The sequence below is a fragment of the Streptococcus sp. oral taxon 058 str. F0407 genome (genome assembly GCF_000235485.1).
Lineage (GTDB): Bacteria > Bacillota > Bacilli > Lactobacillales > Streptococcaceae > Streptococcus.
On record NZ_JH378879.1, the window covers coordinates 17042 to 74589 of the forward strand.

General features: G+C 43.2%; 56 protein-coding genes (1 of these 56 cut by a window edge). 45 read left to right on the plus strand and 11 right to left on the minus strand.

Annotation, left to right across the window (positions count from 1 at the left end):
- The 6 genes from HMPREF9184_RS00445 to HMPREF9184_RS00470 all read right to left on the minus strand — a co-directional run.
- On the minus strand, nt 1-5213 hold a 5213-nt coding region (locus HMPREF9184_RS00445; protein ID WP_009444053.1), incomplete at its 3' end, for an alpha-L-fucosidase.
- 341 nt (nt 5214-5554) lie between these two features.
- Nucleotides 5555-6031: a glutathione peroxidase gene (locus HMPREF9184_RS00450; RefSeq protein WP_000205053.1), complete on the minus strand. Its 477-nt coding sequence runs from the start codon at nt 6029-6031 to the stop codon at nt 5555-5557.
- Nucleotides 6028-6606, minus strand: coding sequence for a DUF3278 domain-containing protein (locus HMPREF9184_RS00455; RefSeq protein ID WP_000711221.1), 579 nt, complete (start codon nt 6604-6606; stop codon nt 6028-6030). Before HMPREF9184_RS00455 ends, HMPREF9184_RS00450 begins: the two co-directional genes overlap by 4 nt.
- Before the next feature lie 20 nt (nt 6607-6626).
- Nucleotides 6627-6959, minus strand: coding sequence for a hypothetical protein (locus tag HMPREF9184_RS09830; RefSeq protein WP_000838903.1), 333 nt, complete (start codon nt 6957-6959; stop codon nt 6627-6629).
- 10 nt (nt 6960-6969) lie between these two features.
- Complete coding sequence (locus tag HMPREF9184_RS09330; protein WP_000712331.1) at nt 6970-7512, minus strand: DUF3278 domain-containing protein; 543 nt, start codon at nt 7510-7512, stop codon at nt 6970-6972.
- A gap of 15 nt (nt 7513-7527) precedes the next feature.
- Nucleotides 7528-7722 carry a helix-turn-helix transcriptional regulator gene (locus HMPREF9184_RS00470; RefSeq protein ID WP_001082471.1) on the minus strand — a complete coding sequence of 65 codons (195 nt, stop codon included), beginning with the start codon at nt 7720-7722 and terminating at the stop codon, nt 7528-7530.
- A gap of 164 nt (nt 7723-7886) precedes the next feature.
- Between HMPREF9184_RS00470 and rsmH the strand changes: the two genes are divergently transcribed.
- From rsmH to mraY, 4 genes are read left to right on the plus strand one after another with little or no spacing between them, the layout of a single operon-like run.
- Complete coding sequence (gene rsmH / locus HMPREF9184_RS00475; RefSeq protein WP_000159420.1) at nt 7887-8837, plus strand: 16S rRNA (cytosine(1402)-N(4))-methyltransferase RsmH; 951 nt, start codon at nt 7887-7889, stop codon at nt 8835-8837.
- 10 nt (nt 8838-8847) lie between these two features.
- Nucleotides 8848-9165 carry a cell division protein FtsL gene (ftsL, locus tag HMPREF9184_RS00480; protein WP_000840795.1) on the plus strand — a complete coding sequence of 106 codons (318 nt, stop codon included), beginning with the start codon at nt 8848-8850 and terminating at the stop codon, nt 9163-9165.
- A gap of 3 nt (nt 9166-9168) precedes the next feature.
- The gene (gene pbp2x / locus HMPREF9184_RS00485; protein WP_000816044.1) at nt 9169-11424 is read left to right on the plus strand and encodes a penicillin-binding protein PBP2X; all 2256 of its coding nucleotides are present in this window, start codon (nt 9169-9171) and stop codon (nt 11422-11424) included.
- A gap of 1 nt (nt 11425) precedes the next feature.
- Complete coding sequence (gene mraY / locus HMPREF9184_RS00490) at nt 11426-12406, plus strand: phospho-N-acetylmuramoyl-pentapeptide-transferase (RefSeq protein WP_000625782.1); 981 nt, start codon at nt 11426-11428, stop codon at nt 12404-12406.
- A gap of 52 nt (nt 12407-12458) precedes the next feature.
- On the opposite strand, the gene HMPREF9184_RS09335 is transcribed toward mraY, so the two are convergent.
- The gene (locus HMPREF9184_RS09335; RefSeq protein WP_000716128.1) at nt 12459-17582 is read right to left on the minus strand and encodes an SIALI-17 repeat-containing surface protein; all 5124 of its coding nucleotides are present in this window, start codon (nt 17580-17582) and stop codon (nt 12459-12461) included.
- Between the two features lie 331 nt (nt 17583-17913).
- On the opposite strand from HMPREF9184_RS09335, the gene HMPREF9184_RS00500 reads away from it, so the two are divergent.
- The 12 genes from HMPREF9184_RS00500 (at nt 17914) to HMPREF9184_RS00555 (ending at nt 25574) form a co-directional block, all read left to right on the plus strand.
- Nucleotides 17914-18159, plus strand: coding sequence for a YneF family protein (locus tag HMPREF9184_RS00500; RefSeq protein WP_000364986.1), 246 nt, complete (start codon nt 17914-17916; stop codon nt 18157-18159).
- Between the two features lie 205 nt (nt 18160-18364).
- Nucleotides 18365-19159, plus strand: coding sequence for a glutamate racemase (racE, locus tag HMPREF9184_RS00505; RefSeq protein WP_000370364.1), 795 nt, complete (start codon nt 18365-18367; stop codon nt 19157-19159).
- A complete protein-coding gene (locus tag HMPREF9184_RS00510) occupies nt 19156-20127 on the plus strand; it encodes a nucleoside-triphosphate diphosphatase (protein ID WP_000182428.1) in 972 nt (323 codons plus the stop codon). Before racE ends, HMPREF9184_RS00510 begins: the two co-directional genes overlap by 4 nt.
- Entirely contained in the window at nt 20103-20624 is a 522-nt protein-coding gene (locus HMPREF9184_RS00515; RefSeq protein WP_001118939.1) for a metallophosphoesterase, read from the plus strand. The genes HMPREF9184_RS00510 and HMPREF9184_RS00515 overlap by 25 nt, the downstream gene beginning before the upstream one ends.
- The gene (gene cbpB / locus HMPREF9184_RS00520) at nt 20621-21082 is read left to right on the plus strand and encodes a cyclic-di-AMP-binding protein CbpB (RefSeq protein WP_000628829.1); all 462 of its coding nucleotides are present in this window, start codon (nt 20621-20623) and stop codon (nt 21080-21082) included. Before HMPREF9184_RS00515 ends, cbpB begins: the two co-directional genes overlap by 4 nt.
- A complete protein-coding gene (gene xerD, locus HMPREF9184_RS00525) occupies nt 21079-21813 on the plus strand; it encodes a site-specific tyrosine recombinase XerD (protein WP_332251267.1) in 735 nt (244 codons plus the stop codon). Before cbpB ends, xerD begins: the two co-directional genes overlap by 4 nt.
- Nucleotides 21813-22541 (plus strand): segregation/condensation protein A, encoded by a 729-nt coding sequence (locus tag HMPREF9184_RS00530; RefSeq protein ID WP_000351891.1) that lies wholly within the window; start codon nt 21813-21815, stop codon nt 22539-22541. The genes xerD and HMPREF9184_RS00530 overlap by 1 nt, the downstream gene beginning before the upstream one ends.
- Nucleotides 22542-22559: 18 nt before the next feature.
- Nucleotides 22560-23129 carry an SMC-Scp complex subunit ScpB gene (gene scpB / locus HMPREF9184_RS00535; protein WP_000105288.1) on the plus strand — a complete coding sequence of 190 codons (570 nt, stop codon included), beginning with the start codon at nt 22560-22562 and terminating at the stop codon, nt 23127-23129.
- Nucleotides 23116-23838, plus strand: coding sequence for a pseudouridine synthase (locus HMPREF9184_RS00540; protein WP_001222213.1), 723 nt, complete (start codon nt 23116-23118; stop codon nt 23836-23838). Before scpB ends, HMPREF9184_RS00540 begins: the two co-directional genes overlap by 14 nt.
- Nucleotides 23838-24089, plus strand: a complete 252-nt coding sequence (gene yidD / locus HMPREF9184_RS00545) for a membrane protein insertion efficiency factor YidD (RefSeq protein WP_000821623.1) — start codon at nt 23838-23840, stop codon at nt 24087-24089. Before HMPREF9184_RS00540 ends, yidD begins: the two co-directional genes overlap by 1 nt.
- Before the next feature lie 102 nt (nt 24090-24191).
- Nucleotides 24192-25256: a glutamyl aminopeptidase gene (gene pepA / locus HMPREF9184_RS00550; protein ID WP_000209186.1), complete on the plus strand. Its 1065-nt coding sequence runs from the start codon at nt 24192-24194 to the stop codon at nt 25254-25256.
- A 21-nt stretch (nt 25257-25277) separates the two neighbouring features.
- Nucleotides 25278-25574, plus strand: a complete 297-nt coding sequence (locus tag HMPREF9184_RS00555; RefSeq protein ID WP_000138789.1) for a bacteriocin immunity protein — start codon at nt 25278-25280, stop codon at nt 25572-25574.
- A gap of 95 nt (nt 25575-25669) precedes the next feature.
- Here the strand turns inward: HMPREF9184_RS00555 and HMPREF9184_RS00560 are convergent, their stop codons facing one another.
- Nucleotides 25670-27301, minus strand: coding sequence for a Na/Pi cotransporter family protein (locus HMPREF9184_RS00560; protein ID WP_000026654.1), 1632 nt, complete (start codon nt 27299-27301; stop codon nt 25670-25672).
- A 343-nt stretch (nt 27302-27644) separates the two neighbouring features.
- On the opposite strand from HMPREF9184_RS00560, the gene HMPREF9184_RS00565 reads away from it, so the two are divergent.
- The 14 genes from HMPREF9184_RS00565 to dnaJ all read left to right on the plus strand — a co-directional run bounded on the left by HMPREF9184_RS00565 (nt 27645) and on the right by dnaJ (nt 44099).
- Complete coding sequence (locus tag HMPREF9184_RS00565; RefSeq protein WP_000653736.1) at nt 27645-32426, plus strand: endo-beta-N-acetylglucosaminidase; 4782 nt, start codon at nt 27645-27647, stop codon at nt 32424-32426.
- A gap of 233 nt (nt 32427-32659) precedes the next feature.
- A complete protein-coding gene (locus HMPREF9184_RS00570) occupies nt 32660-33859 on the plus strand; it encodes a phosphoglycerate kinase (RefSeq protein WP_001096762.1) in 1200 nt (399 codons plus the stop codon).
- Nucleotides 33860-33996: 137 nt separating this feature from the next.
- On the plus strand, nt 33997-34524 hold the full coding sequence (locus HMPREF9184_RS00575) for an FUSC family protein (RefSeq protein WP_000540313.1): 528 nt from the start codon (nt 33997-33999) through the stop codon (nt 34522-34524).
- Between the two features lie 76 nt (nt 34525-34600).
- Nucleotides 34601-34957 carry a transcriptional repressor GlnR gene (gene glnR / locus HMPREF9184_RS00580; RefSeq protein ID WP_000659541.1) on the plus strand — a complete coding sequence of 119 codons (357 nt, stop codon included), beginning with the start codon at nt 34601-34603 and terminating at the stop codon, nt 34955-34957.
- A 36-nt stretch (nt 34958-34993) separates the two neighbouring features.
- Nucleotides 34994-36340 carry a type I glutamate--ammonia ligase gene (gene glnA, locus HMPREF9184_RS00585; RefSeq protein WP_001122884.1) on the plus strand — a complete coding sequence of 449 codons (1347 nt, stop codon included), beginning with the start codon at nt 34994-34996 and terminating at the stop codon, nt 36338-36340.
- Between the two features lie 113 nt (nt 36341-36453).
- On the plus strand, nt 36454-36774 hold the full coding sequence (locus HMPREF9184_RS00590; protein WP_000423986.1) for a PadR family transcriptional regulator: 321 nt from the start codon (nt 36454-36456) through the stop codon (nt 36772-36774).
- On the plus strand, nt 36774-37349 hold the full coding sequence (locus HMPREF9184_RS00595; RefSeq protein WP_033585881.1) for a DUF2812 domain-containing protein: 576 nt from the start codon (nt 36774-36776) through the stop codon (nt 37347-37349). The genes HMPREF9184_RS00590 and HMPREF9184_RS00595 overlap by 1 nt, the downstream gene beginning before the upstream one ends.
- Nucleotides 37350-37383: 34 nt before the next feature.
- Complete coding sequence (locus tag HMPREF9184_RS00600) at nt 37384-37896, plus strand: DUF2812 domain-containing protein (RefSeq protein ID WP_000836733.1); 513 nt, start codon at nt 37384-37386, stop codon at nt 37894-37896.
- 160 nt (nt 37897-38056) lie between these two features.
- Complete coding sequence (hrcA, locus tag HMPREF9184_RS00605; protein WP_000255784.1) at nt 38057-39091, plus strand: heat-inducible transcriptional repressor HrcA; 1035 nt, start codon at nt 38057-38059, stop codon at nt 39089-39091.
- Between the two features lie 38 nt (nt 39092-39129).
- Nucleotides 39130-39654 (plus strand): nucleotide exchange factor GrpE, encoded by a 525-nt coding sequence (grpE, locus tag HMPREF9184_RS00610; protein ID WP_001288013.1) that lies wholly within the window; start codon nt 39130-39132, stop codon nt 39652-39654.
- 256 nt (nt 39655-39910) lie between these two features.
- Nucleotides 39911-41734, plus strand: a complete 1824-nt coding sequence (gene dnaK / locus HMPREF9184_RS00615) for a molecular chaperone DnaK (protein WP_000034676.1) — start codon at nt 39911-39913, stop codon at nt 41732-41734.
- Nucleotides 41735-41751: 17 nt separating this feature from the next.
- Nucleotides 41752-41994, plus strand: coding sequence for a hypothetical protein (locus tag HMPREF9184_RS00620; protein ID WP_000999833.1), 243 nt, complete (start codon nt 41752-41754; stop codon nt 41992-41994).
- Between the two features lie 70 nt (nt 41995-42064).
- Nucleotides 42065-42697, plus strand: a complete 633-nt coding sequence (locus HMPREF9184_RS00625; RefSeq protein ID WP_000756350.1) for a DJ-1/PfpI family protein — start codon at nt 42065-42067, stop codon at nt 42695-42697.
- Nucleotides 42698-42962: 265 nt separating this feature from the next.
- The gene (gene dnaJ / locus HMPREF9184_RS00630) at nt 42963-44099 is read left to right on the plus strand and encodes a molecular chaperone DnaJ (protein ID WP_009444066.1); all 1137 of its coding nucleotides are present in this window, start codon (nt 42963-42965) and stop codon (nt 44097-44099) included.
- Between the two features lie 77 nt (nt 44100-44176).
- On the opposite strand, the gene HMPREF9184_RS00635 is transcribed toward dnaJ, so the two are convergent.
- The 3 genes from HMPREF9184_RS00635 to HMPREF9184_RS00645 all read right to left on the minus strand — a co-directional run bounded on the left by HMPREF9184_RS00635 (nt 44177) and on the right by HMPREF9184_RS00645 (nt 45598).
- Nucleotides 44177-44836: a hypothetical protein gene (locus HMPREF9184_RS00635; protein ID WP_000865425.1), complete on the minus strand. Its 660-nt coding sequence runs from the start codon at nt 44834-44836 to the stop codon at nt 44177-44179.
- A gap of 63 nt (nt 44837-44899) precedes the next feature.
- Complete coding sequence (locus HMPREF9184_RS00640) at nt 44900-45178, minus strand: hypothetical protein (RefSeq protein WP_000777736.1); 279 nt, start codon at nt 45176-45178, stop codon at nt 44900-44902.
- A gap of 9 nt (nt 45179-45187) precedes the next feature.
- Complete coding sequence (locus tag HMPREF9184_RS00645) at nt 45188-45598, minus strand: HIT family protein (protein WP_001278313.1); 411 nt, start codon at nt 45596-45598, stop codon at nt 45188-45190.
- A gap of 67 nt (nt 45599-45665) precedes the next feature.
- On the opposite strand from HMPREF9184_RS00645, the gene HMPREF9184_RS00650 reads away from it, so the two are divergent.
- The 15 genes from HMPREF9184_RS00650 to HMPREF9184_RS00720 form a co-directional block, all read left to right on the plus strand.
- Nucleotides 45666-46397, plus strand: coding sequence for an ABC transporter ATP-binding protein (locus HMPREF9184_RS00650; protein ID WP_000889943.1), 732 nt, complete (start codon nt 45666-45668; stop codon nt 46395-46397).
- Entirely contained in the window at nt 46394-47443 is a 1050-nt protein-coding gene (locus HMPREF9184_RS00655) for an ABC transporter permease (protein ID WP_000653783.1), read from the plus strand. The genes HMPREF9184_RS00650 and HMPREF9184_RS00655 overlap by 4 nt, the downstream gene beginning before the upstream one ends.
- 47 nt (nt 47444-47490) lie before the next feature.
- Nucleotides 47491-48285: a cell cycle regulator CcrZ gene (ccrZ, locus tag HMPREF9184_RS00660; protein ID WP_000363013.1), complete on the plus strand. Its 795-nt coding sequence runs from the start codon at nt 47491-47493 to the stop codon at nt 48283-48285.
- The gene (gene trmB, locus HMPREF9184_RS00665) at nt 48282-48917 is read left to right on the plus strand and encodes a tRNA (guanosine(46)-N7)-methyltransferase TrmB (protein ID WP_001266109.1); all 636 of its coding nucleotides are present in this window, start codon (nt 48282-48284) and stop codon (nt 48915-48917) included. The genes ccrZ and trmB overlap by 4 nt, the downstream gene beginning before the upstream one ends.
- 126 nt (nt 48918-49043) lie before the next feature.
- On the plus strand, nt 49044-49523 hold the full coding sequence (rimP, locus tag HMPREF9184_RS00670) for a ribosome maturation factor RimP (protein WP_000338697.1): 480 nt from the start codon (nt 49044-49046) through the stop codon (nt 49521-49523).
- 42 nt (nt 49524-49565) lie between these two features.
- Nucleotides 49566-50702: a transcription termination factor NusA gene (gene nusA, locus HMPREF9184_RS00675; RefSeq protein WP_000032280.1), complete on the plus strand. Its 1137-nt coding sequence runs from the start codon at nt 49566-49568 to the stop codon at nt 50700-50702.
- 21 nt (nt 50703-50723) lie between these two features.
- Entirely contained in the window at nt 50724-51017 is a 294-nt protein-coding gene (gene rnpM / locus HMPREF9184_RS00680; protein WP_000857566.1) for an RNase P modulator RnpM, read from the plus strand.
- Entirely contained in the window at nt 51010-51309 is a 300-nt protein-coding gene (locus HMPREF9184_RS00685) for a YlxQ-related RNA-binding protein (RefSeq protein WP_001041396.1), read from the plus strand. Before rnpM ends, HMPREF9184_RS00685 begins: the two co-directional genes overlap by 8 nt.
- Nucleotides 51310-51325: 16 nt before the next feature.
- On the plus strand, nt 51326-54076 hold the full coding sequence (infB, locus tag HMPREF9184_RS00690) for a translation initiation factor IF-2 (protein ID WP_000039177.1): 2751 nt from the start codon (nt 51326-51328) through the stop codon (nt 54074-54076).
- Between the two features lie 254 nt (nt 54077-54330).
- A complete protein-coding gene (gene rbfA / locus HMPREF9184_RS00695; RefSeq protein ID WP_001273598.1) occupies nt 54331-54681 on the plus strand; it encodes a 30S ribosome-binding factor RbfA in 351 nt (116 codons plus the stop codon).
- A 202-nt stretch (nt 54682-54883) separates the two neighbouring features.
- Nucleotides 54884-55117, plus strand: coding sequence for a DUF1858 domain-containing protein (locus tag HMPREF9184_RS00700; RefSeq protein WP_000368739.1), 234 nt, complete (start codon nt 54884-54886; stop codon nt 55115-55117).
- Complete coding sequence (locus tag HMPREF9184_RS00705; RefSeq protein WP_000752878.1) at nt 55117-56451, plus strand: DUF438 domain-containing protein; 1335 nt, start codon at nt 55117-55119, stop codon at nt 56449-56451. Before HMPREF9184_RS00700 ends, HMPREF9184_RS00705 begins: the two co-directional genes overlap by 1 nt.
- A 9-nt stretch (nt 56452-56460) precedes the next feature.
- A complete protein-coding gene (locus HMPREF9184_RS00710; protein WP_000119707.1) occupies nt 56461-56715 on the plus strand; it encodes a DUF1912 family protein in 255 nt (84 codons plus the stop codon).
- Nucleotides 56716-56812: 97 nt separating this feature from the next.
- Nucleotides 56813-57208, plus strand: a complete 396-nt coding sequence (locus HMPREF9184_RS00715) for a helix-hairpin-helix domain-containing protein (RefSeq protein ID WP_000038707.1) — start codon at nt 56813-56815, stop codon at nt 57206-57208.
- A 282-nt stretch (nt 57209-57490) separates the two neighbouring features.
- Nucleotides 57491-57548, plus strand: partial view of a GNAT family N-acetyltransferase gene (locus tag HMPREF9184_RS00720; RefSeq protein ID WP_000438919.1) — the start only. 509 nt of this gene lie beyond the right edge of the window; only the first 58 of its 567 coding nucleotides appear in the window; the start codon lies at nt 57491-57493; its stop codon lies beyond the right edge, outside the window.

Genomic DNA, 57548 nt, shown 5'->3' on the forward strand with positions numbered 1-57548 from the left:
TCAGCCGGTTTCTCAGTCTCAGCCGGTTTCTCAGGTTCAGCTGATTTCTCAGGTTCAGCCGGTTTCTCAGGCTCAGCTGGCTTCTCAGGTTCAGCTGGTTTCTCAGGTTCAGCTGGTTTCTCAGATTCAGCCGGTTTCTCAGTCTCAGCCGGTTTCTCCGGTTCAGCCGGTTTCTCAGACTCAGTCGGTTTTTCCGGTTGAGCTGGAGTTTCTGGTTGAGCCGGTTTTTCAGGCTCAGCTGGTTTCTCAGGCTTAGCTGCTTCAAGCTTGCTAATTTGTTCAAGAGCCGATTCTAGCGCTTTATTAACTTCTTCTTGAGTCTTGGCCTCTTGAATTGCAGCAATGGCTTGGTCAGCAATTGCTAACAATTGCTTCTTAGCTTCATTGTTGGATCCAAGTTCAGCGACTTTTTTCTCGATGGCTTCTGTCAAGCTAGCCATGGCCTTATTGTATTCGATTTCCGGCTGTTTCGGTTCAGTAGGTTGGTCTGGACTAGGTTCTTCGCCAGGTTTTTGGTAGTTTTCGTCCTTGCTTAGGATATCTTGCAAAGTACTTACTGTCAACATAACATCCTGAGCATCTACAGTTTCAGCGCTGAGTTGGTTTCTCAATTTGTCTAGGTTTGCTTGGAAAGCTTGGCGTGCAGTAGGTGTATTTTTCAATCCTGTTGGGTCAAAGTTAGCCAAATCGTCCTTCCATTTAGTGATGGATTGGAGAAGCTCTTCTTTGCTGTAGAGTTCGCTTCCTTCACCACGAGTGATGAATTGGTCCACCTGAATGCCGATATTTCGAGACAAATCGTTTCGATCAGGATCGAGTTGAAGGGTGACTGCGTGCAAGTTTTCATCAAGACCTTTTAGGCTAACCAGAGTTTGATTGCCTTGGCGTTGGGCAGCGTGACCGCTAAAGTATTTCTTGCCATCAATAGTCGAAGCATTTCCCATGCCATCTTGGTAAGGAACTTCTTTACCATCTAAGAAGACCTTGTAGATACCGTGACCTGGGTCTACAAATCCCTTGATGTCAAGTCCAGTACCATAGAAGTAAGCTGTTACAGTTGTCTTTTTCTTTTGCTCGTCAGTTAAGCGCCCAAAGGAAGCCCAAGACTCCGTCTTTTGGTACTTGTCTGCGGAATTGGTTTCGTGGTTCCAGCCAGGACTGTAATCCAACTGACTAGCTTGGTCATCATAGCTTGTTTGATCCTTGATCAGCAATTCAGCCTTCATCACCTGAATCGTTGCATCGGCAGCAAAACCGAGCAAGGCACCATCAGAAACAGAAGTGAGCTTGGCTTTAAAGTCAAAGACAGAGTCAGCTTGTTCTGTAAAGTCAATCGTTGGGATGGTAACAGTCTTTTCTGTTTCTCCATCTTCAAAAGTCACATCTTGAGTTGTATCTTGGTAAACTTTACCATGAACCCCAGTTCCAGGTTCCGTGATGAAGCGAACAGTAGCAGCTCCCTTGCTTCCACCAACACGTTTAATTTTAATAGTGACTGGTTTTCCTTTTTCGACTTCGTAGTTAGTAGACTCGAGTTCAAACATTCCCTTGCTATCATTGTTTAGAGTGTAGATCCCTTCTGTAGCAATTGGTTCACCTGTTTTGTTCACGAGGGTAATAGTGTGTTGGCCAGGTGCTAAATCGCCTGTTTCAAAGACTTTTTGACTACGTTTACGGCTAGCATTCTTAGTTTGCACATCCGCAACCTTTTGTCCATCAACATAGACAGACATTTCTCCATGACCTGGGTCGACTGTAGAGACTACATAGGCCTTGGTTCCTGTGAAGGTATAGCTTACTTTGGCATCTTTTTGATTAGTCCACATAGAAGTGCCACGAACACCTTCAGATTCATGGTACCAAGTTGTACCGGCTGTATCCGCTGTTGTGTTTGAGTGGTATTCAAGTCCAAGAGGGTAGCCGTCTGTCTTTTCGATACTACTTGGCGTTTTGTAGACAGAGAAGTTGGTCAAGATTGGTGTAGCTTGTGCTCCTGTGATGGTCACACGAATTTTTTGTGCCTCTACAGGTTTGCCTTGAATCAAGCGACGGTAACCAACAGTTGAACCTTCTCCGTAAGTCACCCAGCGTCCGTTGATTTCAACTTCAATCTTGAAACCAGAGATACGTTGACCTTTGGCGATGTCTTCCTTGAGTTCGACAACGTCAAAACGTCTCTTTTGCCCTAAATCGACTGTGAAACTACCAGTTGTAGCATCATTTGAGAGCGCCCAGCTCGTATCATCTTTACCGTCAGTCAGGTGACTTTCTTTGTAGAGGTGGTTCTGACGAGTAGAACTTGCTGTTACAGTGGCACCTTTGGCAAAGTCAGTCGCATACATTTGGTCTAGAGTTGCCTTGAACTCCTTCAAGCGAGCCACATCCGCATCTGCAAATTTCCCTTCTTTATTTGGTGGAATATTGAGAAGGAGTGGGGTTCCACGACCAACAGACTTGAAGTAGATATCCATCAACTCTTTGAGTGATTTCGGCTGTTGATTGTCATGGTAGAACCAGCCAGAACGGATCGAAACGTCGGCTTCCCCTACAGAGTACATATCACCATCTGGGTCACCGTGGTTGAGGTATTCGTTTTTCACATCGTCTGTGATATTGGCCTTTTTGACTTTATGCCAGACAGGGTCACCTGCGATACCACGTTCATTTCCGATCCAGCGAACGCTTGTCGGTTGAGCAGAGAAGATGGCGATATCTCCTTCAGCTTCTTTGATGTATTTGAACCATTCATCAAAGGTGTAGGTTACTTTTTGGGCACCGCTACCACGCGCACCGTCCATCCAAACTTCGATGAATTTGCCTTTATTTCCGTATTTCGGATTTCCAAGGATTTCTTTCAGTTGGTTGAGATAGTATTGGTTGTATTCCTTTTCGGTTGCGACATGGTATTTAGGATGATTGGCATCCCATGGTGACAAGTAAACACCCATATTCATGTCGTACTTGCTGGCAGACTTGGAAACTTCTTCGAGAAGGTCACCCTTTCCATCTTTCCATGGGCTAGCAGCTACGGTATGATTCGTATACTTAGAAGGATAAGCAACGAAACCGTCGTGGTGTTTAACAACCATAATGGTTCGTTTGAAGCCGGTTTCCTTCAGGGTGCGAATCCATTGGTCTGTATCCAAGTTGGTTGGATTGAAGTATCGAGGGTCCTCTTTTCCATTTCCCCATTCAGAATTGGTGTAAGTGTTCATTCCGTAGTGGATGAAGGCTGCCAATTCTTCCTTGTGGTAATCAAGTTGGGCCTTGCTTGGAAGAGGTCCATGGTTGCCAATCTCAGTTTCTTTATCTTCTGGATGAGCGACTGGAGGAGTTGGCGTTGTTGGATTGGCTGTATCAGCGATTGGTTCGTATTCAAAGACGACTTCATTCACACCTTTATGCTGGATGGTTGCTTCCAAACTATCCTTGACTGGACGGTATCCAGCAATGTCTTTTGCATGGAAGGTGTTGACAAAGGAAACGTCGTACTCTTGACCGTCATTGTTATCAACTGTCGCCTCAGCTAGTTCAGAAGTTGTTCCTTTTTGACGGTAGTAAACTTTGAAAGAGCCTTTGTTGACTTTATAGACTACCTTGATGACACGGGTTCCAGGAGCTGTCTTGCTAACGACATTGTGGTTCCACTCGTCTTTTAGTTGCTTCTGAATCTCAACTCCATCAATGGAAACAATCTGGTATTTTTCTAGATTTTGCTTGTAGAATTCGGTTGGAGTGATTGCTTTCTTGAAATCATAGTCAAAGCCAGTTCCCACTTCTGTTTTGTCTAAGAAAGTATCGTTTTCTTTGACTGGATTTCCTGCTTCGTCCACGTGTTGGATAAGGACGCGTCCGTAATCAATTCCTTTGACTAGAGTAGCGACACCGCTCTCATCAAAGGAGTACTGATTTTCTCCGATGACAGCTGTCTTATTTCTAAGCATTTCACCTTCGGGTGTAAAGTAGTAACGTTTGCCATTATCACCTTGATACCAGCCCTTGACACCATATTTGTCAATGATATCTTTAACCCATTTGAGTTGTTCAGGAGAGAGGACAAGTCCACCACCAAAGCGGTCTTTCTCAGGGACACCGTTGTCAACAGTTCCGTGTTGGTGTACGCCGATGACTTTTCCATCACCATTGATAATTCCACCACCAGATAAACCGGACACAGAAGTTGTTTGGTAAGTGATGCCAGTAGCTCCCTTGTCATCATAAGGATCAACAGATTTTACCTTGCCGTCAGCTTTATAGAGTTGGCCAGCTACGATAGGTTGCTTGAGTTCTTTTGAGCTTGAGTCAGTTGGATAGCCAATCGTGCTGACAGGGTCCCCTGCTTTGTAAGTCTTATGCTCAGCGAGTGGCACAAAGGTTGCTGCTTTATTTGGACTTGCAATTTGTACAGGGACAGGCGCTACAACTGCTGCTAAGTCATTTTGATATCCCTTGCTAAACTCTTCTTTATTCCAGAAGTGGATATCTTTTTCTTGGAAGAGTGTTGTATTTCCTGAATTTGGTTGAGAATTTTTAACGGGAGCGTTGGATCCTAGATTGTAATAGAAGCGCGCAGAATCTCCGCCACGAACATGGCCTTCTTTGTCTAAAAAGTTGTGGGCAACTGTCAAGAAGACGTTAGGAGCTACGAAAATACCAGAACCAGAAACGATGTATCGTTGAGCTCCACCATTATAAATGCTGTAGACCATAGTAGCAGCAGTTGCGGGTTGTCCCTCATATTGAATATGCTTGAGGTCTTGTCCACCGTTAATAATAGCACGATTTTCTTTTTGAGCGTTCTCTTCTTCCTTTGATTTCAAAATACTTTTTGATTCAACTTGAGGACTTTCAGCCTTTTCTACGGTAGCTGAAGTTTTGAGAGGTTTGACGTCGGTGTCAGGATATGCTTGATCGTGAATTTCTTCAGGGAGCAGATCAGCCTTACTTGTATCAGCAGGAGCTTCTTCTTTTTCTAATTGCTGTGCTGCTGGCTGGTTGAGGTTTTCTTTCTTCTCGGCTTCAACTTTGTTTTCTTCTAGATTGGAAACCTGCTCAATTTTACTCTCAAGGTTTGATTTCCCATCGGGAAGATTTTCATCAGCTAGAGCAGTTCCTGAAGCAAAAAATGCTAGTCCGACCATGACCGAGGCAACTCCAACGGTCAGTTTCCGAATGCTAAAAGTTTGCCCTTTTTCAAAGAGGTATCGATTCATAATATACTCCTAGTTTTTATCAAGGCAGTCAGCTACTGCCAGAGCCCAAGTCTGACTTGGTTGCAACTTTATTTTAAGATAAATAAACTCTCTAATAATTTATAAGCCACCTTACCTCTCGTTTATAAAGCGCTTTCATTTTAAGATAAAAAATTTAAAAAGCCATTTTCTCCCTTAAAACAGCTGAAATGATTAATATAACAAATATACTAAATTATTTTAAAAAATGCAAGAGTAAAAACTAAAAAAATAAACAGAAATTAAAGAAAATAGATTACTTTTTAAAGAAAAATCCGACCTTTCATTTGGTTTTAGAAATGAAGGGTCGGAGTGAAAAGAGGTTAGAGCAGATTTTCAATAGATTCTTGGAGGGTCTGGGGGTCTGTTTTGGATGAGAAGCGCTCAAGGACTTGCCCATCTCGACCAATGAGAAATTTAGCGAAATTCCATTCAATTCGTTTTCCTAGAGGGCCAGATTTTTGGTCTTTCAACCATACATAGAGAGGATCTGCTTCCTTGCCATTGACCTTGATTTTGGCAAAACGTGGAAAAGTAGTTTGATAATGTAGACTACAGAAGGCGTTGATTTCCTCTGCGCTACCCGGAGCTTGCCCCATAAACTGATTGCAAGGGAAATCTAAGATTTCAAAGCCCTGATTTTGATAGCGATCATAGAGTTCTTGGAGTCCTTGATACTGGGGCGTTAAACCACAGCCCGTAGCGGTGTTGACGATTAAGAGAACCTTGCCACGATAGGCATCCAGAGGGATTGCTTGCTTGTCTTGGTTCAAAACGGAAAAATCATATACACTTGTCATTTTTCTATATTTTCCTTATACGTTACTGATTCAGAGTGTTTCACCACGTGTTCCGATAAAAAGGCGTAGGTCATGGTTCCAAAGATTGCTCCAGTCCCAAGGCTACATACTAGCAAAGGCAGCAATCTTTCAATTTGGGAGAGATTTTCCCAAAAGGTGTTGAGGGGAAGACGTTGAACAAAGAGTTTATGAAAGATTAGTAAGAGGAAGAGACCAAGCTGAATGCTGAGGAATACACCCCAACTACGAACTTTGATTTGACTTTTGCTGTAGCTCTTGTGATGAATCTCGGACTGGTCGTCCTTGTCCAAATGTAAGTCTCGAACTGCTAGTCTCACCCTAGATGAGAGGATGAAGATAAGAGCAAAATAGAGGTAGGGCATAGCATCTCGAACCAATTCTATGAAGCGTCCAAATAGAAGATAAAACAAGAAGAGTAGGAGGGAAGAGTAAACGATTTGAATCAAGGCTCGGGCACAAGCTCTGTAGATTATCTCTTGGCGGCATTCATCAAGGGGGCCTTGTATGTGAAAGAATAGTTTGAGTAAACGAGTGGTGAAATCTTCTTTTTTCATGGGGGTGATCTCTTAAAACATTATTTTGTATTGGCTTCTCTAAAGAGTTGATAGAGAGTATAGCAGTAGATTAGACTAAAAATGATGCAAATGGTTAGAAATACGAGATATCTCCAATCCATAGAATTCGTTAAGAGTTGTGGTAAGCATACGAGAATAAGGCAGAGAGATGCGTTTAGAAGGCGTATTTTTTTGGATTTGATTTTCTGAAATCTCTGTCCCTTGTTCAAGACAGGAAGAGCTAACAGGAAGACCATCAGAAATGGACGTGTAATATGGCCATGAACTAAGAAAAAGGTTATAAAGATGCCGACTAAAATATGAGTTAGCAGTAAATTTTGTAATGATTTCATGAGGCACCTCCTAATCCTCATCCTGATCTTTCTTAGCTTTTGCAATGCGACGGGAGATGAGAATTTGTATAATCACTCCGAAGAAGAAAGACTGGAGAATACTTGAAAAGATATTTTTAAAAGCGAGAAGAGACTGAAAATAGTCCTGACTCTCACCTAGCAGTATATGGAGAAGAGGGGTTACAAAAAAACTCACCAATCCATAGACTATCCCCGCTTTAAGATCTAGGCAGTGTAATTGCTTACTTTCTTTCTCATTCAGCATATCTAGATCAATAGCTGTGATGCCTGTTTTTTTGGTTTGGGAGACCACATAGAGAGCAGAAATCATCGAAATGCCGAATACCACAAGAGGATATCCGAAAGCGACAATTTGCGGGTATTTATAAGCGAGGACGAAGGGGATGAGATTCCCAAATGTCATCAGATAAAAGAGAATGATAAAGATTTGATTGCCAATACGATCGGCCTCACGCCGTTTGTGTTCGTCAAGAGGGCCAGAAATTCCGTAAATGCGTTTGATGAGTTTTTCAGTAAAGGTTTCTTTTTTCATGAGTTCGCTCCTTTTTTAAAAATTATCCTCCCAAAAGAGACTATTGAGGTCAGTTTGGAGGCTGCGGGCGAGATTGAGACAGAGTTCCAGAGTTGGATTGTACTTGTCATTTTCAATCATGTTGATGGTTTGTCTCGAGACACCGATATCCTTGGCGAGCTCGAGCTGGGAAATGCCCAGTTCCTTGCGAAATTCTTTGACACGGTTCATATGGTCTCCTTTCTAGTATGTCGTATATATTTGACTATATTATATTCTTCTATGGAATAGATGTCAAGCATATTTGACATATTTCTTAAAGAAATCTTACTTGTTTTTGACCTATTTATCTGACAAGTGCAAGCTGGTCAGATTTGTGGTAAAATAGATAAGATATGACAAAAGAATTTCATCATGTAACGGTCTTGCTTCATGAAACGATTGATATGCTTGACGTAAAACCTGACGGTATCTACGTTGATGCGACCTTGGGCGGAGCAGGCCATAGCGAATATTTATTAAGTAAATTGAGCGAAAAAGGACATCTCTATGCCTTTGACCAGGACCAGAATGCCATTGACAATGCGCAAAAACGTTTGGCACCCTATATCGAAAAAGGGATGGTAACCTTTATCAAGGATAACTTCCGTCATTTGCAGACACGTTTGCAAGAGTCTGGTGTCCGAGAAATTGATGGAATTTGTTATGACTTGGGGGTGTCCAGTCCTCAGCTAGATCAGCGTGAACGTGGTTTTTCATATAAAAAAGATGCGCCACTGGATATGCGCATGAATCAGGAAGCTAGTCTGACGGCCTATGAGGTGGTCAATCATTATGACTATCATGACTTGGTTCGGATCTTTTTCAAGTATGGTGAGGATAAGTTTTCTAAACAGATTGCCCGCAAGATTGAGCAAGCGCGTGAGGTGAAACCAATCGAGACGACGACTGAGTTGGCAGAGATTATCAAGTCTGCCAAGCCTGCCAAGGAACTCAAGAAGAAGGGCCACCCTGCCAAGCAGATTTTTCAGGCTATCCGAATCGAAGTCAATGATGAGCTAGGAGCGGCAGATGAATCCATCCAGCAGGCCATGGACATGCTGGCTCTGGATGGTAGAATCTCAGTCATTACTTTCCATTCGTTGGAAGACCGCTTGACCAAGCAGTTGTTTAAAGAAGCTTCAACAGTGGAAGTTCCGAAAGGCTTGCCCTTCATTCCGGACGATCTTAAGCCTAAGATGGAATTGGTATCCCGTAAGCCAATCTTGCCAAGTGCCGAAGAGCTAGAAGCCAACAATCGTTCGCATTCAGCCAAGTTGCGCGTGGCTAGAAAAATTCACAAGTAAGAGGAAAAACATGGCAGAAAGAATCGAAAAAACAAGCCAGTTATTGCAAACGAAGTTTAAAGGCTTTTCACGTGTGGAAAAAGCCTTCTATGTTTCGATTGCTGCAACAATGATTATCCTGGCAATTAGCGTTGTGTTTATGCAAACCAAGCTATTACAAGTTCAGAATGAATTGACCAAGGTCAATGCTCAAATCGAAGAAAAGAAAACAGAGCTTGACGATGCCAAGCAAGAGGTCAATGAATTGATTCGTTCAGAACGTTTGAAAGAAATTGCAAACTCTAAGGATTTGCAGCTGAATAACGAAAATATCCGAGCAGCGGAGTAAGATATGAAACAGTGGAAAGAAAAAATCATCCGTTATGCCGTTCGTAATCGCAAATCTCCAGAAGAAAACCGTCGAAGAGTAGGGAAAAGCCTGAGTTTATTGGCTGTCATACTCTTCGCTGTCTTTTTGGTCAACTTTGCGGTCATTATCGGAACGGGTAAAAAATTTGGTAAGGACTTGGTTCAAGAAGCAAACAAGGTCCATCAAACAACCAAGACGATTCCTGCAAAACGGGGAACTATCTACGATCGTAATGGAACGCCTATTGCAGAAGATGCGACCTCCTACAATGTCTATGCAGTTATTGATAAAAAGTACAAATCAGCAACAGGCAAAATTCTCTATGTAGAGGATTCTCAATTTAATAAGGTAGCTGAAATTTTCCATAAATACCTAGATATGGAGGAGTCCTATGTCAAAGAACAGCTTTCTCAACCAGATCTGAAACAGGTATCCTTTGGTACCAAGGGAAATGGGATTACCTATGCCAATATGATGGCTATTAAAAATGACCTCAAAACAGCTGGGGTTGAGGGGATTGACTTTACAACCAGTCCTAATCGTAGTTATCCCAATGGACAGTTTGCGTCTTCCTTTATCGGTTTAGCGCAACTCCATGAAAATGAGGATGGAACCAAACGTTTGATTGGGACATCTGGTTTGGAGAGCTCTTTAAATAGCATTCTTGCAGGTACAGATGGGATTATCACATATGAGAAGGATCGTCTGGGAAATATTGTTCCGGGTACAGATCAGGCTTCCCAACAAACAGTAGACGGAAAGGATGTTTACACAACCCTTTCTAGTCCCTTGCAATCCTTTATGGAAACCCAGATGGATGCCTTCCAGGAAAAGGTAAAAGGCAAGTATATGACGGCTACCTTGGTCAGCGCTAAGACAGGGGAAATCCTTGCTACAACCCAACGGCCAACCTTCAATGCCGATACCAAGGATGGTATTACGAAAGACTTTGTCTGGCGAGATATTCTTTATCAAAGTAACTACGAGCCAGGGTCAACCATGAAGGTGATGATGTTGGCTTCAGCCATTGATAACAATACCTTCCCTGGTGGTGAATACTTTAACAGTAGTGAATTGAAAATAGCAGATGCGACCATTCGAGACTGGGACGTCAATGAAGGATTGACTAGTGGTGGCACCATGACCTTCTCTCAAGGATTTGCCCACTCAAGTAATATTGGGATGACCTTGCTTGAGCAAAAGATGGGAGATGCAACCTGGCTGGATTATCTTAACCGCTTTAAGTTTGGGGTGCCAACCCGTTTTGGTTTGACAGATGAGTACACAGGTCAATTACCTGCTGATAACATTGTCAATATTGCCATGAGCTCATTTGGACAAGGGATTTCTGTCACCCAGACCCAGATGCTTCGTGCCTTTACAGCCATTGCCAATGATGGGGTTATGTTGGAGCCGAAATTTATTAGCGCTCTCTATGATCCAAATGACCAGTCTGTCCGCAAGTCTCAAAAGGAAATCGTCGGAAATCCTGTGTCAAAAGCGGCAGCATCCTCTACTCGAGACCACATGGTCATGGTAGGTACGGATCCTGTTTATGGAACTATGTACAATCATAGTACAGGAAAAGCAACTGTCAATGTTCCAGGTCAGAATGTTGCCCTGAAATCAGGGACAGCGCAGATTGCAGATGAGAAAAATGGGGGTTATCTAACAGGTGAAACCAACTATATCTTTTCTGTTGTGTCGATGCATCCTGCAGAAAATCCTGACTTTATCCTCTATGTAACGGTACAACAACCAGAGCATTATTCAGGCGTTCAGCTGGGAGAGTTTGCCAATCCAATCCTTGAGCGAGCTTCTGCCATGAAAGAATCCCTCAATCTTCAGTCAACTGCCAAGAACTTGGATCAGATCAGTAAGACGACAAGCTATGCTATGCCTGCCACCAAGGACTTTACCCCAGGTGATTTAGCAGAAGAATTGCGCCGAAACCTTGTCCAACCAATTGTTATTGGAACAGGAACCAAGATCAAGGATCTTTCGGTTTCTGAAGGAGATAATTTGGAAGCCAATCAGCAGATCTTGATCCTGTCTGATAAGGTCGAAGAAATGCCAGATATGTATGGCTGGACAGATGAAAATGTGCAGACATTGGCCAAATGGCTGAATATAGAAGTCGAGTGGGAAGGTAGCGGTAAAACGGTCAAGAAACAAAGTGTCCGTGCCAATACTGCCCTCAAAGACATTAAAAAAATGAAAGTAACTTTAGGAGATTAAGATGATTAGTTCCATTAGTGCTGGAATATTAGCCTTTCTATTGACCTTGATTGGTATTCCAGCCTTTATCCGATTTTATCGAAAAGCACAGATTACGGGTCAGCAGATGCACGAGGATGTCAAGCAACACCAAGCTAAAGCTGGGACTCCAACCATGGGAGGTCTTGTCTTCCTTATCGTTGCAGTAGTTGTGAGCTTTCTGGTCGCTCTCTTTACCCAACAATTGACCAACAATGTAGGCATGATCTTGTTTATCTTGGTTTTGTATGGTTTGGTAGGTTTTTTGGATGATTTCCTCAAGGTCTTTCGTAAGATTAACGAAGGCTTGAATCCTAAGCAAAAACTTGCTCTCCAGCTCCTTGGAGGAGTGATTTTCTACCTCTTTTATGAGCGTGGTGGCGATATGCTTTCAGTTTTTGGCTATCCTCTTCATTTGGGTATTTTCTATATTTTCTTTGCCCTCTTCTGGCTAGTTGGCTTTTCAAATGCGGTGAATCTGACTGACGGGATTGACGGCTTAGCGAGTATTTCAGTGGTGATTAGCTTGTCGGCCTATGGTGTAATTGCTTATATGCAAAATCAACTGGATATTCTTCTTGTGATTCTTGCCATGATTGGTGGTTTACTAGGCTTCTTCGTCTTTAACCACAAACCTGCCAAGGTCTTCATGGGAGATGTGGGAAGTTTGGCTCTTGGTGGGATGCTAGCAGCTATTTCTATGGCGCTCCACCAAGAATGGACCCTTTTGGTGATTGGAATTATCTATGTCTTTGAGACAAGCTCTGTTATGATGCAGGTCACCTACTTCAAACTTAGTGGTGGGAAGCGTATTTTCCGTATGACACCTGTCCATCACCATTTTGAACTTGGAGGATTCTCAGGCAAGGGCAATCCTTGGAGCGAGTGGAAGGTTGACTTCTTCTTTTGGGGAGTTGGACTTCTAGCAAGTCTCTTAACCCTAGCCTTTTTATACCTGCTGTAAAAAATAAAACAGGATGAAGAACAACTTCATCCTGTTTTTGTTATGTTAAAAGTTAGTTGGATTTATCCTTTCTTCCTTTTAACATAAAAGTGGCTGTAAGGGCTAGGCTGAGGCCTGCTAAGAAGAGGAGTGGATTGGACGTTTCTCCTGTTGCTGGAAGTTGTTCTTTAGGAGAATGATTTCCAGCTTTAGCAAGGCTAGGACTAGCTGAAAGTTGTTCAGCCTCATTTGCTAAGGTTTCTGCATCTGAAGCACTTGGTTTTTCCTCTGCACTTGAGGTTGTTCCAGCAGCTTGATAGACGACAGCATAAGTACTGAAATGACTAGTGATGAATTCTGCCATTCCTTCTCGAACGGTGAAATCAAGAGCTTTCAACTCCTTGGTCGGAGTAATATAGTAGACCTTTTCTACGCTAGCTGAAATAGGCAATCGAACCAAGACAGAGCCTTTTGGCTGCAAGCTATGATCTGTTGGATTTTTAAGTTGTAGGTCGTAAGCATCATAGGTCTTGCCAAAGAGTTCCTGAGCTAGGATACGTCGACTAGAGATGTGAGAAATTCCCTCTAAGTCAGTGACTCCACCGATGATTTCGACCCCCGTCTTTTTATCTTTCAAGGTGCGCAACTGATACTCAGGTCGGGTGAGGGTTGGAGCTTCCTGATCTCCCGCAGTTCCAATAGGCTCGGTGTACTCAGGCTTTTCAACAGTAGGCGCTTCCTCTGGCCCTGCCGTTCCGATAGGTTCGGTGTATTCAGGTTTCTCAACAGTAGGCGCTTCCTCTTGCCCCGCCGTTCCGATAGGGTCGGTGTATTCCGGAATTTCTACTGTTGGAGCTTCTTCTTGTCCCGCCGTTCCGATAGGCTCAGTGTATTCAGGTTTTTCAACAATAGGAGCTTCCTCTTGACCCGCTGTTCCGATAGGGTCGGTGTATTCAGGTTTTTCAACAATAGGAGCTGGTTCGTCCCCCTTGCTTGTAGTTGGTTGCTTCTCGTCAACCTTTTTCTCATCCCTTTTAGTAAAGACGGCTACGACAGGACTGCTTGTGGTAGTTCCTTGAATTGCATAGGTTTCGATGGCATTTCCAGTTTGTCGATCAGTAGCCTCAGGGATTGGGATTTGCACCTGATTGTCTTGGATTGATAGCACGGTCTGATCCCCACTTGTAACCAGGTGCCTTTCGTCCACTTTGCGCAATACTAGAGGATCTTTGACACCTGGGAAGGTTACAGCGATGGCTTCCCAGTCTCCAGATGGTAGGGTTAAGGAAATTTCTTTGTCGTTTTCCTTAAGAGGAGCGATACTTGGACTATCTATACCAATAGCAGGGGCTTTGATGATATCAAAGGAATCTAGAGAAATTTTCTTGCGACCTTCTGGTGAATCTGGGTCAACACGTAATGTTAGGGTGTGCGGACCGTCAGTGAGATTTGTAAATTCGCCAATAAAGGCTCTTTTTTCAGTTGCGCCTGACGTATAGAAATCCAAAGCAGGCATTTCTTTTCCATCCAGTGTCACAAGCGCTTTACCTAACTCGGTAGTTTTCAAGCCATAGATACGAATACCTGTACCAGTAAAGGAAATAGTTGCCTGAGCTTCTGAAGCTGCACTAGAGTCGCTGTTGTTGATGTCAGCGTATTTTTCCGTACCTCCGTAGAGTTCAGGGTCAGACCAGTCCTTAAACTGGGAACCATACTGGATGCGCGAATCACGGTCATCCATTTTTTCAATCGTACTTCCTTTTCCAGATAGGACCTTGAAGTAGTCTAAGGAAATTTTTGAGCGTTCACTTCCACGTCCCTTGTGCTCACGTTTAACAGAAAGAGTCAATGTATGGGGTCCGTCTGACAATCCTGTGAAGCGACCGATGAGACTGCCTTTTTCAGTTGCCCCAGCAGTGTGGAAATCAAGTTCGCCGACCTCTTTGCCATCAATTTTAGCAGTGGCAAGACCTAGTTCAGATGATTTTAGTCCATAGATTTCGATGCCAACACCAGTGAACGGAATGGTAGCAGTCACGTCTTCGTCTGTGTAGTTTCCTTTTGAAAGATCCGCAAACTTCTCCGTTCCTCCAAATAATTCTGAGTCTGCCCAGTTTCCAAAGGCAGCTCCGTACTGGATACGACCGTCTCGGTCATCCATCAATTCACTAGGGGTTTCTACAGTGACCTGTTCAGATACTTGTGTGGAAACTTCGCCCAGCATCGCCTTGACGGTATAAACATAGGCGAGTTGAGGATTTAGTGATCGGTCGATAAAGTTAGTTTGATTGGTTATAAATTCTCTAGTTGTAGAGGTTTGTCCAGATTCATCTTTTACTTGTCTTTGGATGATATAGTGGCTAGCACCTTCTACTTGGTTGAAGGTGAGTTCGGCAGTGACCCCATTTTGTCGAACTGCTGTCAGACTGGTTACACGACCAGGGAAATGTTCAAAGGTAATGACATCACCTTTTTGTGTTGCCAGTTGGATGCGATTATCTTTGAGGACAGTTGCCCTGACAGCTTTGCCATTGACCTTGATTTGGCTGGCTTCGATATTTGGATAATCTACAACCAAGTCTCCACCGACATTTGAAAGGAAGGACAAACTTTGAAGATTTTTATCTTTCCACTTCATGCTGACTTCGAAGTTACCACGGGCAATCAAACCAGAAACCTGACCGTCTTTCCAAGCATCTGGAAGGGCTGGCAATGGTGCAATATAGCCAGTATGAGATTGCAGGAGCATTTCTGCCATCCCACTAGTTGCCCCAAAGTTTCCATCAATTTGGAATGGTGCGTGCGTATCCCAAAGGTTTTCTAGGGTTGAATACTTGAGCTGTTCAGCGAGTAGACGATGGGCACGGTTACCATCCAACAGACGAGCCCAAAGGTTGATTTTATTAGCCTTAGACCAACCGGTACCACCATCTCCACGGTGGTTGAGGGTAGCACGCGCAGCCTCTAGGTATTCAGCCCGATCCTTGCTAAAGAGAGTACCTGGGAAGAGACCTACCAGATGGGAAACGTGGCGGTGGTTATTTTCAATCCCTTCATTGGTGAATTGTGGGCTGTCTTCTTCGTACCATTCCTTGATACGTCCTTCTTTGTTGATGTGAAGTGGTTTGAGTTTGTCAAATTTAGCCTTGACTTCTGTGACTAAGTCTTGGTCGACATTCAGATGGTTGGCGACTTCCATATAGTCATGGAAGAGTTGCCAGACTAGCGACTGGTCAAAGGTGTTTCCGATGGTGATGGTACCGTGTTCTGGTGAGTAGGATGGAGAAGACACCCAACGGTCACTGGCCTTGTCATAGTGCAAGAAGGAGTTCCAGAACTTGGCAGTTTCCTTGAGCATTGGATAAATCTTTTCTTTGAGATAAGTCTCGTCCTTGGTGAATTTATAGTAGTCATAGACGTTCTGCATCATCCAAGCATTAGCAGCTGGAGACCACCCCCAATAGTAATTCCAACCAGGAGTAGTCCAGCCAAATGGAGTTGCCTGAGTGTGGACCAGCCAACCATTTTCTTGTCCGTCTTTGGATTCGATACCTGCGTATTCCTTGGCAGCGATACGGCCATAGTAACGCATGTCGTCAATGTAATTGATCATTGGCTTGGCTGTCTCAGCTAGGTTGCTCATGTAGGCTGGCCAATAGTTCATTTGCAAATTGACATTGAGGTGGTAGTCAGCGTTCCAAGGTGGATTGTCTACAGCATTCCAGACTCCCTGTAGGTTGGCAGGAAGGGCATCTGTCCGATCACGAGACGAACTAATCAGTAGATAACGACCATATTGGAAGAAGAGTTCTTCTAGTTTTTGCCCTTTGCTAGGGTTATATCCTTGAAGGGCCTCTTTTGTCGTTTGAGCAGTCTTGCTTCCACCTAGATTTAGTTTAACGCGGTTAAAGAGACTTTGATAATCCTTGATATGGTCCTTTTTAAGTGTCTCGTAGTCTTTGGCCTTAGCGGCTTCTACAATACCCTTAACCGTTTTTTCGAGATCGATGTCTTTTCGATAGTTGGTTTTAGGATTTTGAGCAAAGTTTGTCTTGGCGCTGAGATAGAGGGTTGCATAGCTTGCACCTGTGACGGTTAGAGTCTCATTCTGAACAGTGACTTTTCCGTCCGTTTTAATTCCTAGATAGGATGCAAATTTGAGGCCGTTATCTTTGACAGTTCCCTTTAGAAGAATTCCATTTTCATCTGTAGTAACATGTCCGTTCTTATAGTTGGAATATTCCCAAGAGTAGTTGCCATTAGCAAGCAAGTCCTCTGTCAAGCTGTTCCAAAGGGTAAAGTCAAGCGTCTTATTTCCTTTTTTGGTCAAGTGGGTCACGGTGACATCATCAGGATAGCTGGAGAAGGTTTCGCGTTTGAAGGTCGTTCCATCTTGGGTATAAGAAGTAGTCGTAGTAGCTTCTGTGATATCCAAACTGCGGTGATAGTCTGTTACGGTATCCAGCCCTTTTTTCTGGTTATTGAAGACCATGAAGATATCCCCAAAGGCTAGGTAACGTCCATACTGGGCGTTGTTTGGTCCAACTAGATTTTGTTCAGCTAGTTGTTTGGCTTTTTGGCGGTCTCCATCTTCGAGAGCTTTACGAATCTCTGCCAAGACCTTATAGCGATCCTTGTAGTTCCCTCCGTTATAGTCGGTGCTATCGGGTTGTGGTCCTCCAGACCAGAGGGTCTTTTCGTTGTACTGGATTCTCTCTTCACCAATGAGACCGAAAACCTTGGCTCCCATTTCTCCATTTCCGACAGGAAGGGCTTGTTTTTCCCATCCATCATAAGAGGGAGCTGTTGGATGATCGTAGTTGAGTTGATAGTTTTCTTGCTTTGTCATGGGCTGAACTGCTTTTTCAGGTTCCTTATTTTCTTTAGCTTCTACAATGGCTTCTTCACTAGCTTGACTATTTATTGTCTGAGTCTCTTCGGCTAGCTTGCTTTCGGAAACTACTGGACTTTCTGCTAGAGACGGATTTGTAGTTTCAGTAATTTCAGCTGCTTTGGGTTCACTATCAGGCTTAGTGATAGCTTCGACAGAGGTTGGTTCAGTTTGCTTGACCTCAACACTGTCTGCGGCCACAGTGTGGTTGACTAGAAAAACAGCTCCCAGTAAAACAGAAGCAGTCCCAACAGTCAGCTTGCGGATGCTATAGCGACAGGATTTCTCCCAAAAGTGTTTTTTCATAAAACCCTCCTTTGTTTATTCGAAACCGCTTACATTTTATAAAGCAGTTTCGTTTAATTTGTTTCTATTTATCTCCTCACCTCCCATTCTAATGGTCGCTTGGCATTTGTCAAGAGCTTTTTAGCAAGATACATATTTGCTGTTGTTTTTTCTTGAAATAGTAGAAGAAAGAGAGGGAAGGGTGGAATTATTCGTAATTTCATAGCTCAATCTGATTGTAAGACTAGCTTAGAATTGGCTTAACCCCTTCTTGAAAGCGTAAAACAAACTAGTCAGGAAAGTCACTTTATGGTATAATATAGAAGACTCAAAAAGAAACAGGAGAAAAAGAATGGATTTACTTTTAGCAATTGTCTTGATTGTGCTAGCTTTTCTAGGAGGAGCTCTTGGAGGGATGTACTTGGTTCGTAAGCAAATTGAAAAAGAATTTGCTGACAACCCACGTTTGAACGCTGAGGCAGTTCGTGCTCTCTTGAGTGCAAATGGTCAAAAACCAAGCGAAGCCAAGGTACAACAAGTTTACCACCAAATCATCCGTCAACAAAAAGCAGCCCTTGCTAACAATAAAAAGAAATAAATAGGAAAAGTCTGGGATGAAAGTTCCAGACTTCTCACTATGTTCAATAGTTCTCAAGGATAAGACTTTTTCCTTGCATTCTATTGATATTTGATTATGATTAAGAGAGAGGCAGTTGACATTCTATCAAGCTGTCGGTTAGTTCCTTCAGGGCAAGGAATCATGATGAACTATCAATCAGAAAAAAGACTAGAAAGAAGACTGTATGGATAATCGACCAATTGGTTTTTTGGATTCGGGTGTCGGGGGCTTGACCGTTGTACGTGAGCTCATGCGCCAGCTTCCCCATGAAGAAATCGTCTATATTGGAGATTCGGCTCGGGCGCCCTATGGTCCCCGTCCTGCTGAGCAAATTCGTGAATATACTTGGCAGTTGGTCAACTTTCTCTTGACCAAGGATGTCAAAATGATTGTCATTGCTTGTAATACTGCGACTGCGGTCGTCTGGGAAGAAATCAAGGCGAAACTAGACATTCCCGTTCTAGGTGTGATATTGCCAGGAGCTTCGGCAGCTATCAAGTCCAGTCAAGGCGGGAAAATCGGAGTGATTGGAACCCCTATGACGGTACAATCAGACATATATCGTCAGAAAATCCATGATTTGGATCCAGACTTACAGGTGGAAAGTTTGGCCTGTCCCAAGTTTGCCCCCTTGGTCGAGTCTGGTGCCTTATCAACCAGTGTAACCAAGAAAGTAGTTTATGAAACCCTGCGTCCCTTGGTCGGAAAGGTGGATAGCCTGATTTTGGGCTGTACCCATTATCCGCTTCTCAGGCCCATTATTCAAAATGTTATGGGACCAAAGGTTCAGCTCATCGATAGTGGGGCAGAGTGTGTACGGGATATCTCAGTCTTACTCAATTATTTTGAGATCAATCGTAGCCGGGACGCAGCCCCGCTTCAGCACCGTTTTTACACAACAGCTAGTAGCCAAAGCTTTGCTCAAATAGGAGCAGAATGGCTGGAAAAAGAGATTCATGTGGAGCATGTAACATTATGACAAACAAGATTTATGAATACAAGGACGACCAGGACTGGTATGTCGGTGTCTGGGATGTCTATGGAGGCATCTATAGCCTCATCAAAGATCCGCTTGATCTTGATTTTATGGATTTGGCTCGGATTTTTCGTGATGGGGAAAACGGCTTTCCGATTACGATAACGGTGATGCGCTGGTCTTCTAACTTCCGTCTACTCTCTTTTATCGTTGAGATTTTAAATGCAGAAGCAGGACGTAACTTGGAAGTCATCCAACGTCAGGGAGCCCTGCTCTTGGTTGAAAATGGGCAACTCCTGCATGTAGAATTGCCTAAAGAAGGTGTTGATGTAGAAGCCTTTTTTGAAACCAGCAAGGTTAGAGAAACCTTGTTGATTGCGACTCGAAACGAAGGCAAGACCAAGGAATTCCGAGCTATCTTTGACAAACTAGGCTATGATGTGGAAAATCTCAATGACTATCCTGACCTGCCTGAAGTAGCAGAAACAGGCATGACCTTTGAAGAAAATGCTAGACTTAAGGCCGAAACTATTTCCCAATTAACAGGCAAGATGGTTCTAGCAGATGACTCTGGTCTCAAAGTTGATGTCCTTGGTGGCTTGCCGGGTGTCTGGTCAGCCCGTTTTGCAGGTGTGGGAGCGACTGACCGTGAAAATAATGCCAAGCTCTTGCACGAATTGGCCATGGTCTTTGATCTTAAGGACCGTTCGGCTCAATTCCACACAACCCTGGTTGTAGCCAGTCCAAACAAGGAAAGCTTGGTTGTTGAAGCTGACTGGCCAGGTTATATCAACTTTGAACCCAAGGGTGAAAATGGTTTTGGCTATGATCCTCTCTTCCTTGTGGGAGAGACAGGTAAGTCAGCAGCTGAATTAACCCTAGAAGAAAAAAATAGCCAATCTCACCGCGCCTTAGCCGTTAAGAAACTTTTGGAGGTATTTCCATCATGGCAAAGCAAACCATCATTGTAATGAGTGATTCCCACGGAGATAGCTTGATTGTGGAAGAAATTCGTGACCGCTATCTGGGTAAAGTCGATGCCATTTTTCACGATGGTGACTCAGAACTCCGTCCAGATTCTCCGCTTTGGGAAGGCATCCATGTCGTCAAAGGCAACATGGACTTTTATGCTGGCTACCCAGAACGTTTGGTGACCCAACTTGGTCCGACCAAGATTATCCAGACTCACGGACACTTATTTGATATCAATTTCAACTTTCAAAAGTTGGACTACTGGGCTCAGGAAGAAGATGCCGATATCTGTCTCTATGGTCACTTGCATGTGCCAAATGCTTGGATGGAAGGAAAGACGCTCTTTCTCAATCCAGGCTCCATCAGCCAACCACGAGGAACCATCAGAGAATGTCTCTATGCCCGTGTGGAGATTGATGACAGCTATTTTAAAGTAGACTTTTTGACACGTGATCATGAGGTTTATCCAGGCTTGTCCAAGGAGTTTGCTCGATGATTACCAAGGAATTTGAAGCGTTTTTACTAGAGCAGGAAGAGACTTTTCTTACCCCTGCTGAGAATCTAGCAGCTTTGATTGATACCCATAACGCTGACCATGCAATTTTGGTGCTGAGCCAAATCACTTATACCCGTATCCCTGTTGTGACCTTTGACAAACGCTTTGTCGGAACCATTGGTCTGAGAGATATTTTGGCATATCAAATGGAGCAAGGTTTGACAGATGAGCAGATGGCGACGACAGATATCGCCAATATGACCAAGACGGATGTAGCAGTAGTTGCTCCAGACTATAACATCACTGAAGTCCTCCATAAACTGGTCGATGAACCTTTCTTGCCGGTCGTAGATGATGAAGGAATTTTCCAAGGAATCATCACGCGCAAGTCCATCCTCAAGGCAGTGAATGCCCTCTTGCATGACTTTAGTAAGGAATATGAGATTCGATGCAAATGAGAGATAGCATTTCAGCCTTTTTAGAGAAAAAGCAGGGCTTGTCTGCTAATTCAAAGCAGTCCTATAGGTATGATCTGGAGCAATTTTTAGATATTGTAGGGGAACGGATTTCTGAGACCAGTCTCAAGATTTATCAAGCTCAGCTAGCTAATCTAAAAATGAGTGCCCAGAAACGGAAACTTTCGGCCTGTAACCAATTCCTCTACTTTCTCTATCAAACAGGAGAGATGGACAGTTTTTATCGTTTGGAACTAGCCAAACAAGCTGAAAAGAAGACTGAAAAACCAGAGATTCTAGACCTAGACTCTTTTTGGCAGGAAAGTAATTATCCAGAAGGACGCTTGCTGGCGCTTCTTATCTTGGAAATAGGGCTCTTGCCTAGTGAGATTTTATCCCTTAGGGTTGCAGATATCAATCTGGATTTTCAGGTATTGCGAATTAACAAGGCTTCCCAACAGAGGATTGTCACCATACCCACGATCTTGATTCCAGAGCTAGAACCCTTGATGGGGCAGACCTATCTCTTTGAAAGGGGAGGGAAAGCCTATTCTCGTCAGTGGGCCTTTCGTCAGCTGGAGTCCTTTGTCAAGGAGAAAGGTTTCCCAACCTTATCCGCTCAAGCCTTGCGGGAACAGTTCATTCTAAGACAGATAGAAAACAAGGTTGATTTGTACGAAATTGCAAAAAAACTAGGATTAAAAACAGTCCTGACTTTAGAAAAATATAGATAATGGATATTAAATTAAAAGATTTTGAAGGGCCCCTGGATTTGCTCCTGCACCTAGTCTCAAAGTATCAGATGGATATTTACGATGTGCCTATCACAGAAGTCATCGAACAGTATCTAGCCTATGTCTCAACCCTGCAGGCCATGCGTCTGGAAGTAACGGGTGAGTACATGGTCATGGCCAGTCAGCTCATGTTGATCAAGAGTCGCAAGCTTCTTCCAAAGGTGGCAGAAGTGACAGACTTAGAGGATGACCTAGAGCAGGACCTTCTCTCCCAAATTGAAGAATACCGTAAGTTCAAGCTCTTGGGTGAGCACTTGGAGGCTAAGCACCAAGATCGGGCTCAGTACTATTCTAAAGCGCCGACAGAGTTGATCTACGAAGATGCGGAGCTTGTGCATGATAGGACGACCATTGACCTCTTTTTGGCTTTTTCAAATATCCTAGCCAAGAAAAAAGAGGAGTTCGCTCAGAATCACACGACCATCTTGCGGGATGAGTATAAGATTGAGGACATGATGGGCATTGTAAAAGAGTCCTTGACTGGACGAGACCAGTTGCGCTTGCAGGATTTGTTCAAGGAAGCCCAGAATGTCCAAGAGGTCATTACCCTCTTTTTGGCGACCTTAGAGTTAATCAAAACCCAGGAACTGATCCTCGTTCAAGAGGAGAGTTTCGGAGATATCTATCTCATGGAAAAGAAGGAAGAAAGTCAAGAGGCACAAAGCTAGACTTGATAGAGAAGAAAGATGAGTACTTTAGCAGAAATAGAAGCGCTCTTGTTTGTAGCAGGTGAAGATGGGATTCGAGTCCGTCAGTTGGCTGAACTCCTATCGCTTCCCCCGACAGGCATCCAGCAGAGTTTAGAAAAATTAGCCCAGAAGTATGAAAAAGACCAAGAGTCGAGCTTGTCCCTGATTGAGACAGGTGGTGCATACAGATTGGTCACCAAGCCTCAATTTGCAGCGATTTTGAAGGAATACTCCAAGGCGCCCATTAACCAGAGTTTATCTCGGGCTGCCCTTGAGACCTTGTCCATCATTGCCTATAAGCAGCCGATTACGCGGATAGAAATTGATGCTATCCGTGGGGTCAACTCGAGTGGGGCCTTGGCAAAGTTGCAGGCATTTGATTTGATACGAGAAGACGGGAAAAAAGAAGTGTTGGGTCGCCCCAACCTCTATGTGACTACGGATTATTTCCTAGATTACATGGGAATTAACCATTTAGAAGAATTACCAGTGATTGATGAGCTTGAGATTCAAGCCCAAGAAAGCCAATTATTTGGTGAAAGGATAGAAGAAGATGAGAATCAATAAATATATTGCCCACGCAGGTGTGGCCAGTAGGAGAAAAGCAGAAGAGCTGATCAAGCAAGGCTTGGTGACGGTCAACGGCCAAGTGGTGCGTGAACTAGCAACGACCATCAAGGCTGGCGACAAGGTTGAAGTTGAAGGCCAACCTATCTACAATGAAGAAAAGGTCTACTATCTGCTCAATAAACCACGTGGAGTGATTTCCAGTGTGACAGATGACAAGGGCCGCAAGACTGTTGTGGACCTCTTGCCCAATGTCAAAGAACGTATTTACCCTGTGGGACGTTTGGACTGGGATACATCAGGTGTTTTGATTTTGACCAATGATGGTGATTTTACAGACGAGATGATTCACCCCCGTAATGAGATTGACAAGGTATACGTTGCGCGTGTTAAAGGCGTAGCCAATAAGGATAATCTCCGCCCCTTGACTCGTGGTCTTGAGATTGATGGCAAGAAAACCAAGCCAGCTGTTTATGAAATTCTCAAAGTGGATCCAGTTAAAAATCGCTCTGTGGTACAGTTGACCATCCACGAAGGGCGTAATCATCAGGTTAAAAAGATGTTTGAAGCCGTCGGTCTTCAAGTGGATAAGTTGTCTCGGACACGTTTTGGGCACCTAAACTTGACAGGTCTTCGTCCGGGAGAATCCCGTCGCCTTAATAAAAAAGAAATCAGCCAACTACACACCATGGCTGTAACCAAAAAATAATGAAACGAATCTTAATAGCGCCTGTACGCTTTTACCAACGTTTTATCTCACCAGCTTTTCCCCCCTCTTGTCGCTTTGAGCCGACTTGTTCCAACTACATGATTCAGGCTATTGAAAAGCATGGCTTTAAGGGTGTTCTGATGGGCTTGGCTCGGATTTTGCGTTGCCATCCCTGGTCGAAAACAGGCAAGGATCCCGTGCCAGATCACTTTTCACTCAAACGGAATCATAAACAAAAAGAATCAGCCTGATTCTTTTTTGTATACTCTAGAAAGGAAGTTGGAAGATTAAGATTCCCACTATCCTTCTCTTATAAAAAGTGGTAAAATGGAGGACAGAAAGAAGGAACTGATATGACAACATTATTTTCAAAAATCAAAGAAGTAACAGAGCTTGCTGCGATCTCAGGTCATGAAGCGCCTGTCCGGACTTATCTTCGTGAAAAGTTGACTCCGCATGTGGATGAAGTAGTGACAGATGGCTTGGGTGGTATTTTCGGAATTAAACATTCAGAAGCTACGGATGCACCACGCGTCTTAGTCGCTTCTCACATGGACGAAGTTGGTTTTATGGTCAGTGAGATTAAGCCAGATGGTACCTTCCGTGTCGTTGAAATCGGTGGTTGGAATCCAATGGTAGTCAGCAGCCAACGTTTCAAACTCTTTACTCGTGACGGTCGTGAAATTCCTGTAATCTCAGGTTCTGTTCCTCCACATTTGACACGTGGAAAGGGCGGACCAACTATGCCTGCTATTTCGGATATTGTCTTTGATGGTGGTTTTGCAGACAAGGCTGAGGCAGAAAGTTTTGGCATCCGTCCTGGTGACACGATTGTCCCTGATAGTAGCGCAATTCTTACAGCCAATGAAAAGAATATCATCTCAAAAGCTTGGGACAACCGCTACGGTGTTCTTATGGTAAGTGAGCTAGCAGAAGCCCTTTCAGGTCAAAAGCTGGGAAATGAGCTCTATCTTGGTTCTAACGTCCAAGAAGAGGTTGGTCTGCGTGGTGCTCATACATCTACAACTAAGTTTGATCCAGAAGTTTTCCTAGCTGTTGACTGTTCACCTGCTGGTGATGTTTATGGTGGCCAAGGCAAGATTGGGGATGGAACCTTGATTCGCTTCTACGATCCAGGTCACTTGCTCCTCCCAGGTATGAAGGATTTCCTTTTGACAACGGCTGAAGAAGCTGGCATCAAGTACCAATACTACTGTGGAAAAGGCGGAACAGACGCTGGAGCAGCTCATCTGAAAAATGGTGGTGTCCCATCTACAACTATCGGTGTCTGCGCTCGTTATATCCATTCTCACCAAACCCTCTACGCTATGGATGACTTCCTAGAAGCTCAAGCTTTCTTGCAAGCCTTGGTGAAAAAATTGAATCGCTCAACGGTTGATTTGATTAAAAAATATTAAACATAAGGGAGGTTGATTGGGATGACAGAACCAAACCTAGAAAGCCTTATAAAAGATCTTTACAACCATGCTCGACATGATTTGAGTGACGATTTAGTCGCTGCTCTCCTAGAGACTGCTAAGAAACTGCCTACTACAAATGAGCAATTGCTGGCAGTCCGTCTCTCAGGTCTGGTCAATCTTGAACTGTTCAGAAATCCCAAACACCCAGCACCTGAATTGATCAACTTAGCTCGCTTTATCAAAAGAGAAGAAGCTAAGTACAGAGGAACCGCGGTTTCTGCTATTATGTTTGGTGAACTCTTTAAAATGCTTTGATTCCATTGTGAATCAAAGCATTTTTTATACGTCAGAAAAGCCATTCTTGATTAAGAGACGAAAAAACCACCTAAGTCAAGGTGGATTCTTGTTTATTAGATTTGTTCAGCGATGACCTTTTCAGCTAGGTTCATGGCGTGGTCAGATACACGAGTGTAGTGGGAAATGATGTCGATAAAGTTGACCCCTGCTTGCGTTGAACACTCGCCCTTGTTAAGGCGTTTGATGTGGGTCTTTCTGAGAACGCGTTCCATATTGTTGATTTCTTTATGGCGTTCAATCAGGCTTTGAGCTTTTTCAATATCATTGTTCTCAACACTATCAAGGGCATCCTTGATAAACTCAGTAGTTTTTTGATAGATATCAGCTAATTCCTCTAGAGCAGCTTCAGAAAAATGAACATCTTTGCGTTGGAGATAGTCTGTTAGGTTGATCAAACCTTCTGCGTGGTCGCCAATCCGTTCCAAATCACGCGATGAATCTAGGATGTTGGTCAACACTTCGCTTTCTTTCTGACTTAAGGATTCGCTTGAGAGCCTGATGAGGTAACGAGTGAGTTTTTCATCGATGGTATTGATGGCTTCCTCTGTCTTGTGCCCTTTTTCAGCTACCTTTTCATCCAAACCGATGATATAGTTATAAGAAAGGTCAAAAGCTTTAGCTGCATAGTTCCCTAAGTGCAAGAGTTCTTTTTTGGCATTTCCTAGTGCGATAGAAGGAGATTGCTGGATAAGTTGTTCGTCGAGATAAAGAGGCTCGTACTTGACAACCTCATCTTCCCCAGGGATGAGCTTGGTTACAAAGTAAGCCAAAGCTCCGATGAATGGAAATTGTACAATAGTATTACTTACGTTAAAGGCACCGTGAGAGAAGGCAATGGTCATCTCAGGTGAGAGGTGAAGGAGTGCCTGGAAGTACTCGATCATAGCAGTGAAGGGGCCTAATAAGATTAAGCAAAGAATAGTTCCTAAAACGTTAAAGGTAACGTGGGTTGCTGCAACACGTTTGGCAGAGATGTTGGCTCCAGCTGCAGCGATGATGACTGTTAGGGTTGTCCCGATATTATCCCCAAAGAGAACTGGTAGAGAACCTTTAAGGTCAAGGAACCCACCGGCATAGAGACCTTGCAAAATCCCAATTGTCGCAGAAGAGGCCTGAATGAGGACGGTAATCACTGCACCAGCTACCACTCCTAAAATAGGATTTTGTCCCAAGGTCACCATATATTCCTTGAATTGTGGTAAATCTTTAAGAGGACTCATACCGGCACTGATGAGGTTGAGGGCGTAGAAGATTCCCCCGACACCAAACAGGATGCGCCCGATATTATTTGCTGTTCTGTTTTTGGTAAAGAAGAGAAACATGGTTCCAAGGAAAATCAGGGGCAAAGCATACTCACCCAATTTGAAACCGATGATAAAGGAAGTAACAGTGGTTCCAATATTGGCTCCCATGATAATTCCGATAGCCTGTCTAAGAGTTAGAAGGCTAGCGCTGACCAGTCCAACCGTGATAACTGTAACCCCTGTACTTGACTGAATCAGGGCGGTCACGACAATCCCGACTAGAACACCTAAAAAGGGATTGCTGGTGTACTTGTCAATGTAAAAACGAAGGCGATCTCCAGCAGCTTGTTGCAAACCGTCTCCCATAGTCTTAATACTGTATAAAAACAGTCCCAGACCACCTAAAAAGTGAAATAAAATTTCCTGCCAATTAATGGACATTTCTTTTTCCTCCGAAAAATAATAACGGAATTTCTCCTATTCTATTTTAAAGGATAAAAGTAAATCTCACAAGTGTTTTCTCGATATTTTAGTAAGAAATCGCTAACTTTTTTAAATTTCGTCCTTAAAATAGAGTTCTTACCCCAAGTATAAATGTCTGCAAGGATTCTATCCAAATTTTACTGATTATTATCCTAGTTATAGTTTTTGTGTCAAATAGATTGACATCGCTTTCATATAAGATAGAATGAAGATAATCCTGTTCTGATGGTATGCCATGAGAACAGTTGCTTTTTATCTAAAAAAGTAAAGCGATTACTTTTTGTTTTATTAGGAGGATAAGATGAAAGATCTATTTTTTGAAAAACGTTGTCGTTACAGTATTCGTAAGCTGTCAATAGGAGCTTGTTCTTTGATGATTGGGTCAGCTCTATTTGCGAGCCCAGCTCTTGCAGAGCAGGTTGCTGTCCCTGAGGCAGTTTCAAATACGAGCGCCCAAGCTACAAGCGCTAGTGAAACAGCGAGTCCAGACACTGCGACCATCGAAAAACAATTAGAAAAAACTGAAAACAAAGTAGCTGAGCAACCAATTTCAGAAAACACTCCAGCAATAGCTGATTTGCTCAATGAAAAAGAAGAGGCAAAGCCAGTTCCGACAGAAAAAGTTGAGGAGCCAGCTCCAGCAACTGACAAAGAAGGAGTCAAGCCGGAGCAAGCTCCTCAAGTGGTTGACAATAAAGCCGACAAACCAAGTTTAGCAGACGTTCCTAAAAATGAAGAGAAGAGTCTCCGACCAAAAGAAATCAAGTTTGATACTTGGGAAGATTTGTTGAAATGGGAACCGGGTGCGCGTGAGGATGATCCCATCAATCGTTCCTCAGTTGAACTAGCCAAGCGCCATAGAGGTCAGTTGGTTAACGAAAAAGCAAGCAGAAGAGCCAAAGTTCAGGCGCTAGCAAATACCAACTCAAAGGCTAAAGACCACGCTTCTGTTGGTGGAGAAGAATTCAAGGCATATGCTTTTGACTATTGGCAATACTTGGATTCAATGGTCTTCTGGGAAGGTCTAGTTCCAACTCCAGATGTCATTGATGCAGGCCACCGTAATGGTGTGCCTGTTTATGGAACCTTGTTCTTCAACTGGTCAAACAGCATTGCCGACCAAGAGAAATTTGCTGCCGCTTTGAAGCAAGATGAGGACGGTACCTTCCCTATCGCACGAAAACTTGTCGACCTTGCTAAATACTATGGCTTTGATGGCTATTTCATCAACCAAGAAACAACGGGGGAATTGGTAGCACCTCTTGGTGAAAAAATGCGCCAATTCATGCTCTATACAAAGGAATATGCAGCTAAAGTCAACCACCCAATCAAGTATGCTTGGTACGATGCCATGACCTACAAATACGGTCGATACCACGAAGATGGCTTGGGAGACTACAACTACCAGTTTATGCAAAAAGAAGGTGACAAGGTCCCTGCAGATCAATTTTTTGCCAATTTTAACTGGAACAAGGAAAAGAATGACCACTCTGTAGAGATGGCAAAATGGCTGGAACGTAGCCAGTATGATGTCTTTGCAGGCTTAGAATTGCAACAAGGTGGCTCTTATAAGACCAAAGTCAAATGGGATGCTCTTTTAGATGAAAAAGGCAAGTTGCGTTTGTCACTTGGACTCTTTGCACCAGATACGATTACCAGTCTAGGAAAAACAGGTGAAGATTACCACAAGAACGAGGATATCTTCTTCACAGGTTACCAAGGAGATCCGACAGCTCAAAAACCTGCTGATAAAGAGTGGTATGGAATTGCTAATTTAGTTGCGGATCGCACACCAGCTATCGGTCATACTTTCACAACTTCCTTTAACACAGGCCATGGTAGAAAGTGGTTTGTAGACAGCAAAGTTTCTAAGGATTCGGAGTGGAACTACCGTTCTGTTTCAGGTGTCTTGCCAACATGGCGCTGGTGGCAGACTTCAACAGGGGAAAAACTTCGTGCAGAATATGACTTTACAGATGCTTACAATGGTGGTAATTCCCTTAAATTCTCAGGTGATATAGCTGGTAAGACGGACCAGGATGTGAATTTGTATTCTACTAAACTAGAGGTAACGGAGAAAACCAAACTTCGGGTTGCCCACAAGGGAGGAAAAGGCTCGAAAGTTTATATGGCCTTCTCTACGACACCAGACTACAAATTTGAGGATGCAGAGGCATGGAAAGCACTGACTCTTTCTGACAACTGGACAAATGAAGAAATTGACCTTAGCTCACTAGCAGGTAAAACCATTTATGCAGTTAAACTCTTCTTTGAGCATGAGGGTGCTGTAAAAGATTATCAGTTCAACCTAGGACAATTAACAATTTCAGACAATCACCAAGCCCCGCAAGCGCCGACGGGTCTCTCTGTGGTGAAGCAATCACTTAAAAACGCCCAAGAAGCTGAAGCAGTGGTCCAATTTGCGGGTACCCAAGATGCAGACTTCTATGAAGTCTACGAAAAAGATGGAGATAACTGGCGTTTATTGACAGGTTCATCTGCTTCAACCATCTACTTGCCAAAAGTTAGCCGCTCTGCTAATGCGACTGGTACGACTCAAGAATTGAAGGTCGTTGCAGTTGGTAAAAATGGCCTTCGTTCTGAAGCGGCGACGGCATCCTTTAACTGGGGGATGACTGTTCAGGATACGACTCTTCCAAGACCTTTAGCTGAAAATATCGTTCCAGGTGCAAAGGTTATCGATAGCACTTTCCCAAATACTGAAGGTGGAGAAGGTATCGAAGGTATGTTGAACGGTACCATTACTAGCTTGTCAGATAAGTGGTCTTCAGCTCAGTTGAGCGGTAGTGTGGATATTCGCTTGACCAAGCCACGTACCATTGTTAGATGGGTCATGGATCATGCGGGAGCTGGCGGTGAGTCTGTTAACGATGGTTTGATGAACACCAAGGACTTTGATCTTTATTACAAGGATATTGATGGCGAGTGGAAACTAGCTAAGGAAGTCCGTGGCAACAAAGCGCACGTTACGGATATCACTCTTGACAAACCAATCACTGCTCAAGACTGGCGTCTAAAAGTTATCACTTCAGATAACGGGACACCTTGGAAGGCCATTCGTATCTACAACTGGAAGATGTACGAAACCTTGGATACAGAAAGCCAAAATATTCCAATGGCTAAGGTAGCTGCCCGTTCACTTGGAAACCATCAAGTTCAACTAGGCTTCTCTGATGTTCCAGCGGGTGCAACTATCACCGTTTACGACAAGGCAGATTCACAAACACCGATTGCAACTTTGAAGTCTGAAACTGGAGGCGACTTGGCAACAGCACCATTAGCCTTTGACAAGCAACCAAATCTACTCTATTATCGTACCCAACTCCCTGGCAAAGAAATCAGTAACACCTTGACAGTAGCGATTCCGCAGGATGAAAGAAAAATTGCTGCAGTTAGTCTTGAAAAAGGGCCTAAGAAGACAGTTTATAAAGAGGGAGAAAAACTTGACCTTAGAGGCGGCACTCTCCGTGTTCAATACGAAGGGGGACAAGCCGATGAGCTGATCAACCTGACTCACTCAGGTGTGACTGTATCTGGCTACGACGCTCATCAAAAAGGGGGACAAAAGCTCACAGTTAGCTATCTTGGACTTCCAGTTACTGGTGACTTAAACGTACAAGTGACTGGTCAAGATGAAGGGAAGCCGAAAGAAGTAGCAGGTCTGTACATTACTCAGAAACCGAAAACAGACTATCTAGTAGGTGATCAACTGGATCTTGCAGAGGGTCGCTTCAACGTTCTCTATGATGATGAGACAGAAGAAAGTCATGCCTTCACAGATCAAGGTGTTGAAATTACGGGCTACGATGCTCAAAAGACTGGCCGTCAAACCTTGACCTTGCATTATAAGGGGCACACTGTTGAGTTTGATGCCTTGGTTTCTCCAAAAGCAGCTGTTAACGATGAGTACCTCAAACAAGAAATCACTGCTGCCCAAGGCCGTCAGTCAACCCTTGCCTACACCTTCTCAAGTGAGGACAAACAAGAAGCGTTAGTAGAGAAACTCACTGCTGCGAAAACTGTAGCAGAAAACCACAATGCTAGTCAAGAAGAAGTCAACAAAGCCTTGAATGAATTGAAACAAGCAGGTGCGGACTTGGATGGGAAACAACGTTATCAAACTGCTAGAGAAGAATTGGAAGGCTTGCTCGAATCCGTCCGTGAAAAAGATTCTCAAGCTGAGTTGATTGCCCAAGCTGAAACTTTATTGGCTTCAGAGATGCCAACTCCACAAGCTTTTGCGGACATGAAAGAAAAGTTGAATAAGAAACTAGCACCTGCAGAAGAAAGCCATCATGTTGGAAGCATGGATCCAAATGAAGTGGCTCCAACGGTTGAAGCTCTCCCTGAACTAGTTATTGAAACAGAAACGAAAGCCTATGAACGCCAAGAACGTGAGACTCCAGAACTTCTGAAAGGTCAACGTCAACTTGTCCAAAAAGGAGAAGAAGGGCAAATTCGTCGTCTAGTAGAAGTAGATGCCCAAGGCAAACGCACCCTTCGTTCAACAGAAGTTCTTAAGGAAGCTATCCCAGAAATCACAGAAGTTGGTACAAAAGTTCTGTCAAGTAACCAACCGGCTGAGGGAGTAAAAGACCTAGTTTTAGAAATTCCGAAACTAGAAATTGAAGAGGATACAGTGGCCTTCGAACGTCAAGAGCGACCAAATGCAAGCCTTCTTAAAGGACAAGGCCAGCTAGTTCAAGCAGGTGTGGAAGGACAAGTTCGTCGTCTAGTAGAAGTAGATGCCCAAGGCAATCGCACTCTTCGCTCAACAGAAATCCTCAAAGAAGCTCTCCCAGAAATCACAGAAGTGGGAACAAAAGAAGTGGCGCCAAGTCCAGATAAACCTCATGCTGATACCCTCTCTAAAGAGCAAAAGGGACTTCCAGCTACACCAAGTACAAATGCTCCAACTGCAGAAGTATCTGCCAAAGGTGAAGCAGCAAGCAAACAACTACCAAATACAGGAGTAGAAACAGATGCCAGTCTAGTAACACTGGGACTTCTCGGAGTGATGAGTGGCTATGGCTTGCTTGCTAGAAAGAAGAAAGAAGACTAATCGGATTTCCTCTTAACAACTAAAAACAAGGTTTGACTGTAGATTAGTCAGGCCTTGTTTTAATGATTTTATCTCGCATTCATTACTTATTTGATAAGTTTTTTCTAGTTTTGATTTTAAGAAATGCTAGTTTCAGTTGCAATAAAGAACCAGAAAAGTTTAGGGTTTTGCTATCTCTTTTGTTGATTTTGTGATATAATTAACACATATAAAAAAAGAAGGAGTCATATCTAATGGCAAAATTGACTGTTAAAGACGTTGACTTGAAAGGGAAAAAAGTTCTCGTTCGTGTTGACTTCAACGTACCTGTAAAAGATGGCGTGATTACCAACGACAACCGTATCACTGCAGCTCTTCCAACTATCAAGTACATCCTTGAACAAGGTGGACGTGCTATCCTCTTCTCTCACCTTGGCCGTGTAAAAGAAGAAGCAGACAAAGCTGGTAAATCACTTGCTCCTGTAGCTGCTGACTTGGCAGCTAAATTGGGTCAAGACGTTGCTTTCCTTCCAGGAGTAACTCGTGGTGCTGAATTGGAAGCAGCAATCAACGCTCTTGAAGATGGACAAGTTCTCTTGGTTGAAAACACTCGTTTCGAAGATGTTGACGGCAAGAAAGAATCTAAAAACGATCCTGAACTTGGTAAATACTGGGCATCACTTGGAGATGGTATCTTCGTAAACGATGCATTCGGTACAGCTCACCGTGCTCACGCATCTAACGTTGGTATCTCAGCAAACGTTGAAAAAGCAGTTGCTGGATTCCTTCTTGAAAACGAAATTGCTTACATCCAAGAAGCAGTTGAAGCTCCAGAACGCCCATTCGTTGCTATCCTTGGTGGTTCAAAAGTTTCAGACAAGATCGGTGTTATCGAAAACTTGCTTGAAAAAGCTGATAAAGTCCTTATCGGTGGTGGGATGACTTACACATTCTACAAAGCACAAGGTATCGAAATCGGTAACTCACTTGTAGAAGAAGACAAATTGGATGTCGCTAAAGCTCTTCTTGAAAAAGCAAACGGCAAATTGATCTTGCCAGTTGACTCAAAAGAAGCAAACGCATTTGCTGACTATACTGAAGTGAAAGATACTGAAGGTGAAGCAGTAGATCCAGGCTTCCTTGGTTTGGATATCGGTCCAAAATCAATCGCTAAATTTGACGAAGCTTTGACTGGTGCGAAAACAGTTGTTTGGAACGGACCAATGGGTGTATTTGAAAACCCTGACTTCCAAGCTGGTACAATCGGTGTCATGGACGCTATCGTGAAACAACCAGGCGTGAAATCAATCATCGGTGGTGGTGACTCAGCTGCGGCAGCGATCAACCTTGGTCGTGCAGACAAGTTCTCATGGATCTCAACTGGTGGTGGAGCTTCAATGGAACTCCTTGAAGGTAAAGTGTTGCCAGGATTGGCTGCACTTACAGAAAAATAAGCTTTCGTAAATAAAACGATGAAAAGAGGAACTTTGTTTCCTCTTTTTCTTGTAGCTTGAATTAAAAACGTTTCCGATTGATTTTGGCTCATAAAATCAACTAATTTATGATAAAATGGAAATAGAAAGTTGAGATTATGGGTTATTTTAAAAAATATAAATTTGATAAGTCACAGTTCAAGCTTGGTCTACGAACCTTTAAAACCGGAATCGCTGTTTTTTTAGTTCTCTTGATTTTTGGATTTTTTGGTTGGAAGGGACTTCAAATTGGGGCTTTGACAGCAGTCTTTAGTTTGAGAGAGAGTTTTGATAAGAGTGTTCATTTTGGAACATCACGCATTCTAGGAAACAGTATCGGTGGTTTCTACGCTCTTGTTTTCTTCCTCTTAAACACTCTATTTCAAGAAGCCTTTTGGGTGACCTTGCTGGTTGTTCCAATATGTACCATGTTAACCATTATGACAAATGTTGCTATGAACAACAAGGCAGGAGTTATCGGTGGTGTAGCGGCTATGTTGATCATTACCCTATCAATACCAAGCGGAGAAACATTTTTGTACGTGTTTGCGCGTGTATTTGAAACTTTTATGGGTGTTTTTGTGGCCATACTCGTAAATTATGATATTGATCGTTTCAGAAATCTTTTGGAGAAAAAAAGAAAATAATGTTATATTTTATGACATTATTAATTGACGTATATGTTTTTTTAGACTATAATAGACAGAAAGAAGGAAATTGTAAATGAAGGAAAAAGAATTTCGCCGAAATATGGCTGTTTTTCCTATCGGCAGTGTTATGAAATTAACCGATCTCTCGGCGCGTCAGATTCGTTATTACGAAGATCAAGAGTTGATAAAACCTGATCGAAACGAAGGGAACCGTCGCATGTATTCTTTGAATGACATGGATCGTTTGCTTGAAATCAAAGATTATATCTCTGAAGGTTTCAATATTGCTGCTATTAAGAAAAAATATGCTGAACGTGAGGCGAAATCCAAGAAAGCAGTGAGCCCAACGGAGGTGCGTCGTGCGCTTCATAATGAGCTCCTCCAACAGGGACGCTTTGCTTCAGCACAGTCGCCTTTTGGTCGCGGTTAGGCAATCGCAAGTAGTCAAAAATTAAGGAGAAAACTCATGCCAATCACAGCTGCAGATATTCGTCGTGAAGTCAAGGAAAAAAATGTTACCTTTATCCGTCTCATGTTTTCAGATATTCTGGGAACTATGAAAAACGTCGAAATTCCTGCTACAGATGAACAGTTAGACAAGGTCTTGTCAAACAAAGCCATGTTTGATGGATCTTCTATTGAAGGTTTTGTACGTATCAATGAGTCAGATATGTACTTGTACCCAGACTTGGATACATGGACAGTCTTCCCTTGGGGAGATGAAAATGGAAGTGTTGCAGGTTTGATCTGTGATGTCTATACAACAGAAGGTGAACCATTTGCAGGTGACCCTCGTGGTAATCTCAAACGTGCACTTCGTCATATGGAAGAAGTAGGATTCAAATCTTTCAACCTTGGGCCAGAACCAGAATTCTTCCTATTTAAATTGGATGAAAATGGGGACCCAACACTTGAGGTAAATGACAAGGGTGGCTACTTTGATTTGGCGCCTACTGACCTTGCGGACAATACGCGTCGTGAGATTGTGAATGTCTTGACCAAAATGGGATTTGAAGTAGAAGCAAGTCACCACGAGGTTGCGGTTGGACAACATGAAATTGACTTCAAGTATGATGAAGTCCTCCGTGCCTGTGATAAGATTCAAATCTTTAAGCTCGTTGTAAAAACCATTGCTCGTAAACACGGTCTTTATGCAACCTTTATGGCAAAACCAAAATTTGGTATCGCTGGATCAGGTATGCACTGCAATATGTCCTTGTTTGATGCAGAAGGAAATAACGCCTTCTTTGATCCAAATGATCCAAAAGGAATGCAGTTGTCAGAAACGGCCTACCATTTCCTTGGAGGTTTGATCAAGCATGCCTACAACTATACTGCTATCATGAACCCAACAGTTAATTCATACAAACGTTTGGTTCCAGGTTATGAAGCGCCTGTTTACATTGCTTGGGCTGGTCGTAACCGTTCGCCACTTGTGCGCGTGCCTGCTTCACGTGGAATGGGGACTCGTCTTGAGTTGCGCTCAGTAGACCCGATGGCAAACCCATACATCGCGATGGCTGTTCTGTTGGAAGTTGGTTTGCATGGTATTGAAAACAAAATCGAAGCACCAGCTCCTATCGAAGAAAATATCTACATCATGACAGCAGAAGAGCGTAAGGAAGCTGGAATCACAGACCTTCCATCAACGCTTCACAACGCTTTGAAAGCTTTGACTGAGGACGAAGTGGTTAAGGCTGCCCTCGGAGACCACATCTACACTAGCTTCCTTGAAGCCAAACGTATCGAGTGGGCTAGTTATGCAACCTTCGTTTCACAATGGGAAGTTGATAATTATCTTGATCTTTACTAATATAGAAGAAAGATTGCCTGAGGGCGGTCTTTTTTCTTGCGTTTTATATCGAGGTGTGATATATTTTATGTAACGAAGTGCGATATATCGAACTGAATAGGAGGTGGTTGTAAATGGAATTAACGGATAAGATTCGTCGAGTTTATCTTCCGATGACGGAAACGGGCTTTTATATCTTGTTCTGTCTGCAAAAGGAACGTCATGGTTATAGCATTACCCAAAAGGTCAAGGAGATGACAGATTCGCAAGTCTTGATTAGTCCTGGAACTATGTATGGAACCTTGTCAAAGATGGAAAAGGATGGTTTGATTTTCTTTGTCCGAGAAGAAGAAAAACGGAAAATCTATCAGATTACAGACTTGGGACGCAAAGTCTTAGATATTGAATTGAAACGTATTGAACGGCTCTACAGAAACAGTCAAGAGGAACTATGATGGAAAAGAAAATTGTTTATCGACTTGTTACAATTGCGGATTATGAGAGGGAGGCAGTTTTTCTAGGGGAAATGCATTCTAAGGGTTGGAAACTTAGAAAAGTGAGCTATTCTATCTTATTGGCCACAGTTAAGTATATCTTTGAAAAGTGCCAACCTGAGCAAGTATCTTATCAGTTGGATTTTTATCCTATGAAAAAATCAGAGAGAGCCTCCTATTTACAACTATTTAAAGACTGTGGCTGGGAGCATATTACAGACTTTAATGGTTTTTCTTACTTTAGCAAGCCTTATTCCGAAATTGAATCAGATACCGAGTTTGAAATTTATAACGATGCGGCCGGGAAGTTAGCTATGGTCAAACGCATTTTAACAATGCGGATGCTTCCTATTTTGCTTCTCTTTTCAGCTCTACTACCGATTTTCTCAAAGCTTGTCAGTGGAGTTAGTTATTTCAGTTGGGAATTGTTTTTGATTTTCATAATAGATGGTGTTTTATTGATAGTATTTGCGATTCAGATTTCTTATATTCTTTGGAGATTGTTTCAAAAATGGAAAGTATTATCTGATAAATAAAACAATGTATGTTTTCTAATTTGGAGGAAGGATTATGAAAAGTAAAGCACAATTTCGAATTTTCACCATTCTTGATTTGGACAAGGAAGAAGAATATTTACATGAGATGCATTTGAAAGGTTGGAGGTATAGAACGAGTCGTTTTGGTTTTTTCTATTTTGACCAATGTCAACCGGACGATATCATCTACCGTATCTATGATTCTAGATTTCTTAAAAAGTATAAGCATGAACTGCAAGATTTTAGAAATAGAGATTGGGAACTGATAGAAGCAGGTTCTTGTTCAATTCTTCGTAAATCGTCTTCTGATTTACTTCCAGAGGATCAAGTCTATATGAGTAAGACTCTCAGGTGGGAAGTTATGCGGTATAGACTTCGTTCGTGTACAGCTGCTTTCTCGGGTGGTCTTGTTGTTTGTATGAGTTTGTTTCGAGAAGAACTGTCGCAATCTTTCTTCGTCATTTTTGCTCTATATGCCTTTATAATTTCTTATCTATTCTATGGTTTTTTCAGGCTTAGAAGGAAATATCGAGTAGATGGAAGGTAAGTTTCTAGGTCTTCAGACTGATTTTTAGCACTCTCGGCAAAAGAGTGCTAATTTTTTGAGTTTTTGTCTTGACATTCTCTTTCAAGGGTGTATAATAGAATCATGAGTTAGCACTTGAGTGCATCGAGTGCTAATCGATCGGACAGAGAGGAGTGATGAGATGGTTACAGAGCGTCAGCAGGATATTTTAAATCTGATTATTGACATCTTTACCAAAACACACGAACCTGTCGGATCCAAATCCTTGCAAGAGTCTATCAATTCTAGCAGTGCAACCATTCGTAATGATATGGCGGCTCTAGAAAAGCAAGGTTTGCTTGAAAAAGCTCATACTTCCAGTGGTCGGATGCCAAGTGTCGCTGGTTTTCAGTACTATGTGAAACACTCACTGGATTTTGACCGACTGGCTGAAAATGAGGTATACGAAATCGTCAAAGCCTTTGATCAGGAATTTTTCAAATTGGAGGATATTTTGCAAGAGGCTGCTAATTTACTAACAGACCTGAGTGGCTGTACGGTAGTGGCTCTGGATGTTGAGCCAAGTAGACAGCGCCTGACGGCTTTCGATATTGTCGTTCTAGGGCAACATACAGCCTTGGCAGTATTTACCCTAGACGAATCGCGAACGGTTACCAGTCAGTTTCTGATTCCAAGGAACTTCTTGCAGGAAGATTTGCTGAAACTGAAGAGCATCATTCAGGAACGTTTCCTCGGTCACACCGTTCTGAATATTCACTACAAGATTCGGACGGAGATTCCGCAGATTATCCAGCGTTACTTTACAACAACGGACAATGTTATGGATCTCTTTGAACACATTTTTAAGGAAATGTTCAATGAAAACATTGTAGTGGCGGGCAAGGTTAATCTCTTGAATTTTGCCAATCTAGCAGCTTATCAATTCTTTGACCAACCACAGAAAGTGGCTCTGGAAATTCGTGAAGGTCTGCATGAAAATCAAATGCAAAATGTCCGCGTTGCGGACAGTCAAGAGTCTTGTCTAGCTGCTCTAGCAGTGATTAGCAGTAAATTCCTCATCCCTTATCGTGGTTTTGGAATTCTGGCGATTATCGGTCCAGTCAATCTGGACTACCAGCAACTAATCAACCAGGTCAATGTGGTCAATCGAGTCTTAACTATGAAACTCACAGATTTCTACCGCTATTTGAGTAGTAATCATTATGAGGTGAGTTGAACATGAAATTACATAAATTCCTAAAAAGGAGGCGAAAAATGTCTGAGGAAATAAAAAACGAAGAAGTAAAAGAAGAGGAAGTTGTGGAAGCTACTGAAGAAGCTGTAGAAACTACTCCTGAGAAAACAGAGTTAGAACTAGCCAATGAACGTGCGGACGAGTTCGAAAATAAATATCTTCGCGCTCATGCAGAAATGCAAAATATCCAACGTCGTGCCAATGAGGAGCGTCAAAACTTGCAACGCTATCGTAGTCAAGATTTGGCAAAAGCAATCTTACCATCGCTCGACAACCTAGAACGTGCACTAGCAGTTGAAGGTTTGACAGATGATGTGAAGAAGGGCTTGGAAATGGTGCAAGAAAGCTTGATTCACGCTTTGAAAGAAGAAGGAATCGAAGAAATCGCAGCTGACGGAGCATTTGATCATAACTACCACATGGCTATCCAAACTCTCCCAGCAGACGAAGAACATCCGGCAGATACCATCGCCCAAGTCTTCCAAAAAGGCTATAAACTCCATGACCGCATCCTACGTCCGGCAATGGTAGTAGTGTATAACTAGGCTAGAAAACTTGAAAAATCTTGTCCGAAACGACAATAAACTATGAAGAAAGATAAACAATGGTTCAGCTTTAGCAATAGTGAGCGAAGTGAACCAAAGGCGATACTCTTCGCCGTGGTGCTATTTACGCAAACTTTGAGACCTTAGGCTCAAAGTTTAGTCAAAGAGATTGACGAAGTCAAGCTATGACGGCGCCGCCACCTAAGAAGAGTATCAAAAAGAAAAATAGAAAATTAACTAACAAGGAGAACAACACATGTCTAAAATTATCGGTATTGACTTAGGTACAACAAACTCAGCAGTTGCAGTTCTTGAAGGAACCGAAAGCAAAATCATCGCAAACCCAGAAGGAAATCGTACAACTCCATCTGTAGTATCATTCAAAAACGGTGAAATCATCGTTGGTGACGCTGCAAAACGTCAAGCAGTAACAAATCCAGATACAGTCATCTCTATCAAATCTAAGATGGGTACTTCTGAAAAAGTTTCTGCTAACGGTAAAGAATACACTCCACAAGAAATCTCAGCTATGATCCTTCAATACTTGAAAGGCTATGCTGAAGACTACCTTGGTGAAAAAGTAACGAAAGCAGTTATCACAGTTCCAGCTTATTTTAACGATGCCCAACGTCAAGCAACAAAAGATGCAGGTAAAATTGCTGGTCTTGAAGTAGAACGTATCGTCAATGAACCAACTGCAGCAGCTCTTGCTTACGGTTTGGACAAGACTGACAAAGAAGAAAAAATCTTGGTATTTGACCTTGGTGGTGGTACATTCGACGTCTCTATCCTTGAATTGGGTGACGGTGTCTTCGACGTATTGTCAACTGCAGGGGATAACAAACTTGGTGGTGACGACTTTGACCAAAAAATCATCGATCACTTGGTAGCAGAATTCAATAAAGAAAACGGTATTGACTTGTCTACTGACAAGATGGCAATGCAACGTTTGAAAGATGCAGCTGAAAAAGCGAAGAAAGACCTTTCTGGTGTAACTTCAACTCAAATCAGCTTGCCGTTTATCACTGCTGGTGAAGCTGGACCTCTTCACTTGGAAATGACCTTGACTCGTGCGAAATTTGACGACTTGACTCGTGACCTTGTTGAACGTACAAAAGTTCCAGTTCGTCAAGCCCTTTCAGATGCAGGTTTGAGCTTGTCAGAAATTGACGAAGTGATTCTTGTTGGTGGTTCAACTCGTATCCCAGCCGTTGTAGAAGCTGTGAAAGCTGAAACTGGTAAAGAACCAAACAAATCAGTAAACCCTGATGAGGTTGTTGCTATGGGTGCTGCGATCCAAGGTGGTGTCATCACTGGTGATGTCAAAGACGTTGTCCTTCTTGACGTAACACCATTGTCACTTGGTATCGAAACAATGGGTGGCGTCTTCACAAAACTCATCGACCGTAACACAACTATTCCAACATCTAAATCACAAGTCTTCTCAACAGCAGCAGACAACCAACCAGCCGTTGATATCCACGTTCTTCAAGGGGAACGCCCTATGGCAGCAGATAACAAGACTCTTGGACGTTTCCAATTGACAGATATCCCAGCTGCACCTCGTGGAATTCCTCAAATTGAAGTGACATTTGACATCGATAAGAACGGTATCGTATCTGTTAAGGCCAAAGACCTTGGAACTCAAAAAGAACAAACAATTGTTATCCAATCAAACTCAGGATTGACAGACGAAGAAATCGACCGCATGATGAAAGATGCTGAAGCTAACGCTGAAGCAGATAAGAAACGTAAAGAAGAAGTAGACCTTCGTAACGAAGTGGACCAAGCAATCTTTACGACTGAAAAGACAATCAAGGAAACTGAAGGCAAAGGATTCGATGCAGAACGTGATGCTGCCCAAGCTGCCCTTGATGACCTTAAGAAAGCCCAAGAAGACAACAACTTGGACGACATGAAAGTAAAACTCGAAGCTCTCAACGAAAAAGCGCAAGCTTTGGCAGTGAAACTCTACGAACAAGCCGCCGCAGCCCAACAAGCTCAAGCAGGAGCAGAAGGCGCACAAGCAACAGGAAACGCAGGCGATGACGTCGTAGACGGAGAGTTTACGGAAAAATAAGAATTTGAGGTATTGATATGAATGATAGAATTGAATTGGAACTCATCTCTGATGAAACTCATGAAAATGGTACATATGATGAAAGAGTGAGGACTTATAAATGCCCTTGTGGTCAAGGAACTGTTGTCTGGTCTAAAGAACGTCCGAATGGTAGTGGTTACGGTTATGAAGCAACCTTTTCAGATGCATTTTGCTATTGTGACAATTGTGAAGATAAATATGATGTTAGTAAATGGAAAGGCTATGCGATTCCGTTATAAATCATAAAGTATAGAAATCCAGAGGTTGCAACCCAGCCTCTGTTTTTCGATAAAATAGAGGATGTTGCGTATGAAAAAAGTACTTTGTATCATTTATACTAATTTTTCTCTTTATGAGATAACCACTTTAACGAGTACTTTAGCTCTGTCTTTTGATATCACGATTGATTATGTAGCTTCTGAGAATTCGATGGTGGTCTCTGAGGATGGTTTGCCTTGTCAACCGACGAAAACATTGGATCAGATCCGTATAGAAGATTATTCTTGTGTGATTTTGCCAGGAATGGTAAATATAGGTCCTGCTCTACAAGATGAGAAATTGATCTCGTTTTTGAAAAGTCTTAATGAGCAAGATATCCTAATTACAGCCATTTCTTCAGCGCCCCTTTTATTGGCGAAAGCAGGCTTGTTGAAGGACACGAAATTTACAGGTGGAATTTGGCAAAACTTCTTTGACTATTTTGAATTTCTTCCACGTGAGAATTTCCAACCGAAAATTCTTGTCCAAGATAAACAAATCATTACGGCTATCGGTTTTGCACATCAAGAGTTTGCAAGAAAAGTGATTTTCGGTTTAGGGTTGGCAGAGAATACGGACAACTATTTTAAAGAACAGAACGAGTATGCTGAAGAGGATTTGATATTTACTCTATCAGATGAAGAGTTTGATCAAGTGAAGCAGAGTATAGAAAACAGCTTCTAAAGATTTACATAAAAATTATAGAAAGGAACAAGGGTGTTCGAGAAATTGAACTCGAGCTCTGAGCTTTCTTACTCAATATAAAAGAAAGGAATTGAACCCGACTTAAATCGTGGTTTCGTTCCACAATATTAACAGAAAGGAACAAGGGTGTTCGTAATTGAACTCGAGCGGAAAGCTTGGAAATTAGATAAACCTCCTAAGAAATCAGGATTTCTTGTCGGTTTCCTAAATTTCAGTCGCTTTCTGTTCGCTCTTAGTATCTTGTATGAACAATACTGAATTTTATGATCGTCTGGGGGTGTCAAAAAACGCTTCGGCAGACGAGATCAAAAAGGCTTATCGTAAGCTTTCAAAAAAATATCACCCAGATATCAACAAGGAGCCTGGCGCTGAGGAAAAATACAAGGAAGTTCAAGAAGCCTATGAGACTTTGAGTGACGACCAAAAACGTGCAGCCTACGACCAATATGGTGCTGCGGGTGCCAACGGTGGCTTTGGTGGTGCTGGTGGTTTCGGTGGCTTTGACGGAGCAAGTGGCTTCGGTGGTTTTGAGGATATCTTCTCAAGTTTCTTTGGCGGAGGTGGAGCTTCGCGCAATCCAAACGCTCCTCGTCAAGGGGATGACCTCCAGTACCGTGTGAATTTGACTTTTGAAGAAGCCATCTTCGGAACGGAAAAAGAAGTGAAATACAGTCGTGAAGCAAGCTGTCGTACATGTAACGGATCTGGTGCTAAGCCAGGAACAAGTCCAGTCACTTGTGGACGCTGTCATGGTGCTGGTGTCATTAACGTCGATACGCAGACTCCTCTTGGTATGATGCGTCGCCAAGTAACCTGTGATGTCTGTCATGGTCGCGGAAAAGAAATTAAAGACCCATGTACTACATGTCATGGAACAGGTCATGAAAAACAAGCTCATAGCGTACATGTAAAAATCCCTGCTGGTGTGGAAACTGGCCAACAAATCCGCCTAGCTGGTCAAGGTGAAGCAGGCTTTAACGGTGGACCTTATGGGGACTTGTACGTGGTGGTTTCAGTTGAAGCCAGTGATAAATTTGAACGTGAAGGAACAACCATTTTCTACAAGCTGAACCTTAATATTGTTCAAGTAGCTCTAGGAGATACTGTGGAAATTCCAACCGTGCATGGCGCTGTCGAATTGGTTATCCCAGAGGGAACTCAGACTGGCAAGAAATTCCGTCTACGTGGCAAGGGAGCACCAAGCCTTCGTGGTGGTGCCGTTGGTGACCAATACGTTACCGTTAATGTCGTGACTCCGACAGGTTTGAACGACCGCCAAAAAGCTGCGCTTAAAGAATTCGCAGCTGCAGGTGACTTGAAAGTCAATCCAAAGAAAAAGGGCTTCTTTGACCATATTAAAGATGCCTTTGAAGGAGAATAAAGTAAAAAGAGCCGATGGGCTCTTTTTTTGCTATCTTTGAAAATTTAGCGTCGAAAAATCATTTTCCAGTTAGTTTACTATTTATACTTTTGAGTGAGCAAGCCAGCCTCATCCATCTCCCGGATGAGTTGCTTGATTTCCGCTTCTTTGCCAGGCTTAACGGTGATGGTATCAATGTGGTTGATTGCCGAATTATCCTGAATATCCACCAAAGTCAAAGCTTTTTCATAGAATACAATCCCCTTTTTTAGACTTTCCTGATCATTCCAAAAGAGAATTGAGTAATTGGGATTAAATTTCTTTCTGATTTCTTGGAGATACTTCTCGCTTTCTTTCTCTAAAAACTGCAATAAACCATGATTGAACAAGTTATCCCCTACTTTATAGTAGGAAATCTCTCCTGTCTGGAGGACATAGACTTCGAGTCGGTTTTTGGTGAGTTTTGGACTTTCTTTTAGGACGGGGTGGCTATTGATGACCTCATCTGAGAAAGTAACATAAAAATGTAAGCCTCCACCCTCGAATTGATACCTTCCATTTGATTCTACTTTCTCAGGAGGCATGTCAAGAGAGATAAAGATTTGTTTTAAGTCGTCATTCCCTTTTTGGATGTCACTCGGTGAGGCCTTGAAAAGATTCATAAGTAGTAGAAATGCCAGGGCTGCAAGCAGGCAGAGGCAGCCACAAGGGATCGCGATGACCTTAGCTAGAACTTTTAAAAACTGTTTCACTTTCATTCCCTCCCTTTTCTGTTCAAACCTAGTATCCCAAAAAGAGTTTAAGGAAAGTTGGAGATTCTCTTATCCTTGTTTTTCTTCTTGGAGGACTGCCATTCTGGTTTGGAAATCCTTTTCCAAGACTTTGAACTTGTAGGTCAAATCTTTTTGATATTCCTTGATAAGGGCTTTTTGTTGGTCGATGATTTGCAGGCTGTTTTGAATGACATCCAAATCCTCCTTCATAGCTTCGACACGGTCGCTAGTATCCATCAACTCCTCTGTGATGGCTTGGCGATTTTTTATGACAAAATAACTTCCAGCTGCAGCTCCTGCGAATAGCAATAGATTTGATAGTTTCATGGCAACTCCTTAAGCGTTTCTAATAGTTTCAGCGACTTGGGCAAGTTTGTCAAAGTCAGGTTCGTGGGCAATAAAGTCAATCTTGAGGTCATCTTCTGCACCGTAGCGAGGTACGAGGTGCACATGGGTATGAAAGACAGTTTGACCAGCGACTTCCTCACAGTTGGCAATGATATTCATGCCAGCAGCCTTGGTAGCCTTCATAACTTTTTGAGCCACTGTTGGCACTTGGGCAAAGAGTTGGCTAGCGCTCGCAGCATCCATCTCCAAAAGATTGCGGTAGTGCTCTTTTGGTACGACCAAGGTGTGTCCAGGCGTTACTTGAGAGATATCAAGAAAGGCAAGAACCTGCTCATCCTCGTATACTTTTGAAGCAGGAATCTCCCCTGCGATGATCTTACAAAAAATGCAATCTGACATAAAATCCACCTCTACTGTATTGAATTTTGATATAATATAGCTACATTATACCAGATTTGGAGAAAATATGTTAGAAATTAAAAACCTGACAGGAGGCTATGTTCATGTCCCTGTCTTGAAAGATGTGTCCTTTACAGTTGAAAGTGGGCAGTTGGTCGGGTTGATTGGTCTCAACGGTGCTGGGAAATCAACGACAATCAATGAGATTATCGGTCTGTTGACACCTTACAGTGGGGAAATCAAGATTAATGGTCTCACCTTGCGAGAAGATGCGACTAGCTACCGCAAGCAGATTGGCTACATCCCAGAGACGCCTAGCTTGTATGAAGAACTGACCCTCAGGGAGCATATCGAGACGGTTGCCATGGCTTATGGTATTGAGCAAAATATAGCTTTTGAGCGAGTAGAACCTTTGTTAAAGATGTTTCGTCTGGATCAAAAATTAGACTGGTTTCCTGTTCATTTCTCCAAAGGGATGAAGCAGAAGGTCATGATTATCTGTGCCTTTGTGGTAGATCCTAGCCTCTTTATCGTGGATGAGCCTTTCCTTGGGCTCGATCCGCTGGCTATTTCTGACTTGATTCAGCTTTTGGAAGTAGAAAAGCAAAAAGGCAAGTCCATTCTCATGAGTACCCACGTGCTGGACTCTGCGGAAAAAATGTGTGACGCCTTTGTTATCCTCCACAAGGGAGAAGTTCGGGCTCAGGGGAACCTCCAGCAACTCCGCGAGGCCTTTGACATGCCCGAGGCTAGCTTGAACGACATTTACTTGGCTCTAACCAAAGAGGAGGGCCTATGAAAGACTTGTTTCTAAAGCGAAAGCAGGCTTTTCGTAAGGAGTGTGTCGGTTATCTGCGCTATGTTCTCAATGACCACTTTGTCTTGTTCCTGCTGGTTCTCATCGGTTTTCTAGCCTATCAGTACAGTCAACTCTTGCAAGATTTCCCTGAAAATCATTGGCCCATCCTCTTGTGTTTGGGAATTGTATCTGCCTTGCTTTTGGCTTGGGGAGGAATCGCGACCTACATAGCAGCACCTGACAAGCTATTTCTTTTAGTCAGTGAAGAGGAGGTCAAGTTGTACCTCAAAGGGCAGACGTCTCGTTCATTGGTTTTCTGGACAATTGTTCAAACCCTCTTTTTACTCTTGTTTGCGCCTTTGTTTTTAGCCATGGGCTATGGCTTGTCAGTCTTTCTCGTCTATGTGCTTTTATTGGGGATTGGGAAATACCTCCTCTTTCGCCACAAAGCCAGCAAATTTTTCACTGAAACTGGGCTGGACTGGGACTATGTCATTGCCCAAGAAAGCAAGCGCAAGCAAGTCTTGCTTCGTTTCTTTGCTCTCTTTACTCAGGTCAAGGGCGTTTCAAACAGTGTCAAGCGTCGCGCTTATCTGGATTTCATCCTAAAGACTGTTCAAAAGGTGCCAGGGAAGATCTGGCAAAACCTCTATCTTCGCTCTTATCTGCGAAATGGAGACCTCTTTGCCCTCAGTCTCCGCCTCTTACTCCTATCCTTGTTAGCTGAGATCTTTATCGAGCAGTCTTGGATTGCGACGGCAGTGGTGGTTTTGTTTAACTATCTCTTGCTCTTTCAGTTATTTGCCCTCTATCATGCCTTTGATTACCAATACTTGACCCAGCTCTTTCCTTTAGAAAAGGGTGAAAAAGAGAAGGGCTTGAAACAGATTGTGTTCGGTGTGGGAAGTGTAGTTCTTTTGTTGGAATTGCTGGCCGGAGTAGTAGTTTTTCAAGAAAAAATAGCCTTGTTGGTTCTTGTAGGAGCAAGTCTCTTCCTACAATTGTTTTATTTACCTTACCAAGTGAAAAGATTGGTTGACGAATAGACCAAAAACTAGTAGAATAGTAAGGAAACTTTATACGGAGGAAAGAAATGGACTTGGGTGATAATGAGCTAACGCTGACCCCTATACCTGGGAAGAGCGGCAAGGCTTATATGGGAAGCTACCCTGATGGGAAGCGCGTCTTTGTAAAAATGAACACCTCTCCAATCCTACCTGGCCTAGCCAGAGAACAAATCGCTCCTCAATTACTATGGACTCGTCGTTTAGCGGACGGTCGTGATATGTGTGCCCAAGAATGGTTGACGGGCAAAATATTGACCCCGCACGACATGAATCGCAAGCAGATCATCAATATCTTGACTCGTCTTCACCGCTCACGTCCCTTGATGAAGCAGTTGAGCCGTTTGGGATATACCATGGAGACGCCAGTAGACTTGTTGCAGTCTTGGAGGCAAGAAGCACCTGAAGTCTTGAAACGACATCAGTACTTAAATTCGGTGATTGATGATTTGCGCAGAACGGTTCCAGGCTTTAGAGAAGATTATGCAACGATTGTGCATGGGGACCTTCGCCATAGTAATTGGATTGAGACAGAGAGTGGTCTTGTTTATCTAGTGGATTGGGATTCGGTTCGTCTGACGGATCGTATGTTTGATGTGGCGCATTTGCTATGCCACTATATTCCAGATCATCAGTGGCGTCAATGGTTGAGAGACTACGGCTATAAGTACAATCAGACAGTTCTGGAAAAATTGTATTGGTACGGCCAGTATTCTTACTTGAGTCAGATTACCAAATACTTTGTAAATCAAGATTTAGATAATGTAAACCGGGAGATTTATGCCTTGCGTGTCTTCCGTGACAAGTATGGAAAGAAGAGATGAGAGTTAGAAATCGTAAAGGGGCGACAGAGTTACTAGAGGCTAATCCCCAGTATGTTGTCCTCAATCCCTGGGAAGCTAAAGGGAAATGGCGAGACTTGTTTGGAAATGATAACCCGATTCATGTTGAAGTCGGAAGTGGCAAAGGAGCCTTCGTATCTGGTATGGCCAAACAAAACCCTGACATCAACTACATTGGGATTGACATCCAAAAGTCGGTATTGAGTTATGCCTTGGACAAAGTGCTTGAAGTTGGAGTGCCCAATATCAAGTTGTTGTGGGTAGATGGTTCGGATTTGACAGACTACTTTGAAGACGGTGAGATTGGTCGTCTCTACCTAAACTTTTCTGATCCTTGGCCTAAAAAACGCCATGAAAAACGTCGTTTGACCTACAAGAGTTTCTTGGATACCTTCAAGCGCATCTTGCCTGAGAATGGGGAAATCCATTTCAAGACAGACAATCGTGGCTTGTTTGAGTACAGCCTGGTGAGTTTTTCTCAGTACGGCATGAAACTGAACGGAGTTTGGTTGGACTTACATGCCAGTGATTTTGAAGGCAATGTCATGACGGAATATGAGCAAAAATTCTCCAACAAGGGTCAAGTGATCTACCGAGTTGAGGCAGAATTTTAAGAAATAGCTTAAAAACTAGCCGTTTGAGTGCTTATACTTTACATAAATTAACAAACGTGCTATACTGATAGTTAGAATATGAGAAAGAGAGGCGGGGAAATATCTTCGCCTCTTGCTTATGAGGAGGTGGACGCAATCGCAACAATCGTAGAATTAGTCAGAGAAGTTGTAGAACCTGTCATCCAAGCACCTTTTGAACTCGTGGATATCGAGTATGGAAAGATTGGCAGTGACATGATTCTCAGTATTTTTGTAGATAAACCTGAAGGAATTACCTTGAACGATACGGCAGACCTGACAGAAATAATCAGTCCTGTCCTAGACACCATCAAGCCTGATCCCTTCCCAGAACAATATTTTCTAGAAATCACCAGTCCAGGCTTGGAACGTCCTTTGAAAACCAAGGATGCAGTCGCTGGAGTAGTTGGAAAATACATCCATGTCGGGCTCTACCAAGCTATCGATAAGCAAAAAGTCTTTGAAGGAACCTTGGTATCCTTTGAAGAGGATGAGTTGACTATGGAGTATATGGACAAAACGCGTAAGAAAACCGTCCAAATTCCATACAGTTTAGTATCAAAAGCACGTTTAGCAGTAAAACTATAGAAAAGAAAGGATAGCTTTTGAGGATTCAAAAGCAAAGAAAACATGAGTAAAGAAATGCTAGAGGCCTTCCGCATTTTGGAAGAAGACAAGGGAATCAAAAAAGAAGACATCATCGACGCAGTAGTAGAGTCGCTTCGTTCCGCTTATCGTAGACGCTATGGTCAGTCAGATAGCGTAGCTATTGACTTCAACGAAAAAACAGGTGACTTTACAGTTTATACTGTCCGTGAAGTGGTTGATGAAGTATTTGATAGCCGTTTGGAAATCAGCTTGAAAGATGCTCTTGCCATTAATTCAGCCTATGAGCTTGGAGACAAGATTAAGTTTGAAGAAGCACCAGCTGAGTTTGGTCGTGTAGCAGCCCAGTCTGCTAAACAAACCATTATGGAAAAAATGCGCAAGCAAACACGTGCCATCACTTACAATACTTACAAAGAACATGAACAAGAAATCATGTCTGGTACAGTAGAACGTTTTGACAACCGTTTCATCTATGTCAATCTTGGCAGCATCGAAGCTCAATTGTCAAAACAAGACCAAATCCCTGGAGAAGTCTTTGCTTCCCACGACCGTATCGAAGTCTACGTTTACAAGGTTGAAGACAACCCTCGTGGCGTCAACGTCTTTGTTAGCCGTAGCCATCCAGAAATGATCAAACGCTTGATGGAGCAAGAAATTCCAGAAGTTTACGATGGAACTGTTGAAATCATGAGCGTAGCCCGTGAAGCAGGTGACCGTACTAAGGTTGCTGTTCGTAGCCACAATCCAAACGTGGACGCTATCGGGACAATCGTTGGGCGTGGTGGTGCTAATATCAAGAAAATCACCAGCAAGTTCCACCCAGCTCGCTATGACGCCAAGAGCGACCGTATGATTCCTGTAGAAGAAAACATCGACGTTATCGAGTGGGTAGCAGATCCAGCTGAGTTTATCTACAATGCCATCGCACCTGCAGAGGTTGACCAAGTTATCTTTGATGAAAACGACAGCAAACGTGCCTTGGTCGTTGTACCTGATAACAAGCTTTCTCTTGCCATCGGTCGTCGTGGACAAAACGTTCGCTTGGCAGCTCACTTGACGGGTTACCGTATCGATATCAAGTCTGCCAGTGAGTTTGAAGCTATGGAAGAAGCAGGTCAAGTTGATTACGCAGTTGCGGATGAATTGATCGAAGAATAAAAGCTGCTAGGGGAGGGAAAGATGAAAACAAGAAAAATCCCTTTGCGCAAGTCTGTTGTATCCAACGAAGTGATTGACAAGCGTGATTTGCTGCGTATTGTCAAGAACAAAGAAGGACAGGTCTTTATCGATCCGACAGGCAAGGCCAATGGCCGCGGCGCTTATATCAAGCTAGACAATGCAGAAGCCCTAGAGGCCAAAAGGAAGAAAGTCTTTAACCGTAGCTTTAACATGGAAGTTGAAGAAAGCTTTTATGACGAGTTGATCGCTTATGTTGATCACAAAGTAAAAAGAAGAGAGTTAGGACTTGAATAAGCAAAAGATAAGCAATCTCTTGGGTCTTGCTCAACGAGCAGGTAGGATCATATCGGGTGAGGAATTGGTGGTCAAGGCTATCCAAGACCAGAAAGCCAAGCTAGTCTTTCTAGCTCATGATGCTGGTCCCAATCTAACCAAGAAGATTCAAGATAAAAGTGACTATTATCAAGTAGAAGTTATAACCGTGTTTTCAACACTGGAATTAAGCATAGCAGTCGGAAAATCTAGAAAGGTTTTGGCTGTGACAGATGCTGGATTTACAAAGAAAATGAGGTCTCTTATGGAATAGAAGAGGAGGACATGATTTGTCTAAGAAAAGATTGTACGAAATCGCAAAAGAACTTGGAAAAGAAAGTAAAGAAGTTGTAGCGCGTGCAAAAGAGTTGGGCTTGGATGTAAAAAGCCACTCATCGAGCGTGGAAGCTGCCGCTGCTGAACAAATCGCAGCTAGCTTTAAACCTGCACCTGTTCCTAAGGCAGAAGCAAAACCTGCAGCACCAAAAGCAAGTGTAGAAAAGAAAGCAGAAAAACCTGTTTCAGCTAAATCAGTTGTCACTAAGGAAGAAAAAGTAGTGGCTGCAAGACCGCAGAGCCGAAATTTCAAGGCGGAGCGTGAGGCACGTGCAAAAGAGCAGGCAGAGCGACGAAAACAAAACAAGGGCAATAACCGTGACCAACAACAAAACGGTAACCGTCCGAAAAACGACGGGCGTAATGGTGGCAAACCTGGTCAAGGAAACCGCGACAATCGCCGATTTAATGACCAAGGGAAAAAACCACAAGGTCAAGGTAATCGTGGCAATGATCGCCGTCAGCAACAAGACTTCCAGCCAAAACCAGCTGGACCACGTGTTGACTTTAAAGCCCGTGCAGCAGCCCTAAAAGCAGAGCAAAATGCAGAGTACGCACGCTCAAGCGAGGAGCGCTTCAAACAATCGCAAGCTGCCAAAGAAGCCTTGGCTCAAGCTAATAAACGCAAGGAGCCTGAGGAAATCTTTGAGGAAGCTGCTAAGTTAGCTGAACAAACGCAGCCAGCCGTAGCAGTAGCTCCTGTGGCTAAAGAAGCGCCAGTGGATACACGTCGTAAAAAACAAGCTCGACCAGACAAAGAACGTGACGATTATGATCACGAAGAAGATGGTCCTAGAAAACAACAAAAGAATCGAAGTAGTCAGAATCAAGTGAGAAATCAAAGAAATAGTAACTGGAATAACAACAAAAAGAATAAAAAAGGCAACAAGCAAAATAACCGCAATCAGGCTCCAAAACCTGTTACAGAGCGTAAGTTCCATGAATTGCCAACAGAATTTGAATATACAGATGGTATGACCGTTGCGGAAATCGCAAAACGTATCAAACGTGAACCAGCTGAAATCGTTAAGAAACTCTTTATGATGGGGGTTATGGCCACACAAAATCAATCTTTGGATGGTGACACCATTGAACTCCTATTGGTAGATTATGGTATCGAAGCCAAACAAAAGGTTGAAGTGGACAACGCGGATATCGAGCGTTTCTTCGTCGAAGATGGTTATCTCAATGAAGATGAATTGGTTGAGCGTCCACCAGTTGTGACGATCATGGGGCACGTTGACCATGGTAAAACAACCCTTCTAGATACCCTTCGTAACTCTCGTGTTGCGACAGGAGAGGCAGGTGGTATCACTCAGCATATCGGTGCCTACCAAATCGTGGAAAATGGCAAGAAGATTACCTTCCTTGATACACCAGGACACGCAGCCTTTACATCGATGCGTGCACGTGGTGCATCTGTTACCGATATCACCATCTTGGTCGTAGCGGCAGATGACGGTGTTATGCCTCAGACTATCGAAGCCATCAACCACTCAAAAGCAGCCAACGTCCCAATCATCGTAGCCATCAACAAGATTGATAAACCAGGTGCCAATCCAGAACGTGTTATCGGTGAATTGGCAGAGCATGGTGTCATGTCAACAGCTTGGGGTGGGGATTCTGAATTTGTTGAAATCTCAGCCAAATTCAACCAAAACATCGATGAACTCTTGGAAACAGTCCTTCTTGTGGCTGAAATCCAAGAACTCAAGGCAGACCCAACAGTGCGTGCTATCGGTACGGTTATCGAAGCTCGTTTGGATAAAGGGAAAGGTGCGGTCGCAACCCTTCTTGTCCAACAAGGTACTCTGAATGTACAAGACCCTATCGTTGTCGGAAATACCTTCGGTCGTGTCCGTGCTATGACCAATGACCTTGGTCGTCGTGTCAAGGTTGCAGGCCCATCAACACCAGTTTCTATCACAGGTTTGAACGAAGCGCCGATGGCGGGTGACCACTTTGCCGTTTACGAAGATGAAAAATCTGCGCGTGCAGCAGGTGAAGAACGTGCTAAACGTGCCCTTATGAAACAACGTCAAGCTACCCAACGTGTCAGCCTTGAAAACCTCTTTGATACGCTTAAAGCTGGTGAACTCAAGTCAGTCAACGTCATCATCAAAGCCGACGTACAGGGTTCTGTTGAAGCCCTTTCTGCCTCACTTCAAAAGATCGACGTGGAAGGTGTTAAAGTTACCATCGTCCACTCAGCGGTCGGTGCTATCAATGAATCTGATGTGACTCTTGCGGAAGCTTCAAATGCCTTTATCGTAGGTTTCAATGTACGCCCTACACCACAAGCTCGTCAACAAGCAGAAGCAGACGATGTAGAAATCCGTCTCCACAGCATTATCTACAAGGTTATCGAAGAGATGGAAGAAGCCATGAAAGGGATGTTGGATCCAGAATTCGAAGAAAAAGTTATCGGTGAAGCGGTTATTCGTGAAACCTTCAAGGTATCTAAAGTGGGAACCATCGGTGGATTCATGGTTACGAGTGGTAAGGTTACCCGTGACTCTAAAGTCCGTGTCATCCGTGACGGTGTCGTTATCTATGACGGTCAACTCGCAAGCTTGAAACACTACAAAGACGACGTCAAAGAAGTTACAAACGGTCGTGAAGGTGGATTGATGATTGAGGGCTACAATGATATCAAGATGGATGATGTCATTGAGGCCTACGTCATGGAAGAAATCAAGAGATAAGATTTTTGCTCCTTTCTGAGGTGGTGAGGGACGCAAGCAAACCGATGGTTTCATTGCTTATTTTTGAGCCTAAGGTCTCAAAAATCCCCTGTGATGGGACTGATAAATCAGTTCCATCACTTTCACCACAGCGAAAGAAGCGGGTGGTTTCAAATTGAACTTTGTTTCAATTTGAAATGAAAATCAATAAGCTTAAAAATAGCTAGGTCTGCTGGCCTAGCTTTTGGTTCATTATAAAAGTGAAAGGAAGAAACATGGCAAATCATTTCCGTACGGATCGTGTGGGCATGGAAATCAAGCGCGAAGTCAATGAGATTTTACAAAAGAAAGTCCGTGATCCGCGTGTCCAAGGCGTGACCATCACAGATGTTCAGATGCTGGGTGATCTGTCCGTTGCCAAGGTTTACTACACCATTTTGAGTAACCTTGCTTCGGATAACCAGAAGGCTCAGATCGGGCTTGAAAAAGCAACTGGTACCATCAAACGTGAACTTGGTCGCAATTTGAAATTGTACAAAATTCCAGATTTGTCCTTCGTCAAAGACGAATCCATCGAATATGGAAACAAGATTGACGAAATGCTACGCAATCTGGATAAAAACTAATACTCTTCGAAAATCTCTTCAAACCATGTCAGCGTCGCCTTACCGTACTCAAGTACAGCCTGCGGCTAGCTTCCTGGTTTGCTCTTTGATTTTCATTGAGTATAAGAAAGAGGGGGTGACCCTCTTTTTTTGTGTGCGCCAGTCCTCCTTGTGGTATAATATAAGCAGAAAAATCATTTTAAAACATACAATGGAGGTCGTCATGGACAATATCATCGATGTGTCAATTCCCGTTGCAGAAGTGGTGGACAAGCATCCAGAAGTCTTGGAAATTCTAGTGGAGCTTGGTTTTAAACCACTTGCTAATCCCTTGATGCGAAATACTGTCGGTCGTAAGGTATCGCTCAAACAGGGTTCGAAGCTCGAAGGAACTCCTATGGACAAGATTGTCCGCACACTGGAAGCGAATGGTTACGAAGTGATTGGATTAGACTAATGGCAGATGAACGGATTCATATCCTACGGGATATTTTGTTAGAATTGCACAATGGCGCCTCTCCTGAGTCAGTTCAGGAGCGTTTTGATGCGACCTTTACGGGTGTGTCAGCCATTGAGATTTCCCTCATGGAACACGAGCTGATGAACTCAGACTCAGGTGTCACCTTTGAAGATGTCATGGAACTCTGTGATGTCCATGCTAATCTTTTTAAAAATGCTGTTAAGGGTGTCCAAGTAGAGGATACCGAGCATCCTGGCCACCCCGTTCGCGTCTTCAAGGATGAAAATCTGGCTCTCCGTGCTGCCTTGATTCGCATTCGGAGATTGTTAGATACCTATGAGTCTATGGAAGACGAGGAAATGCTGACAGAGATGCGTAAGGGTTTGGTTCGTCAAATGGGGCTTTTGGGGCAATTTGATACCCACTACCAACGCAAGGAAGAGCTCTTTTTCCCCATCATGGAGCGCTATGGTCACGATTCACCTCCCAAAGTCATGTGGGGGGTGGATGACCAGATCAGGGAACTCTTTCAAACAGCCCTAACGACAGCTAAGTCACTACCAGAAGTGTCGATTAGCAGTGTAAAGGAAACCTTCGAAGCTTTTGCGACAGAGTTTGAAAGTATGATTTTCAAGGAAGAGTCTATCCTTCTCATGATTCTCCTTGAGTCTTTCACCCAGGATGACTGGATTCAGATTGCGGAGGAGAGCGATGCCTACGGCTATGCCATCATCCGTCCGTCAGAGAAATGGGTTCCAGAACGCCAGAGTTTTGTTGAGGAAAAGAGTGAAGTGGAGTCCGTGGAACTAGACACTGCTGAAGGCCAAGTGCAACAAGTTATCGATACGCCAGAAGGCCAGTTCACCATTACCTTTACTCCTAAGGAAAAGGAAGCAGTGCTGGACCGCCATAGTCAACAGGCTTTTGGGAATGGCTATCTCTCGGTCGAGCAGGCCAACCTCATCCTCAATCACCTCCCTATGGAGATTACCTTTGTCAATAAAGACAATATTTTCCAGTATTACAATGACAATGCACCAGCTGATGAGATGATTTTCAAACGGACACAGTCCCAAGTTGGGCGCAATGTTGAACTCTGCCATCCGCCCAAGTACCTAGAAAAGGTGAAGGCCGTTATGAAAGGTCTTCGTGAAGGAGTCAAGGACAAGTATGAAATGTGGTTCAAGTCTGATTCGCGAGGCAAGTTTGTCCACATCACCTACGCTGCAGTACACGATGAGAACGGAGAATTCCAAGGCGTGCTAGAGTATGTTCAGGATATCCAGCCCTACCGAGAGATTGATACGGACTACTTCCGTGGATTAGAATAAGGAGAATCAATGAGTTACGAACAAGAATTTATGAAGGAATTTGAGGCCTGGGTTAATACCCAGATCATGATCAACGACATGGCGCACAAGGAAAGTCAAAAGGTCTACGAAGAAGACCAAGACGAGCGTGCCAAAGATGCCATGATTCGCTACGAGAGTCGCTTGGATGCCTACCAGTTCTTGCTGGGTAAGTTTGAAAATTTCAAAGCAGGCAAGGGATTTCATGATTTGCCAGAGGGCTTGTTTGGTGAGAGAAACTATTAAAATGAATATCCTTTCTTGATTTTTTCTCAAAATCTTGATAGAATATCTTTATTAAATCCTTGTCAGAGCAGGGATTTTTTATTGAAAGGATTTTATCATGTCAAAGAAACTCCAACGTAAAAAACAATTGCGAAATAGCCTTCGTCGTTCAGGTGCATTTTCAACTACAGTGACCAAAGTTGTCGAAGAGACCAAAAAAGTGGTGAAACATGCGGAAAAATCTGCCAGCCAAGCAGGAAAAGTTGTCTCTAAAAAAGTGGAACAAGCAGTAGAAGCGACCAAGGAACAAGCTCAAAAAGTGGCGAATTCAGTAGAAGATTTCGCAGCTACTTTGGGTGGTCTCTCATTAGATCGCGCTAAGACTTTCTATGATGAAGGCATCAAGTCAGCTTCTGACTTCAAAAACTGGACTGAAAAAGAACTTCTTGCCTTGAAAGGAATCGGCCCAGCTACCATCAAGAAATTGAAAGAAAACGGCATCAAGTTCAAGTAATCTTTCTTGTCCCTTGCATTTCCGCCAAAAACTTGCTACAATAAAGCCATCAGAGGTGTTTTGAATCCCACATTTTACAGAAAGTGGCGGCGCTGAGAAGTCCACAAATGTGTCAAAACTAGTTGCTGATAGATGAAAATGAAATAAAAGTGTCTTTGTATATCCTTCAAAGACAAGAGTTGCGGGCATCTCTGCCCGAAATTGGGTGGTACCGCGGATAACACATTCGTCCCTGTCATGTAGATGGCAGGGGCATTTTTTTATGGAAAGTGAGGGCTGAAGATGGAGCGAGCACAATTACCAGAACGTATAGAAACCGAACGTCTCGTTTTACGAGTCC

Excerpts from the sequence above, each read along its gene's own strand:
- cbpB (WP_000628829.1), top strand. The coding sequence starts at position 20,621 with ATGATTACCAAGGAATTTGAAGCGTTTTTACTAGAGCAGGAAGAGACT.
- racE (WP_000370364.1), top strand. The coding sequence starts at position 18,365 with ATGGATAATCGACCAATTGGTTTTTTGGATTCGGGTGTCGGGGGCTTG.
- nusA (WP_000032280.1), top strand. The coding sequence starts at position 49,566 with ATGAGTAAAGAAATGCTAGAGGCCTTCCGCATTTTGGAAGAAGACAAG.
- grpE (WP_001288013.1), top strand. The coding sequence starts at position 39,130 with ATGTCTGAGGAAATAAAAAACGAAGAAGTAAAAGAAGAGGAAGTTGTG.
- HMPREF9184_RS00655 (WP_000653783.1), top strand. The coding sequence starts at position 46,394 with ATGAAAGACTTGTTTCTAAAGCGAAAGCAGGCTTTTCGTAAGGAGTGT.
- pbp2x (WP_000816044.1), top strand. The coding sequence starts at position 9,169 with ATGAAACAGTGGAAAGAAAAAATCATCCGTTATGCCGTTCGTAATCGC.
- HMPREF9184_RS00575 (WP_000540313.1), top strand. The coding sequence starts at position 33,997 with ATGGGTTATTTTAAAAAATATAAATTTGATAAGTCACAGTTCAAGCTT.
- HMPREF9184_RS09830 (WP_000838903.1), bottom strand. The coding sequence starts at position 6,959 with ATGAAATCATTACAAAATTTACTGCTAACTCATATTTTAGTCGGCATC.
- HMPREF9184_RS00590 (WP_000423986.1), top strand. The coding sequence starts at position 36,454 with ATGGAATTAACGGATAAGATTCGTCGAGTTTATCTTCCGATGACGGAA.
- ccrZ (WP_000363013.1), top strand. The coding sequence starts at position 47,491 with ATGGACTTGGGTGATAATGAGCTAACGCTGACCCCTATACCTGGGAAG.
- HMPREF9184_RS00650 (WP_000889943.1), top strand. The coding sequence starts at position 45,666 with ATGTTAGAAATTAAAAACCTGACAGGAGGCTATGTTCATGTCCCTGTC.
- HMPREF9184_RS00635 (WP_000865425.1), bottom strand. The coding sequence starts at position 44,836 with ATGAAAGTGAAACAGTTTTTAAAAGTTCTAGCTAAGGTCATCGCGATC.
- pepA (WP_000209186.1), top strand. The coding sequence starts at position 24,192 with ATGACAACATTATTTTCAAAAATCAAAGAAGTAACAGAGCTTGCTGCG.
- glnA (WP_001122884.1), top strand. The coding sequence starts at position 34,994 with ATGCCAATCACAGCTGCAGATATTCGTCGTGAAGTCAAGGAAAAAAAT.
- mraY (WP_000625782.1), top strand. The coding sequence starts at position 11,426 with ATGATTAGTTCCATTAGTGCTGGAATATTAGCCTTTCTATTGACCTTG.
- HMPREF9184_RS00515 (WP_001118939.1), top strand. The coding sequence starts at position 20,103 with ATGGCAAAGCAAACCATCATTGTAATGAGTGATTCCCACGGAGATAGC.
- HMPREF9184_RS00640 (WP_000777736.1), bottom strand. The coding sequence starts at position 45,178 with ATGAAACTATCAAATCTATTGCTATTCGCAGGAGCTGCAGCTGGAAGT.
- HMPREF9184_RS00645 (WP_001278313.1), bottom strand. The coding sequence starts at position 45,598 with ATGTCAGATTGCATTTTTTGTAAGATCATCGCAGGGGAGATTCCTGCT.
- HMPREF9184_RS00565 (WP_000653736.1), top strand. The coding sequence starts at position 27,645 with ATGAAAGATCTATTTTTTGAAAAACGTTGTCGTTACAGTATTCGTAAG.
- xerD (WP_332251267.1), top strand. The coding sequence starts at position 21,079 with ATGAGAGATAGCATTTCAGCCTTTTTAGAGAAAAAGCAGGGCTTGTCT.
- HMPREF9184_RS00455 (WP_000711221.1), bottom strand. The coding sequence starts at position 6,606 with ATGAAAAAAGAAGATTTCACCACTCGTTTACTCAAACTATTCTTTCAC.
- dnaK (WP_000034676.1), top strand. The coding sequence starts at position 39,911 with ATGTCTAAAATTATCGGTATTGACTTAGGTACAACAAACTCAGCAGTT.
- HMPREF9184_RS00700 (WP_000368739.1), top strand. The coding sequence starts at position 54,884 with ATGGACAATATCATCGATGTGTCAATTCCCGTTGCAGAAGTGGTGGAC.
- hrcA (WP_000255784.1), top strand. The coding sequence starts at position 38,057 with ATGGTTACAGAGCGTCAGCAGGATATTTTAAATCTGATTATTGACATC.
- HMPREF9184_RS00625 (WP_000756350.1), top strand. The coding sequence starts at position 42,065 with ATGAAAAAAGTACTTTGTATCATTTATACTAATTTTTCTCTTTATGAG.
- HMPREF9184_RS00470 (WP_001082471.1), bottom strand. The coding sequence starts at position 7,722 with ATGAACCGTGTCAAAGAATTTCGCAAGGAACTGGGCATTTCCCAGCTC.
- HMPREF9184_RS00710 (WP_000119707.1), top strand. The coding sequence starts at position 56,461 with ATGAGTTACGAACAAGAATTTATGAAGGAATTTGAGGCCTGGGTTAAT.
- ftsL (WP_000840795.1), top strand. The coding sequence starts at position 8,848 with ATGGCAGAAAGAATCGAAAAAACAAGCCAGTTATTGCAAACGAAGTTT.
- rbfA (WP_001273598.1), top strand. The coding sequence starts at position 54,331 with ATGGCAAATCATTTCCGTACGGATCGTGTGGGCATGGAAATCAAGCGC.
- HMPREF9184_RS00555 (WP_000138789.1), top strand. The coding sequence starts at position 25,278 with ATGACAGAACCAAACCTAGAAAGCCTTATAAAAGATCTTTACAACCAT.
- HMPREF9184_RS00715 (WP_000038707.1), top strand. The coding sequence starts at position 56,813 with ATGTCAAAGAAACTCCAACGTAAAAAACAATTGCGAAATAGCCTTCGT.
- HMPREF9184_RS00705 (WP_000752878.1), top strand. The coding sequence starts at position 55,117 with ATGGCAGATGAACGGATTCATATCCTACGGGATATTTTGTTAGAATTG.
- HMPREF9184_RS00570 (WP_001096762.1), top strand. The coding sequence starts at position 32,660 with ATGGCAAAATTGACTGTTAAAGACGTTGACTTGAAAGGGAAAAAAGTT.
- HMPREF9184_RS00510 (WP_000182428.1), top strand. The coding sequence starts at position 19,156 with ATGACAAACAAGATTTATGAATACAAGGACGACCAGGACTGGTATGTC.
- HMPREF9184_RS00620 (WP_000999833.1), top strand. The coding sequence starts at position 41,752 with ATGAATGATAGAATTGAATTGGAACTCATCTCTGATGAAACTCATGAA.
- glnR (WP_000659541.1), top strand. The coding sequence starts at position 34,601 with ATGAAGGAAAAAGAATTTCGCCGAAATATGGCTGTTTTTCCTATCGGC.
- trmB (WP_001266109.1), top strand. The coding sequence starts at position 48,282 with ATGAGAGTTAGAAATCGTAAAGGGGCGACAGAGTTACTAGAGGCTAAT.
- HMPREF9184_RS09335 (WP_000716128.1), bottom strand. The coding sequence starts at position 17,582 with ATGAAAAAACACTTTTGGGAGAAATCCTGTCGCTATAGCATCCGCAAG.
- rsmH (WP_000159420.1), top strand. The coding sequence starts at position 7,887 with ATGACAAAAGAATTTCATCATGTAACGGTCTTGCTTCATGAAACGATT.
- HMPREF9184_RS00500 (WP_000364986.1), top strand. The coding sequence starts at position 17,914 with ATGGATTTACTTTTAGCAATTGTCTTGATTGTGCTAGCTTTTCTAGGA.
- HMPREF9184_RS09330 (WP_000712331.1), bottom strand. The coding sequence starts at position 7,512 with ATGAAAAAAGAAACCTTTACTGAAAAACTCATCAAACGCATTTACGGA.
- scpB (WP_000105288.1), top strand. The coding sequence starts at position 22,560 with ATGAGTACTTTAGCAGAAATAGAAGCGCTCTTGTTTGTAGCAGGTGAA.
- HMPREF9184_RS00450 (WP_000205053.1), bottom strand. The coding sequence starts at position 6,031 with ATGACAAGTGTATATGATTTTTCCGTTTTGAACCAAGACAAGCAAGCA.
- HMPREF9184_RS00595 (WP_033585881.1), top strand. The coding sequence starts at position 36,774 with ATGGAAAAGAAAATTGTTTATCGACTTGTTACAATTGCGGATTATGAG.
- HMPREF9184_RS00540 (WP_001222213.1), top strand. The coding sequence starts at position 23,116 with ATGAGAATCAATAAATATATTGCCCACGCAGGTGTGGCCAGTAGGAGA.
- HMPREF9184_RS00560 (WP_000026654.1), bottom strand. The coding sequence starts at position 27,301 with ATGTCCATTAATTGGCAGGAAATTTTATTTCACTTTTTAGGTGGTCTG.
- HMPREF9184_RS00530 (WP_000351891.1), top strand. The coding sequence starts at position 21,813 with ATGGATATTAAATTAAAAGATTTTGAAGGGCCCCTGGATTTGCTCCTG.
- HMPREF9184_RS00600 (WP_000836733.1), top strand. The coding sequence starts at position 37,384 with ATGAAAAGTAAAGCACAATTTCGAATTTTCACCATTCTTGATTTGGAC.
- yidD (WP_000821623.1), top strand. The coding sequence starts at position 23,838 with ATGAAACGAATCTTAATAGCGCCTGTACGCTTTTACCAACGTTTTATC.
- rnpM (WP_000857566.1), top strand. The coding sequence starts at position 50,724 with ATGAAAACAAGAAAAATCCCTTTGCGCAAGTCTGTTGTATCCAACGAA.
- dnaJ (WP_009444066.1), top strand. The coding sequence starts at position 42,963 with ATGAACAATACTGAATTTTATGATCGTCTGGGGGTGTCAAAAAACGCT.